Genomic DNA, 57,671 nt, shown 5'->3' on the forward strand with positions numbered 1-57,671 from the left:
CCCCATTCGGTCGTCAGGCCGGACGGATTGTCGCGCGCGGCGATCGCCCGCGTGACGTCGCGGTCGGCGGGGCCAGGCGGGGCCAGTTGCGGCGCGAATGGCACGGTGCGGCGCGGTTGGGCGGATTGCGCCACCTGCGTCGGCGCTGTGGCTGGTGCGGCACCGGGGGCGGGCGTCGGGCTCATCTGCGCCACCGCGCCGCCGCCCGCTTCCAGCCGGTCGAGCCGCGCCTTCAGCCCGGCGATCTCGGCCGCCTGCGCGCGGACCAGCGCGACCAGATCGGCATCGGCCGGCGTCGCAGCCGGTATCTGTGCCAGCGCGGGGGTGGCGGCGATCAGCGCGAGCGTGGCGCAGCCGGTACGGAAATAGGTCATCGGGTCTTGGCTCCGGTGGCGATGATCGCGGTCCAGTCGCGCAGGAAACGCTGGCGCTTGACGCGATCGAGATTGACGAGAAGTTGCGGCCCGACGCGGATCGGACGTGCCTGTGCCGCCGGCAACCGCCGCGCAGGCACGTCGGTCCGCACGGGCCACAGGCTTTGCCGCGCAAGCAGCCCCTGCCCCTGCCGCGACAGCAGGAAATCGAGGAACAGCCGGGCGGCGGCAGGATGGGCGGCGTCGCGCGCAATGAACGCGATGCGAGAGGTGACGATGGTGTAGTCCTGCGGAAACGCCACGCCGATCCGCGGGTCGGTCCGCGCCCGGGCGAGCGCGTAGGAACCGATCACATTGTACGCGATCGCCTGACGCCCCTCCGCCACGGCGCGCAGCATCGGTTCCGTCTTGGCGGACAGCACCGGCCGCGTCGCCGCGATCGCCTGCATCAGCGACCGCGTGTCGCGCGTCGCGGCCATGTCCTCGGCCAGGTAGAGATAGCCGACGTTGGACTGCAGCGGATCGAACGTCGTCACCCGCCCGACAAACGCACGCCGTTCGCGACGCAGCAGCGCGTCCAGCGCGGCATGGGTTCGCGGAACGCGGGTCTCGGGAACCAGCCGGCGGTTGTAGACGATGCCCACCGGCTCCGCGGTCACGCCGAAGCCCATATTCTTCCAGACCGCCGTGGGCGGCAAAGCGGGCTTTTCCGGGCTGGAGTAGCTTTGCGCGAACCCGTCGTTGATGAGCTTCACCTGCAGGTCCATCGCCGACGACCAGACGAGGTCTGCCGACCCGCGGCGCGCGCGCGTTTCGGTGACGAACCGGCGGTAGAGTTCGGCCGACCCCAGATCGGCATACAGCACCGCGATGCCCGGATAGCGACGGCGGAACGCGGCGACGACCGGGACCATCTCCGCGCGATCGGCATTGGCATAGATGCGCAGCTGCCGTTCAACGCCGGCGTCCGCGATCAGCCGGTCATAGGACCGCGGATAGCCCGCCGGACGTTGCGCCACCGTGGGGCAGGCGGCCGTCAGCGCGACCAGCCCGGCCGACACGATCGATATGCGCAATCTGGAAACGATCATGGCCATCGCACCTCTCCTCGCCTTCCGCCTCTGAGTTCGGATAGACAGCGATCGTGCAGTACGATCCGAACCTGTCATCAACCTTTCACGCCGCCCCGCGCGGACGATCGGCGGCGTCATGCGCATCCTGATGATCGAGGATGACGCCGCCCTGGCCCGCAGCATCGCGGCGCTGCTGCGGGCGGGCGGCAACGCGGTCGATCATGTAGCGACCGGAGCGGAGGCGCTGGCGGTCGTGGCGGGGGAACCCTACGCCCTCGTCATCCTGGACGTCGGCCTGCCCGATATCGACGGTTTCACAGTGCTGGAACGGTTGCGCCGCCGCGGCGACAAAGTGCCCGTCCTGATGCTCACCGCGCGCGACGCGCTGGACGACCGGGTCCGCGGGCTGGATCTTGGGGCCGACGACTATCTGCGCAAACCGTTCGAACCGGAGGAGCTGGAGGCACGCGTCCGGGCGCTGGGCCGGCGGCGCGGCGGCGATCCGCTCCCCACTTTGTCGGTCGGCGCGCTGACCATCAACCGGTCGAGCGGCGGGGCGGACGTCGCCGGCCGCCGGCTGGACCTGCGCCGCCGCGAACGCGCCGTCCTGGAAGCCCTGGCGACGCGCGCCGGGCGGGTCGTGCCGCGCGAACTGCTGATCGGCGAAGTGTTCGGGTTCGACGAACCGGTCGGCGACAACGCGATCGAGGTGCATGTCACGCGGCTGCGCGGCAAGCTTGCGCCGGATGGCCCGATGATCCGCACGGTCCGCGGCGTCGGATATATGCTCGATGCGGGCTGACCCGCGCGTCCCGTCGCTGCGCACGCGGTTGCTCGTGGCAATGGTCGGCCCGCTGCTGCTGGCCGCGGTCGTCATCGGCCTGGCCGGCGCGACGCTGATCGCCGACGTCGTCCGCCGGGCAAGCGACCGCGTGCTGGGCGGGGCGCTGGGCGCGATCGCCGAAACCGTCCAGGTCGAACGGGGCGAGGTAACGCTGGATCTGCCCGCCGCCGCGTTCGGGATGCTGGAAAATGGCGAGCGCGACAATGTCTACTACCGGATCGCGGTCGGCGACGCGTTGCTGACCGGCTATGCCGACCTGCCCGCCCCGAATCCCGCGGCGTTGGCAGTGGACGTGCCGCGGTACCGCTTTGCGCGCTATCGCGGGCAGGACATACGCATCGCGGAGGTCCGGCGGTCGCTGCCGCGGATTGACGCGCCGGTCGTTGTCCAGATCGCCGAGACGCTCGACAATCGCGGCGCACTCAACCGGCGGCTGATGCTGGCGCTGCTGGTCGGCGAGTGTGTTCTGGTCGGGGCTGCGGCGCTGCTGCTGCGGCCTGCGCTCGGCTGGAGCCTGCGTCCGCTCGCCCGGCTGCGCGATGCGGTGGAGACGCGCGACGAACGCGCCCGGCCGGACTTTTCCCCGCTCGATGCCGGGCCGCTGCCCGCCGAACTACGCCCGCTGGCCAGTGCGTTCGACCGGTTGCTGGCGCAGCTCGATACGATGACCGGCGGGGTCCGGCGCTTCACCGCTGATGCGTCGCACCAGATGCGCACGCCGCTGTCGGTGCTGAAGGTGCAGGTGGCGCTCGCGCGGCGCGGTTCGCACGCCGAACGCGGCGACGCACTGGCCGAGATCGCGGAGGCCGTGACCCGGCTGGAACGGCTCGTGACGCAGCTGCTGGCGCTGGCCCGGGCAGAGGAAGCGGGCATGTCCGCCCCGCTGGAGGCGGTCGACCTGCGCGAGGTCGCCGCCGCGGTCATCACCCGGCAGGTTCATCAGGCGGTCGATGCGGGGGTCGATCTCACGCTGGATTGCGATGCCGCGTCCGGCATGGTGGTCTCCGGTCACCGCACGCTGATCTTCGAAATCCTGTCCAACCTGATCGACAACGGCATCCGCTACAACCACCGCGGCGGCACGGTGGCGGTCGCGATCCGCGCCACACCGGTCGAAACGACGGTCAGCGTCGCCGACGACGGCCGCGGCATCGCGCCCGAACATCGCGAAACGGTGTTCGACCGCTTCGCCCGGCTCGACCCCGCCGCCACGCCCAACGGCAGCGGCCTGGGCCTCGCCATCGTCCGTTCCGCCGCCGCCCGCCTGAACGCGACCGTCACGTTCGGCGATAGCGCCGTCGGCACCACAATCATCCTGCGCTTTCCGCGAGCTGACGACGGCGATGTGGCGTCAGGAAATGCCTGAGCTCTTTTAGGACCCGGATGCGGACCGGGGACCGGATCCAGCCGCTGCACCCGTGCTGTCGGCATTTTTTTCTGACCCCACATCAATCCGTTTGGTTCGAGCGTGTCGAGAACTGGCGCGGTGTTCTCGACAGGCTCGAGCCAAACGGGATGGCTGGAGACGAAATCGACCAGCTTGATGATCGTCATCTCCGATCAAGTCCGGGATGACGAGGGCAGTAGTCGGATGGGCGGGTCGACCTACCCCGCGACGGGTCCTTGCCCGCCGCGGGAAACCGTATCATCCGAAGACGATGTCGCTCAGCACGATCGCGTTCTGACCGTTGAACAGGATCTGCATGTCGAACACGCCGTCGCCGCCCAGGTCGATATCCAGAGCCGTATCGAACTCGCTGTTGGTAAAGGTGAACACCGACTGCGCGTTGGCCAGTCCGGTAAGATCGACACGGTCCACACCGGACTGGAAATCCTGAATATTGTCGGTGTCGTTCGCGACCGAGTCTCCCTGCAGGACATAACGGAACGTATCCGCCCCCGCCCCGCCGAACAGAACATCCGAGTTCAGGCCGCCCTGCAGGAGGTCGTCGCCGCTGCCAGCGATGATGAAGTCCCCGTCACGACCGCCATAAAGGAAGTCGTTCCCGTCGCCGCCATCCAGCACATCCATGTCCTGGTTACCGAACAACGTATCGGAACCGGTGCCGCCCGTGAGGAAGTCTATGCCGAAGCCGCCGGTCAGGAGATCGTCGCCGTCACCGCCATCTATGCTGTTACCAACGCCGTCACCGGTCATGACGTCGCCGAACCGGCTGCCGGACAGATTCTCGATATCGAACAGCGTGTCCGTCCCCGCCCCGCCGGTCGCCTGCGCCACGCCCTGTTGCAGCAATGAGACGGTAACACCCTGTGTGGCATTGAAGTAACCGGCCGTATCGCTGTCCCCGCCGCCGCTGATGCTGTCGTCGCCCTTGCCCCCTTCAAGGTAGTCGCGGGACTCTCCGCCGATCAGCATGTCGTCGCCCTGTCCGCCGTACAATGCGTTCACGCCGCTGCCGCCTTCCAGCATGTCGTTACCCTGGTTGCCGAACAGTTCGTCATTGCCGCCGCCGCCGGCCAGCCGGTCGTTGCCGAACCCGCCGCTCAGCACGTTTTCACCCGCATCGCCGATCAGAACATCGTCGAAACCGCTACCGATCAGGTTCTCGATCGCCACCAGCGTATCGACGCCCGCGCCGGTCGTGTTCTGCGCGCTGCCGGACAGGCGAAGATCGACCGTCACTCCCGACGCGTTAGAATAAGACGCGGTGTCGATACCCTCGCCGCCATCGACTAGATCGTCGCCGCGGCCACCCTCCAGCACGTCGTCGCCTGCGTCCCCGCGCAGCTGGTCGTCGTCCTGACCGCCGTACAGCGTGTCGTTGCCCGCGCCGCCGGACAGCGCATCATTGCCCTGGTTGCCGAACAGCGTGTCGACGCCCTCGCCACCGACGAGCGTGTCGTTGCCCTCCAGCCCGGTCAGCACGTCGTTGCCGGCCAGACCGCTCAGCACGTCCGCACCGGTGGTGCCGGTCAGCACGTCGTTACCGAGCGAGCCGGGGTTGCGCGGTACGTTCAGCACGGCGACGACCTGGTCATGGTCGGTCGCGCGCCCAGCCGAGTCCGGCTGCTCCGAATTATAGTGGACGACGTCGAACGCCGCGCCGCTCGCCAGCCCGCCGCTGACCAGGATGTTGTCGAACGCCTGGACGTTGCCTTCGAACAGATAGGAGTAACGCTCCTCTTCCGGCAGCAGGTCGTACAGGTTGGTCAGCACCCCGCCGGCGGTCAGCGCGCGCTGGCCGTCCTCGTAATAATATCCGTTGAAGTCGCCCAGCACCGCGATGTTGAGTGCCGGGTCGGCCGCCAGCAGACCGTCGACATAGGCGCGCAACTGCGTGTTCTGCGCGGTGCGGGCGCCGTCGCCGGCCTGGAACGGAGGCTGCGTATCGCCGAAGAAGCCGTCCGATCCGCCGCGCGACGTGAAGTGCACGTTGATCGCCGTCACCGTCTGCCCGTTGAACGAGAAATCGGCCGCCAGGGGCGAACGCGTGCCCGCATAGGCCGAACCCGGCACCGCCACCGCACTGTCCGCGATGTAGCCGACCCGGTCGCTATTATAGAGGAAGCCGTTGCGAATGTTGCCGCCCGGTTCGCCGCCCGTCGAATTGGGCGAGGCCGGCGTGACCTCGACATAGCTGTACCGCGCGCCGCCGATCGCCACGATCGCGTCGATCAGCACCTGCGCCGTGGCCGCACCCGACAGGTCGGACCCGTTGCCGGCCCCGTCCGCATCCTGAATTTCCTGCAACCCGATAATGTCGGGCGCCTGCAGCGCGTAGAGGATCTCCTCGGCGATCAGCGTGAACTTGGCCGCGCCGTCGCCGGGATCGAGATTTTCGACGTTGAAGCTGCCAATCGAAACCTGGTCCGCGCCGCCGACGAGCTCCGTGGTCTCACGGGTCGGCAGCGGCGCGTCGGTCACGACAGACACCGCCTCGGTCACCAGCACTTCATAGGTCGAGAAGGCATAGTTCATGATGCCGGTGACGTTGCCGAGCTGGTCGCCTTGCGTGTGCCCGGGGGCGTAGCCGGCGAACAGGTCGCTGTCGGCGTCGATCTGCAGACGCTCGGGGTTGTTGTCCCCTTCGGACAGCGTGATGCCGCCGCGCGCGTTCATACCGGTCGCGCCCTCGCCGCCCGATGCCACAACGAAGGTTTCGCCGAAGCTGTTGGTCGCGGCCACGACCTGCGGCCGGTCAACCGTGACCCGCATGCCTTCCATGCTCTCGTAGAAATCCAGACCGTCGAGATCGGGATCGAACGAGGTCAGCCCGTCGTCGTCGATCACTTCGGACGGAGCCAGCCGGCCGCCGACCCCGATCATCACCGCGTCGGGCAGTGCATTGTTCTGCGACACGACCGAGATCGTCGTCGGTGCCGTGATCTGGGTCAGGCTGAGCGCACCCACCCCGCCGACGAATTCGGCGACCGTGCCGGTGACGTTCAGCCGATCGCCGATCGCGACGGTCGGCCGTGTGCCGGTGAACACAAGCACCGCGTCCGACGTTGCGGTGTTGCCGTCGCCCATGGCGGCCTGGATGTAGAAGCCGTTATTGTCGACCGCGGTCACGATGCCGCCGGTGGTGACGACCTGCCCCACATATTCCGAACGGTGCCCCGCGCCCTGGATATCGTAGATTTCCAGGCTCAGCGGATCGTCGTTCACGATCGTGCCGACCGCGATATCGTCGGCGATGCTGATGTTGCCGAGCGGGTTGGCCAGCCGGACGTTCAGCGTCTCGTTGAACTCCCCGCTGACGTCGCCCAAAATGTCAATCACGATCCGCTGCGACGACACGCCTTCGGCAAAGGTTACGGTGCCGGACAGCGCCGTGTCCGGCGCGAGATCATTGCTGTCCGCACTGCCCGTCAGGTTCAGGAAATACTCGACCGACGCCGTGCTGGCGCCGCCGCCGGCACGCGTCGCGGTGAAGACAAGCTGCGCGCTGCCTGCATTGCCCTCCACAACGCTGGCATCGCCGATCCGGACGACACCCGGTGCGTTGGCGGAGAGGAAATTCTGGCCGGTGTTCAGCTGGCCGAACGTGTTCTGCTGCGCCGCTGCCCAGGTGAAGTCGCTGTAGTTGGATCCGTCGCCGGTCAGTTGCAGCGAGAAACCGTCCGCCACGCCCTCTTCCGCAACGCCGATGTCGGTACTGGTCAGCCCCGTGGCCGCGCCGCCGGTCGCCACGACCGTGCCCTCGTAAGACAGGAACTGGACGACCTGCGCGCCCGGCGCGACCAGCGCGATCGCGTCCGGCGCGCCGTTCTGGATACCGCCGGCCGGACCCGCGAACGACAGCGTGCCGTAGCCGTCATCCTGGTTCGCGATCACGCCGCTCAGCGCCTGCGTGGCGTAAACCCCGCCGCCATTGCCGTTGTAGAACACCAGCGACCAGCCGGTCAGGTCGGTGCCGGCGATCCCGGCGACCTCGACCCCCTCGCCCGCGTCGGTGCCGGCGTCATCATAATGGATTTCGTTGATGAAGACGCCGGGCGCGTCGTCGTTGCGGATCGTGCCGACCGCCGATGCATCGCCCAGCGCCGCGCCGACCGGGGCAGACAATGTCACGCCGAACGTCTCGTCGCCCTCGAACTGCGCGTCGCCCGCGACCTGGACGATGATGGTAGCGCTCGTCGCGCCGTCCGCGAATTCGACCGTGCCGGACAGCGTCTGGGCGGCGAGATCGTCCGTCGATGCAGTGCCGTTCAGCATGACCATGTAGCTGGCCGATGCCGCACCGCTGCTGCCGCCGTCGCGCGTGACGGTGAAGGTGAGCGCGGTGATGCCCGATGCACCTTCGAAGGCCGCAGCGTCCGCCACCGACAGCGTGCCGGCCGGGCCGGGGACGTCGTCGTTCAGAATCGTGCCGACAGCGCTGCCGTCCGCAATGGTGGCCCCGGTCGCCGTCGTGGACAGCGTGATGCCGAACGTCTCGTCGCCCTCGACCAGCAGGTCGCCGTTGACCGCGATGGTAACGGTCTGGCTGGTCTGGCCGTCCTCGAACCGCACGGTGCCCGCCGCCGCGTCCAGATCTGCGGCGTCGGCGCTGCCGTCCAGCGCGATGGCGTAGGACAGGTCGACCGCGCCGGTGCTGCTGTCGGCGCGCGTCACGGTGAACGTCATCTGCGTGATGCCGGCATTGCCCTCCGCCACGCTGGCGTCCGCAATCGAGAACGTCCCGACCGGCGGCGCTGCGTCATCGTTCAGGATCGTGCCGGTCGCCTGCGCGTCCGAAATCGTGCCCATGCTGGCGTTCGACAGCGTGACCGAGAAGGTCTCGTCAGCCTCGAACGTCGTATCGCCGTTCGCTGCGATCGTGACCCGCGCCTCGGTCTGCCCGTCCGCGAAACTGACCTGACCGGTGAACGCACCGGCCAGATCGTCCTGGCCCGCCGTGCCGATAATGACGACATAGTCCAGCGTGGCCGCACCAGCGCTGCCGCCGCTGCGCTGCACGACGAATTCAATCGCCGTGGTCCCGGTATTGCCTTCCTGCACGCTGGCATCGGCGATCGCAAAGCTGCCTGCCCCGTCGCCACTGGTGACGCTGAAACCGACCGGATAGGCGATGCCAAAGGCGTCGTCCTGCGTCCAGAGCCCCGCGTTGGCGATGTTCGCCAGGATCTCCGCGCGCGTGCCGTCCAGCGGGCCGCTGTAAGCGGCGTTGTCTGCCGCAAATGCCAGCGCGGTTTCACCGAAGATGAGCCCGGTCGGGACGGCGGAGGTGTTCGCGTTGCTCGCCGTGTCGGCATAATTTGCGTTGCCGTCGGCGAAATCGATGGCGAACAGCGGGGTCGGCGTGGCTGCGTCGCCGCTATAGGCGATGATCTGGTCGCCGTTCGTCGACGGGTTGAACGCACTGGTCAGGCCGGAGATCGTCACCACGGTACCGATCGCGGTGCCGGCCGGCACGACGTAGGGCACGACACCTTCGCCGACCCGGAAACCACCGGTCGCCAGCCAGCCACTGTCGGTGAAATTGATCGTTTCGCCCGACAGGTCCGCCAGGATCACGAACGAAAAGGATTTGATCCCCGCATCCGCACCATATCCGACAATCGCGATATCACCGACTTGCGCCATGCCCAGTTTCCTCACCTGTGGGCGGGCCGCATAATACGGAACGCACGAAGGCGCATTGCCTTCGTGCGTTCCGCCCGGTCCCGCCATCATGGTAAATGTCTCTGTCAGGCCCATGCGCTATTTTTGTGACATGGCCGGGCCTGTGTCGCGGCCCGGTCATGCTTTTCCGACAAGGCAGGTGTCCGGGCGATCAGCCCCAGAAGATGTCGCTGGCCACGATCGCATCGGCCCCGGCGACCGTGATCTGCATGTCCGCGGCCCCGTCGTTGCCGAGGTCAATCGTGACGAAGCTCATCCCGCCCACATTGGCGATCGATGCCGTACCGGATGCGCCCGTACCCAGGAAGGAAAGGTCGATCCGGTCAATTCCAGACTGGAAATCCAGGATCGTGTCGGCGGCATCGGGTGCGGAGTCCGCCAGCAACGCGAAGCGGAAACTGTCCGCCCCCACACCACCGATCAGCAAGTCGGCACCGAGCCCCCCCTGCAACACGTCGTTCCCCGCGCCGCCATCGACCATGTCCTCATTCTGCCCGCCGAACAGAGTGTCGTTCCCGTCCCCGCCCCACATGGTGTCGCGTCCCATATTGCCGAACAGGGTGTCGTTGCCGTCCTGACCGAACAACGTGTCCGTCCCCTCGCCGCCATTCAGCGTATCGTCGCCCGAACCACCGAACAGGAGGTCGTTGCCGGCCTGACCGAACAACTGGTCCGCACCTGCTCCGCCGTCCAGCCTGTTGTCGCGGCCATCTCCGCTCAGGCTGTCGCCAAACGCCGAGCCGAGCAGGTTCTCGATGCCGACCAGCGTATCGAACCCGGCCCCGCCGGTATTCTGCGACTCGCCCTGCAGTTCCAGGCTGACCGTCACGCCGCTGGTGACATTGGTGGTGGAATAGCCCGCCGTATCGCCGAAACCGTCGATGATCCCCAGGACACCGCCCCCGTCGATGAAATCGTTGCCGACGCCACCTTCGATCACGTCCGATCCGGTCCCGCCGGAGATTATGTCATCGCCCTGGCCACCGTACAGAGCATCGTCGCCAAAGCTTCCGTCGAGGAAGTCATTGCCCGCATTGCCGAACAACTGGTCGTTGCCGGAACCGCCGTTCAGCGTATCGATGCCGCCATTGCCCGTCAGGATATCGTTCCCGCCGAAGCCGGAGATCAGGTCGCCATCGTTACCGCCGGTCAGGACATCGTTGCCCTCGGTGCCCAAGATGGGGAGCGTGATCAACGCCGTATCGAACAGGGATCCGTCGACATATCGGTCCGACTGCGCGCCGTTGAAGCCATACTGGGAACGGACTGCTTTCATGATCGGCTCTCCTGTCAGTTGGCACTCCGTAAGCGGAGGTGCCGGGAGAGGACAATCTGGTGCCACTAGTTTTAACATATCAACACATAACTGATAGCCAATAGAGAGATGATATTCGACATAGGTCTAGTTATACTACTTAACTAGATTTTTACTGAGATTTATGTGAGGAATTATATGGCCCCTTACAACTTTTGTATAGCTTTGATCGACGGGTCCAGCCAGTGCCGTCACGCCCTGCCCATGGGATCGTTGCGCATTTCGGCGTCCCGACGATCCGAATTTACCGTTCGGTCCATCTGGTTCGCGCCTGTCGGGAACGTCGCGCCGCAAGCGCGATGGATTCATCGCGGAATATAGGGGCGCCCTGGCGGTTAGCGGTTGTCATCGGCCGCCGGACTGGCGAAAGTCACGTCAAGCGAGGGTTAGGGAAGCGATGTCGATCAGAGCGCGCGAGGGCTGCTTTCGGACCATCGTCCTGTCGCCTGCGCCGGCACTGCTGGCGGCCGCCCCGCCCCGTGCGGACCAGCCGACTGCCCGACATGAGGAACCCGAAGCATGATTCTGTCGCGACGTACCGTCCTTGGCGGTGCAACCCTGCTGGCCGCGAAAGCCGCACCGATAGCGGCGCAGATCGCCCGGACGGACGAAGTTGTCGATCTGTGGCGCGGCCCCCCGCCCGGCAGCCGCGGCGCGGCGATCGTGCGGAAGGTGAACGAACGATCGAAGGACCCGGCCCATCCGGACCGCTGGATCACCGGCATTGCACGCCCCGTGATGATCGTGCGGCGCCCGGCGCAGCCCAACGGATCGGCGGTCCTGCTGATGCCGGGCGGCGGATACGGGTTCCTGTCCTACGACAATGAGGGGGTGGAACAGGCGGCGTGGCTGAACGCGCGCGGCGTCACCGCATTCATTCTGCTCTACCGCCTGCCGGGCGAAGGGTGGGACGGCCGCGCCGACGTACCGCTGCAGGATGCGCAGCGGGCGATACGCCTGATCCGCGCAAACGCGACCCGTTATGCCGTCCGTCCGGATCGGATCGCGATCCTCGGCTTCTCGGCCGGCGGGCATCTGGCCGGGTCGCTCGCGACGCGGCACGCCGAACCCGTCTATGCGCCGGTCGATGCCGCGGACCGGATGAGCGCGCGCCCGGACCTGGCGGGGCTGATCTACCCGGTGGTCAGCTTGGACGCCGCCTTCACGCATGGCGGGTCGCGCGACAATCTGCTCGGGCCGGATTCCGGCACGACGGATCGGCAGGCGCAATCGGTCGAGCAGCGGGTCGATGCCGCCACCCCGCCGCTGTTCCTGGCGCATGCGGCCGACGACGGATTGGTCCCACCCGCGAACAGCGTCGCCCTGTGGACCGCGATGCAGGCGGCGCGACGCCCGGTGGCGATGCACATCTTCGAGGACGGCGGCCACGGTTTCGGCACCCGCCTGCCCGCCGCGCAGTCGGCGTCGGCATGGCCGCGCCTGTTCGCGACCTTCGCGGCGCGGCAGGGCATATTTCCCGCCCCGACGGCATGAGGCGGTTGTGCCTGGCAGTCCTGCTGCTGGCGGTGCCGGCGGCTGCGGCGGCTGACGCGGACTATCGCAGTGCGCCGGCACGCCGGACCGTGGCGGAAAAGGATTGGGGACCGGTACTTGGTCCGTACCGCGCCAGTCTCGTACCCAGCCTGATGCAGGATTTCGGTGAACGCTACATCTACCAGCCGGCCAATGCACGGCTGCCCGCACCGCGGCCGGGCGAGCGCCGCGTGGTGTTCCTGGGAGATTCGATCACCGATCGCTGGAATCTCGCAACCAGCTTCCCCGGCCGGCCCTATGTCAATCGCGGAATCGGCAGCCAGGTTACCGCGCAGATGCTGCTGCGCTTCCATCAGGACGTGATCGCGCTGCGCCCCGCCGCCGTGGTGATCCTGGCGGGCGTCAACGACGTGCAGGGTTTCCTGCAACGTGAAACCCCCGAACAGATTGAGGCGAACTGGGAGGCGATGGCCGACCTCGCCGAAGCGCACGGCATCGCGGTGGTGTTCGGGTCGCTGCTGCCGGTCAACAACTATACAGATGCCGCGCGCGACGTGCCAAAGGAACGTGACCCGGCCAAGCTGCGCGCGCTGAACGCCTGGCTGCGCGCCTTCTGCGACCGGCGCGGCCATGGCTATGCCGATTATCATGCCGCGCTGGTCGACAGCGCCGGGATGCTCGGCCGGGACTATGCCACCGACGGCCTCCATCCCCTCGACAGCGGCTATGCCCGCATGGTCCCCGTCGCCGATCGCGCGATCCGCGCGGCCCTGGCACGCCCGCTCAACCGGAGACGGTAGCCCGCGCAAGGACCAAAGCTGTAAGACACATTGGCTGCTGCGCCAAACCGACCCGATCGCCAGGTAAAGGCCTGACATCTGCTATTCGACGGGGGTTGATTTGAACCAGAGTGTGTTACGCCAGATCAAGATAGAATCGGGTTCACCCGTGCCCTGAACTCCGTTTGGCGCGGATCAGCTAAGGCATGACCGTATCGACCAGGTAAGCTCCGGCCCGTTTGGTTCGAGCTTGTCGAGAACGCTGCGCAGGGTTCTCAACAGGCTCTAACCAAACGGCACTGGGACTGGGTGAACCACTTGATGCGGTCCCGTTCCAACATCGCGCGTTCTGGAACCCGTCCATCCCGAGCGAAGTCGAGGGACCGTTCGAACCTGGTTGAGAAGCCGACAGCACCTTTCGGCTGCGGTCGGCAAGGTGCCTCGATTTCGCTCGGCAGAGATGGATTTCTAGAATCGGTTCCAGCCTAGCGATACCGGCCCATCGTCACCTTCAACAGGACAGGCCGGTCCAGCAGGTTCAGTCCGTAATCGGTCTGGTCGCCGTTCCATATCCGGCTGGTCTTCCAGCGTCCGCGATCGAATGTCCCTTCCTCGACCCGGACGACCATGCCGTTTGCCGGCCCCCCTGCCCGTCCGCCGAACTGCAGGCGGACATAGTCGCCGACCAGCAGGAATTCGTTCGGCGACAGCTGCGCCACCGCGACACCGCCGACCGGCTGGTCCGCCCAGGCAGGCGTGTCGGACGTGATCGAGGTCCAGTCCTTCTGCCCGAACTGCCACTGCCGAAGCTGGCGGTGATCGTCCAGTCGCCCATCGTCGCCCTTGGCCACGCCCCATGTCGGCCGGTCGCGCGCGATCCGCGCTACGCATATCGGATCCCTTTCCAGGGCCGCTGTTGCGGTACCCTCTCCCTTGGCGGGCACAGGTCGGTCGAACATCACCCGCACCGGCGAGTACCGCTACCATAATTCAACACTGTGCCGCTCGTCAGGACGGACCGGCATGTCGGCCGTGCCGGGTATGCGCGCGGACCCGCTTATTGTTAGCGGCGCGCAATTCGGCGGTGGCGCCGCGTGCTCGCCGAACCTAATGTCCGGTACAGCGAGCCGGTCCATGGACGACCGGGCCTGACCGGGTTTCGGCGGGAAGAGGGAGCGGACATTGAGGATGATCGATCGGCGCATGGCGCTTGTGGGCGGCGCGGCGCTGGCCGCCGGCTGCACGACCAGTGGCCCGCTAGGCACGCTGCCGCGCGGCGGCACCGGCCGCGCGGCAGGGTTCGTCACGGTCGATGGGCTCGGTTTCCGCCGCAACGGTCGGCCCTATCGCTATGCCGGCGCCAACATCTGGTACGGCGCATGGCTGGGCGCGGACACGGCGTATGGCGACCGGGCCCGGCTGAGCCGCGAGCTCGATCGGTTGCAGACGCTGGGCGTCCGCAACCTGCGCATCCTCGGGTCGGCGGAGCTTTCGCCGCTGAAGAACTCGATCACCCCCGGCTTCCGCGATGCGGGGCCGACGTACAATCAGGATCTGCTCAAGGGCCTCGACTGGACGCTCGCCGAAATGGCGAAGCGCGACATGACGGCGGTCGTCTACCTTACCAATTTCTGGGAATGGTCTGGCGGCATGATGACCTACCTGTCCTGGGTCAACGGTGGCAAATTCATCAATATGAACGATCCGGCCCACCCCTGGCCGGAGTTTCCGGACTGGAACGCCGCCTTCTACGCCAGTGGCCGCGCGCAGACGCTGTACCGCGACTATATCCGCGCCATGCTGACCCGCACGAACAGCGTCACCGGTGTCGCCTATGCCGCCGATCCGACGATCATGGCGTGGCAGCTTGCCAACGAACCGCGCCCCGGCGGGTCGGACGCGGTCGCCGTGCCCAATCTGCCGAATTTCTACCGCTGGATCGACGAGACCGCGCGCTACATCAAAACGCTGGCCCCCGATCAGCTCGTCTCTACCGGGTCTGAGGGGCTTAAGGGGTCGATCGAGCGCGAGGATGTCGTGCTGGCCGCGCACCGCCCGGCGTCGATCGACTATCTCACCACGCATATCTGGCCGAACAACTGGAGCTGGATGGATGCCGGCAACCTTGCGGGCACCTATGATGCCGGGGCGGTCAAGGTCGCCGGCTATATCGATGCGCATGTTCGCATGGCGCGCACGCTGGGCAAGCCGCTGGTGATCGAGGAGTTCGGGTATCCGCGCGACGGCCAGGACGCCTATGATCCGACGATCACGACCGCGTACAAGGACCGCTTCTACCGCCAGATCTATGCCGCGATCGAAGCGGACGCGAAGGCCGGCGGGCCGCTTGCCGGATCGAATTTCTGGGCGTGGAACGGCGAGGCGCGTACCCCCCATGCCGACCACCGGTTCCAGCGCGGCGACCTGGGCTATATGGGCGATCCGCCGCACGAACCGCAGGGCTGGTACGGCGTGTTCGACAGCGACGCGACGACGCAGGCCGTGCTCCGCGGGCATGCCGCGGCAATGGCGGCGCTCTGATGGCGCTGAACCGTCGCGAAGCGCTAGGCGCCACCGCCGCGATCGGCTTGTTGCACGGCACGCCGGCGCTGGCGGCGACCGCGAACCGGACGCTGACCAACCCGAATGCCACGCCCGCAGCCCGGCGGCTCTACGCCTATCTCTGGCATCAATATGGCCGCACGACGCTGACCGGCCAGCAGGAGCAGGGATCCGCCCCGCCGAACCCGAACGGCGAACTCGACTATCTCCGCCGGGTGACGGGCAGGCAGCCCGCGCTGCTCGGGCTCGACTATATCGACCCGCGCGACAATGATGCGGTGAACGATCGTGCGACGGAATGGGCGCGATCGGGCGGCATCGTCACGCTCTGCTGGCACTGGGGCGCACCCGATATTGGCACGGGGTATGAGAATTCGAAGAAGGATTTCGACGTTGCGGCCGCGCTGAAGACCGGCACGCCGCAGAATGTCGCGATGATGCGCGACATGACGGACATCGCGCGGCTGCTGGCGGTCCTGCGCGATCGCGGCGTGCCCGTGCTGTGGCGGCCGTTCCACGAATTCAGCGGCGACTGGTTCTGGTGGGGCAAGCATGGGCCGGACGCGTTCAAGGCGCTGTGGGCGCTGATGTACGACCGGTTCATCCGCGTCCACCGGCTCGACAACCTCATCTGGGTGCTCGGCTGGGCCGGACAGAATATCGATCCGGCCTGGTATCCGGGCCGCGCGCAGGTCGATATTGCGGGGGCCGACATCTATGCGCTCGATCATGGCAATCTGGCGAAGATGTTCGCGCAGGTGAAGGCTATCGTGGGCGATACGCTGCCGATCTGCCTGCATGAAAACGGCCCGGTCCCCGACCCGTCCCTGCTCGGCCCGTCCGCCGACTGGTTGTGGTTCATGACATGGCATACGCGCTGGCTGACCGGTGCCGACCAGAACCGGCCCGATCAGTTACGCCGCGATTTCGCATCGAAACGCTACATCACGAAAGATGAACTGCCCGCATGGCTGAAGGTTACGCGCTGACGATCTCCGCGATGCTGGGTGCCGCGCTGCTCGCCACCGCGGCGGTCGCCGCGCCGATCACCGTCACGCCGGTCGCGGCCGTTGCGGGAAAACCCCTGCCCCTGCATATCGGCGGCCGCGTGGACCGCGTGGTGGACGGATTCCGCCGGCAATGGCCGGGCACCTATTTCGAGGCGGCGTTCCACGGCCGCGGCATATTGTTCACGGTCGGGCCGGGCGATGTTGTCCTGACCGTGTCGGTCGACGGCGTCACCGTGACCAGGCTCGTCAAGCCGCGGCCCGGATCCTACCGGATCGACGGCCTGACCAGCAGTCGGCACAGCATCCGCGTCGCCGTCTCTAGCGAGAGCCAGGCCGCCCCGACCGTCTTCGGCGGGTTTCGGACGCTACCGGGCACCCGCGCTCTCCCCGCGCCCGCGCGGGCCCGGCAGATCGAGTTCATCGGTGACTCGCACACCGTCGGCTACGGCAATCTCGCGACGAAGCGCGACTGTTCGGAGGAAGAGGTTTGGGCCACCACCGATACCGCACGCGGCATAGCGGCCCTCACCGCGCGACGGTACGGCGCGGACTATCAGGTCAACGCGATCTCCGGGCGGGGCATCGTCCGCAACTATGATGGCGGTGCCGGCGCGACGCTGCCGACCGCCTACCCCTTCACGTTGTTTGACCGGGCAACGCGCTATGCCGATTCAGGCTGGCATCCACGGCTGATTGCCATCGCGCTCGGCACCAACGATTTCACGACGGCGCTCCACGCCGGCGAACCCTGGGCCGACCGCGCCGCGCTGCATGCCGATTACGAGGCGTCCTATGTCGCGTTCGTCAGGCGGTTGCGCGCCCGCGATCCGGACGCCCACGTTCTACTGTGGGCGACCGACATGGCGAATGGCGAAATCGCGGCGGAAGTGGCCAAGGTCGTCGCCCGCCTGAAGGCCGCGGGGGAACGCAATGTCGGGTTCGTGGTCGTGACGGACCTCGCCTTCTCGGGGTGCCACGCCCATCCATCCACCGCGGACGACGACAGGATTGCCACCACGCTGGCAAACTATATCGACGGCCATCCGGAAATCTGGGCAGCGCGCCGGCGATAGCCAAATCATTTGCGCAAACCGGTGCCAAGCCGGTAGCAGGCACAAGGAGGCTTGGATCGTGATCGCGTACCAAGCAGGGAGAGTATGATGTCGGCAGGTTTTTCCACGGCGATGGTAGCGCTACTTCTACAGACCGCGGCGGTGACGCCCCCGGTGCCCGCGACCGCACCGACGCCGTCGGCCGTCGCCCACCCCGAACTCTGGCCGACCGCCAACGCCCGCCCGCTGCGAGATCCGAAGGTGGAGGCGCGGATCGACGCGCTGCTGAAGCGCATGTCGATCGCCGACAAGGTGGGCCAGCTGATCCAGGTCGACATCGCGAGCATCACGCCGGCCGACCTGCGCACCTACAAGCTCGGATCGATCCTGAACGGCGGCAATGCCGGCCCGGGCGGCAACGATCTCGCCCCGCCCGGCGACTGGCTGAAACTGGCCGATGCCTTTTACGATGCGTCGATGGTCCGCAGCGACGGCCGCCCCGCAATCCCGGTGATTTGGGGAACCGATGCGGTGCACGGCAACAACAATATTCCGGGCGCCACGCTGTTCCCGCACAATATCGGCCTGGGCGCCGCACATGACCGCGATCTGATGCGCGAGATCGGCCATGTCACCGCGGTCGAAACCGCTGCCGCCGGCATCGACTGGACCTTCGCCCCGACGCTGGCGGTGGTGCGGGACGATCGCTGGGGCCGCACCTATGAAAGCTATTCCGAGGAACCGGCGATTCCGGCCGACTATGCCGGCGCGGTGATCGAGGGCGTTCAGGGGCGGGTCGGTACGAAGGAATTCCTGGCCCCCGACCGCGTGATCGCCACGACCAAGCATTTCCTCGGCGACGGCGGCACCGGCGGCCGCGACCAGGGCGACGCCCTTATCCCCGAAACGGTGCTGCGCGATGTCCACCTCGGCGGCTATCCGGCCGCGATCGAGGCGGGCACGCAGTCGGTCATGGCCAGCTTCTCCAGCTGGAACGGCGTCAAGATGCACGGCAACCGGAGCCTGCTGACCGGCGTGCTGAAGGACCGGCTGCATTTCGACGGCTTCGTCGTCGGCGACTGGAACGGCCATGGCCAGGTCCCCGGGTGCAGCAACGAGAGCTGCGCCGCCGCGATCAACGCCGGCCTCGACATGTTCATGTATTCGGGCAGCGGCTGGAAGGCGCTGTACGACAACACGCTGAAGCAGGCGCAGTCGGGTGAAATTCCCGCCGCCCGTCTGGACGACGCGGTCCGCCGTATCCTGCGCGTCAAGGTCCGCGCCGGCACGTTCGACCGTGGCCGGCCCTCGTCGCGCGCGCTGGCCGGCAAGATGAACCTGATCGGGGCGGCCGACCACCGTGCCGTCGCGCGCCGTGCGGTCCGCGAATCACTTGTGCTGCTGAAGAATGAGGGCGGGCTGCTCCCGCTCCAGCCGTCCGCGAACATTCTGGTCGCCGGCGGCGGTGCGGACAATATCCCGCAGCAGGCCGGTGGCTGGTCGCTGACCTGGCAGGGCGGCGGCACGACCAACGCCGATTTCCCCAACGCCGAAACGATCTGGTCCGGCATCGCCGCCGCGGTCAAGGCAGCGGGCGGGACGGCGACGCTGTCCGCCGACGGGGCCTTCACCAAGAAACCCGACGCCGCGATCGTGGTGTTCGGCGAGCCGCCCTATGCCGAATTCAAGGGTGACCGCCCCACGCTGGAATATAGCCCCGACGACAAGGCCGACCTCGCCCTGCTTCGCAAGCTGAAGGCTGCGGGCGTGCCGGTGGTCGCGGTCTTCCTGTCCGGCCGGCCGCTCTGGGTGAATGCCGAACTCAATGCGTCCGACGCGTTCGTCGCGGCGTTCCTGCCGGGCAGCGAGGGCGGCGGCGTGGCCGACATGCTGTTCCGCACGAAGGCGGGCAAGGTGGCCAATGATTTCCGCGGCACGCTCAGCTTTTCGTGGCCGAAGCGCCCCGACCAATATGTCCTGAACCGCACCGATCCCGGCTACGACCCGCTGTTCCCGATCGGCTACGGGCTGAGCTATGCCAAGCCCGGTCGCGTGCCGACGCTGGACGCGGTACGCCCCGCCGGCCTCGCCTCGGCGTCGAACGGCACCATCTTCGGCAAGGGGCGCGTGCCGGACGGCTGGTCGCTGACCCTGCTGGAACAGGATCAGTCCAAGGTCCGCCTGCTCGGCCCGAGTGCGACGACGACGACGAAGCGGCTGACCGCGTCGGCCGTCGATCGCCGTCAGCAGGAGGATGCCCGCAGCCTCGTCTGGGCCGGCGGCGTCGCCGAAACCCGGGTCGAAGCGGATCGGCCACTGGACCTGACGCGCGAGAGTAATGGCGAACTGAGCCTGGTCGTCGATGTCCGCGTCGATCGTGCGCCCAGCACGGCGGTCCGGCTCGGCATGGTCAGCAACGACGGCAAGAGCGTGACCGTCCCGATCACGAAGATGCTGGCCGCCACGAAGCCGGGCGAATGGCAGCAGGTGATCGTTCCGCTGCAATGCTTCGCGACGCGCGGCATCGACATGGCCCACGTCACGGCTCCGTTCGTGATGGCGACCGACGGGACGCTCGCCGTATCGATCTCCGACGTGAAGATCGACAGCGCGCCCGTACCGATGACCCGTTGCGGCGACTGAGGCCGGAGGCGGGTGACGGGTCCTGTGTCGAGGCGCGGTTCGCCGCCCGCGGCACAGGTCCCCGACTACGCTGCCACCCTTATGCGGGGCACATGGTTCGGGCGCTGGGTCGGGGTCGCAAAAGGCTGACCGCCACACCCGTCATCCCGGACTTGATCCGGGATCCAGCTTCTTGAGCGCAGCGCGTATGGCCTGGATCCCGGATCAGTCCGGGGATCACAAATGGTAAGTTGATCGAACTGCCACCCCCCAAAGGCAGTCAGAACCGTTCCAGCGTCCGGGCCAGGTAAGTGCGGATCGCGGCGGTGCGTTCCGGCGACGGCGGTCCGAGTACGCCCTGCGCGGTATCGGGCAGATGCCCGCCGGCCTGCCCCGCGTCGTCGGCGAACACATATTGGTCGAACCACCCACGCACCGCCGCGCGTTCGCCCGGCGGCAGGTCGCGGATCGCGAGGATCGCGTGGATCAGCGCGGGGAATGGCGACGCGGTGCCGGCATAGCCCCACCAGTAGTTCACCAGCACGTTGAACGCGCCGAGCGCCTTCACATCGTGCCACCACATCGACGGGATGAAGATCGCATCGCCCGGCTCCAGCACCACGACCCGCATCTGCGACCGCGCCGCGGCGAAGCGCGGATGGCGGTCGAGGTCGGGGGCTTCTAGGTCGACCATGCTAACCGGCTGCCCAGCGATCGTCCGGTCGAGCGGGCCGACATACAGGTTCGGCCCCTGGTCCGGCGGGAACAGGCAGAAGCGCCGTCGACCGGCGACCACGACCGCGACATTGCTCGACACGTCGTAATGCGTCGAGACGCGGCTGGCATTGCCGATCCACACGCGGGGCACGGCGTCCGGCGTCGGCAGGGGAAGCAGGTTCGCGGCCGCCCAGCCCGGCAGATGATCCTCCGCCGCCGCCGCCCCGGCATAGATGGCCGGCGCCCCCGCCACCCCTTGCATGGCCAGCAATTGTTCGACGAGCGACCGGATCGGCGCCTTCGTCCGTTCGAAATTGAAACCGCTCAGCGCATCGTCGTAGAAGAAGCGGCCGGCGATACTGGCCGGTCCCACCATGACGTCGGTGGAACGCCCGCCATCGAAGCGCAGGATGTGGTCCGCAATCGCCCGGTCGGACGTGCGCGCCGCCCGCACCGCGGGCCAGTCCGCCGCGAGGCCGCGCATCACGACCGGCACATAGCCGGTCGCAATATCCGCCTCGAACCGCGCCGTGTCGATCAGGCCGGTCTCGACAACCGGCAGGCCTGTGATCTCGTCCATCGGGTCGCCCTAATCCCGTGGGCCCGCCGCGTCGACCACCGGATCACTGACCTCCTGTCGAAGAAGACCGGATCCGGCGGTTCAGACGATCAGAAGGTCAGTCGTGCCGACAGCGTGTAGGAGCGGTCGTTCTTGAAGAAACTCCGCTTCGCCTCGAGCCCATCGCCGTTCAGCAGGAAGTTGGTCTTGGTCGTCTCGTCGAGCAGGTTGGACGCGGTCACGCCCAGCTTGAAGTTCGAGTTGACCGTCACGAAGGCCGATGCGTCGAGCTGGCCGGTCGGCAATGCGTAGACCGGCAGGAACGGGAAGCAGCAATCCCGATTGGTCAGCAGGAACTTCGACCGCCAGCTATAGGCAACGCGGGCGTAGATCGGACCCAGATCGTAGAAGCCGGCGACGTTGACCGTATGCTTCGACAGACCCTGCAACGGCAGGTTGTCATACAGCCCGGCAACGTCCTGCGGCGGACGGCTGCCGTCTGCGGCACCGTTGGCGGGCACCGGGTTCGGGATCTTGCCCGCCTTCACGAACGTGTAGTTCGCCTGCAGGCCGAGGCCGCGCAACAGGCCCGGCAGGAAGTCGTAGGTCTGCTGATAGGCAAGCTCCACGCCCTTGATCCGCGACTTGCCGTCGACGTTGGCCGGACCGTTGATCAGCACGTCGAACGTCTGGCCGTTGTTAGTCAATGTCCGGGTATAGCCGAGATTGTCGACGATGATGTTCGACAGCGTCTTGTGGAACACCGCGGCCGTCAGCGATCCGACCTTCGAGAAATACCACTCGCTGGTCACGTCGAACTGCGTGGTTTCGACCGGGCGCAGGAACGGGTTGCGGGCCTGCGCCTCGAACCGGTAGTTCCCGGCAGAATTGCCACCCGAAGGACTCGCACCGACATAGTTGCGCAGATCGCCGAAGTTCGGACGCGAGATCGCCTTCGATCCGGCTGCCCGGAACAGCAGCGTCGGCGTTACCTGCAGCTTCACGTTGGCACTGGGCAGGAAGAAGTCGTATTTCTGCCGAGCGACATCCGCGACGGATGCGCCGGTGGTACGGTCCGCTCCGCCGGATGCGAACGCGATGATTGCCGCCTGCTGCGCCGATGTTACCGTACAGATCGCGTTGATGGTGCCGCTAGCCGGCGGACGATCCCGTTGCGACTGGCAGAAACCGTTGACGTCGCGGGAATAGGGAGTTCCGGCCGGGCTGAGCGGCAAGCTGTCCGGATTGAAGATCGAGTTGGGTGAGGGGAAAGTCAGCGCGCCGTTCGACGAATCCTTGGTATTCACATACCGCAGGCCAACATTCCCGGTCAGGCTCATGCCATTGCCAAAATCATCGACACCGAAATCGGCTCGTACATAGGCAGCCATCGTCTGCTCGCGGTTGCGATACAATTCATTGTCGCGATATGCGCCATCGACAGTTACGCCGCTGCGATCCTCTGCCGGCTGGTAGGTGCCGCCGCCCAACGCGGTGATCCGGCGCAGCAAGTCCGTGAACGCGTCATGATCGGCCAAGATGTTGTCGGGGACGAACGTCGTCGACGGCGGCGTGTTGGTCTTGCCGCGGAAGAAGTTGCCGAAGCTGTAGAGCTGGCGTTCCTCGTTGCCCAGCGCGGCATAGCTGATCGGGCCATTGGCGGACCAGGTTTCGGAGAGATAACCCCAGTTGTTATAGTCGACCGCCTTCACCAGCTGCTTGCGGTCGGCGTAGCGCGCGCCGACCCGCACGGTGCGCAGGAACGCATCGTCGCTGACGTCATACTGCGCGTCGCCGCGGAACGCCCATTCGTGGCCGTCATTATCCTGCCGGCCGTTGAAGGCGTCGCGGAAATAGAGCGAGTTCGGATTGGCGAAATAGCTGGTCGTGTCGACGCCCGGCGTGATCGACGTGATCAGCGGAATGCCGCCGCGCAGGTCGATCGACGTCTGGCTGAACGTCGCGGTATCAAGGATGTCGTCGCGAACCTTGACCTTCGACGTTACATATTGCCCGTCAAGGTTCAGATGCAGGCGTTCGATCGGCTCGAACTTGATGTTGAGCGATTGATCCTGCGAAATCGACTTCGAAAAGAAATGCCGGTTGGACTGTGTCGTGAAGATGCCGTCCGGTGCGAACTGGCCGAGAACGCCGTAGCCGTTCGGACCATTGCCCTGCACGGGACCGGTGCGCTTGCCCAGCGTACCGCTGGTGAAGATGCCATCGTCGTCATAGGTGAAGTCGGTGCCGCCGACCGGGAACACGGTGTTCACGTCGCCATAATAGACGTTGGGTTCGACGGTATGCTCCAGCCAGTCCTCGCGCGATTCGGCGCGAACGAACTGCGCGGTGACCAGCAGCGTGCGGTCCGCATTCTCATACTGCGCAGCGCCGGAGAAGCCGATGCGCTGACGCTTGAAATCCTGCGACCGCGAGCCCGCGCCGAGCGGCGCATAGACCACGTTGCGGCCGGCGGGCAGCGGGAAGGTGTCGAACAGCGTGGACTCAAACGGGGTGCCACGGTTCAGCACACGGCCCTCGCCGGGATCCTGCACCCCGTTGCCGTTGCGGTCGTCGTTATAGCGCGGCAGCATCGACGAGACGAACACCGAGTCCGAACGGCTGTAAAGCTTCTGATAGGTGCCGCTGGCCAGAACGCCGAACCGGCCGCCATTGCCCAGATCGAACTGCTTGGACACCAGGCCGACCAGCTGCGGCGCGCCGCGCCGCGCCAGGTCGCCGATGTTCATGCCGCCCGACAGGAACAGCAGGTCCTTCGTGGAATCGAACGGCTTGCGGGTGTTGATGTTGACCGTACCGGCGATCCCGCCTTCGATCAGATCGGCGGTCAGGTTCTTGAACACCTCGACCGAACCGACGATTTCCGACGGGATGTCGTTGAAACCGATCTCGCGACCGCCACCGGCGGCGAACGCGTCGCGGCCGTTGATTTCGCCGCGGACATAGCCGAGCCCGCGGATGACGACGCCAGAACCCTGTGCGGAATAATGCTGCGAATCGTTCGGCGCGGCGAACCGGCTGATCGAAACGCCGGGCACGCGCTGCAACGCTTCGTTGACCGAACGATCGGGCAATGCGCCGATGTCTTCAGCGGTGATCGCGTCGACGACGGTGTCGGAATTGCGCTTGATGTTCTGCGCATTGGCCAGGCTCTGGCGGATGCCGGTAACGACGATCTCCTCGCGCTCCGCATCCGGGGTCGGGTTGCCCGCGTCCGGCGATGCGCCCGACGTGCCGGTCGTGGTGCTGGCCGAACCCGGGGCGGTGCCTGCGGTGGCGGCATCGACGCTGGTCGCGCCCGACGTTGTGCTGGCGGCACCCGGACCGGCCGGCGCAGGAACGCCCTGCGGATCGGCCGGGGCCGGCGCGACCTGGGCGAAGGCCGGCGTGGTGACGAAGGCGATGGCCAGCGCAGACACGCTCGCGCCGAACAGACGAGACGCAATACCGATCGTCCGCGACGACGACGCAACAACTGCCATGATAGACCCCTTCAACATCCTGCAGCACGCCGCCGTCGCTTGTTCAGCAGACGTTCCGAACGTGCCTCCCTATCGATACGAACGGTGACCGTTCCTATGTCCGATCTGGTAGGCGGCTATTTTTTCGGCCACAAGCTGAATAAGGCAAATTGATAGACAGATATGTCGGACGGCGCCGTATTGTTGCTAAAGTGTAACAGGCGGGCAACGGACCGTCCGGGTGAGAGGGGATGATGACGGGCATCGATCGCACGCGCGTGGTGGTTTTGGGTGGCGGGACTGCCGGCTGGATGACGGCGGCGGCGCTCGTTCGGCTACTGCCCACCGCCTGCACCGTCGACCTGGTCGAGTCGGCCGAAATCGGCATCGTGGGCGTGGGCGAGGCGACGCTGCCGCATATCCGCGCCTTCGTGCAGCGGCTGGGACTGGACGAGGCCGATTTCATGCGCGCCACGCACGCCACGTTCAAGCTGGGCATCGATTTTCGCGATTTCGGCGCTATCGGCGACAGCTATATCCACCCGTTCGGCACGTTCGGCCGGCCGCTCGCCGATGTCGGCTTCCACCATTACTGGCTCCGGCTGGCAAAGGAGGGCCGGGCCGGGCCGATCGGCGACTATTCGGTCGCGGTGGCCGCCGCGAAGGGCCACCGATTTGCCATCCCGGACGGACCGGCCGACGATCTGGCGGCCAGCTTCGGCTATGCCTATCAGTTCGACGCGAACCTGTTCGGCCCCTATCTCCGCCGCTTTGCCGAGGAGCACGGGGCCCGCCGGACCGAAGGCCGGGTACAGTCGATCGATCGCCATCCCGAAACCGGCGACGTTCGCGCGGTGCGGCTGAACACTGGCATGACAATCGAAGGCGACCTGTTCGTCGACTGTTCCGGCTTCCGCAGCCTGTTGCTGGGCGATGCGATGGCCGAACCCTGGGAGGACTGGTCGCGCTGGCTGCCGTGCGACCGCGCCGTCGCGATGCCCTGCGCCTCCCCCGCCGGGCCGATCGAACCCTATACCCGCGCCACGGCGAAGAGCGCAGGCTGGCAGTGGCGCATTCCGCTGCAGCACCGCGTCGGCAACGGCTATGTCTATTCCAGCGCGCATCTCGACGATCAGGCGGCGGCCGACGCGCTGGTCCGTTCGGTCGAGGGTGCGCCGCTTGCCGATCCGCGCTTCCTGAAATTCCGGGCCGGCCGCCGGCGCAACAGCTGGGTCGGCAACGTCGTCGGCGTGGGGCTCGCTTCCGGCTTCCTCGAACCGCTCGAATCGACCAGCATCTACCTGGCGCAGATGGCGATCACGCAGCTGATCGAACTGTTCCCGCAGCGGGCGGGCACGGACGGCATCGCCGCCGGCGACCGCGCCGAATATAACCGCATGGTCGACATGGAATATGACCGGATCCGGGACTTCCTGATCCTGCATTATCACGCCACCCGCCGCGACGATTCAGATTTCTGGAACCATGTCCGGACGATGGACATCCCCGATACGCTGGCGGAAAAGATGGACCTGTTCCGCCGCGCCGGTCGGGTCGCGCATTATAGCCAGGGCCTGTTCCTCGAACCCAGCTGGATCGCGGTCTATCTTGGCCAGGGCATCGTCCCGCAGGCGTGGGACCAGCGCGCCGACGGCCCGGCGCTCGATACGCTGGAACGCGCGGTGGGCAAGCTGCGCACGCAGGTGGCCGACACCGCCGCCGCGATGCCCGATCATGCCGCATTCCTTGCGCATCGCAATGCGACGATCGCCGCATGACGGGACGGCCGCCCGTCGCCAGCATCGCGGTCCTCGGCGCGGGCATCGTCGGGCTTTCGGCCGCCATCGCCTTTGCGCGCGCCCTGCCGGGCCTGTCCGTGACGGTGATCGAGACGCCGCCCGACCCGGCCGCGCTGGCGGACCGGATGCCCGGTACGCTGCCGTCGATCGCGACCTTCCACGACCGGATCGGCCTTGGCGAGGCCGACCTGATCGCCGCCGGCGCGACGCACCGCATCGGGACCCGGCTGTCAGACTGGCGCCACGATGGCGCGCCGCTGGTGCTGGCGCATGGTGATCGCGGTGCGGCGGTCGCGCCCGGCGCGTTCCACCAGCATTGGCTGAACGCGCGCCGCGCCGGCAGGGTCGCTGCGTTCGATGCCTTCTCCTCCGCCGCGGTGCTGGCCGCCGCGGACCGGTTCGTGCATCCGTCCGACGACCCTGCGTCGCCCCTGTCGAAGTTCGGCTATGCGCTCCGGCTCGATCCGCCGCGCTACCGCGACCTGCTGCGCGCGCTCGCCCGTCATCTTCGCATCGTCCCGACCATCGGCGACCTTGCCGGTGTCGAGCGGCACCCGGACGGCGGGGTGGCGGCGCTGCTGCTGACCGACGGCCGGCGGATCGCGGCCGACCTGTATCTCGACTGTTCCGGCCCCGCTGCCCGGCTGCGCATGAGCGTTGGCACGGGGCGCGCGGACTGGGGCGCGTTCCTGCCGGTGGATCGGCTGCTGATCGGCACCGCGCCGCCACAGCCGCCCACCCCGACCGACGACCTCGTGGCGCTGCCTACCGGGTGGCGCTTCGCCAGGCCGCTGCGTGACCGGACGCTGGTCGGTCTGGCCTATGTCGCCGGCCAGACACCGGACTCCAGCGCGCGCCGCATCCTGCCCGCAGGGGACGAGACGGTCGTCGTCGCGCCCGGTGCGCTGGCCGATCCCTGGGCGCATAATGTGCTCGCGCTGGGTGATGCGGCGGTGGCGCTCGATCCGCTGGGCGACGCCAACCTGCACCTGGCGCATGCCGCGATCCTGCGCGCGATCGACCTGCTGCCCGGCCGCGATTTCGGCGCGACCGAACTGGCGGAATATAACCGTCGTTCCCACCGGCAGGCCATCCGCGTCCGCGCGTTCCAGGCCGCCCATTACCACCCCACCGGCCGCACGCGAGGTCCGTTCTGGAAGGGCCTGCACCGCCTGCCCCGCCCGGACGACCTTGCCCATACGCTCGATCAGTTCGCGCATCGCGGACGCCTGCCCTTCTACGAGGATGAGAGTTTCGATCCGGACGACTGGCACGGCCTGCTGCTGGGCCTGGGCATCATGCCGAATGTGCCGGACCCGATCGCGTCGGCCACCGCGCCGGCAACACTGCTTCCCGCGCTGGACCGGCTGGTGGACGGCATCGCGGCATTGCCGGCGCGCCTGCCGCCCTACCCCGCCTATCTCGCGCAACTGGAACGCCGCCGATGACGACCGCCTGCTCCCCCGCCCGCTCCCCCATCCGCAAGGTCGTGATCGTCGGCGGCGGCACCGCCGGCTGGATGGCGGCCGCGGCGGCCGCGCGGTTCCTGAACGACGGCACGCGGGAGATCGTGCTGATCGAATCCGATGCGATCGGCACGGTGGGCGTCGGCGAGGCGACCATTCCGCCCATCCTCGGCTTCAACCAGCTGATCGGCGTCGACGAACGCGATTTCATGGCCGCCACCGGCGCCACCTTCAAACTCGGCATCGAATTCGTCGGCTGGGACACGGGGCAGGATCGCTACATGCATGCCTTCGGGGGGCATGGCCGCGATATCCAGGGGCTGGCCTTCCACCAGCTCTGGCTAAAACTGCGCGACCGGGCCGGTGTCGGCGGGCTGGACGGCTATTCCCCCTCCGCGGTCGCCGCCTATCTTGGCCGCTTCGCCCATCCCGACCCGGCCCGCCCCGCCCCGCCCCTGGCCTACGCCTATCATTTCGACGCGGGGCTCTATGCCGCGTTCCTGCGCCGTCTGGCCGAAGCGGGCGGTGTCGTGCGGATCGAGGGGCAGATCACCGGCACGGACCGCGACGGCGAAACCGGTCATGTCGGCGCCGTCCGGCTGGACGACGGCACGACCGTGGCCGGCGACCTGTTCATCGACTGCTCCGGCTTCCGCAGCCTGCTGCTGGGCGAGGCGCTGGGCGTGCCGTTCGAGGACTGGTCCCACTGGCTGCCGTGCGACCGGGCGGTCGCGGTCCCGACCGAACCGAGCACGCCGATCCTGCCCTACACCCGCGCCACCGCGCGGCCCGCAGGCTGGCAATGGCGCATCCCGCTCCAGCACCGCACCGGCAACGGCCATGTCTATGCCAGCGCGCATATGTCGGACGACGAGGCGGCCGCCCTGCTGCTCGCCAATCTCGACGCGAAGCCGACCGCCGATCCACGCCATATCCGGTTCAAGGCCGGCCGCCGCGCGCGGATGTGGGAGGGCAACGTCGTGGCGCTGGGTCTTGCGGGCGGCTTCCTCGAACCGCTCGAATCGACCAGCATCCACCTGATCCAGACCGGCATATCGAAACTGTTCGCGCTGTTCCCCGACAGCGGGTTCGGCGCGGTGGAACGCGACGAATATAACCGGCTGATGGGCGACGCCTACACGTCGGTCCGCGACTTCATCATCCTGCACTATCACGCCACCCGGCGCGATGATTCCGCCTTCTGGCGCCACGTCCGTACCATGCCCGTACCCGACGGCCTGACCCGCAAGCTGTCGTTGTTCCGTGAGAAGGGCCGGATCTTCCGGTATGACGACGAACTGTTCGGCATCCCCAGCTGGGTGCAGGTCCTGCTCGGCCAGAACGTCGTGCCGGTCGGTTACGACCCGATCGTCGATGCGCTGGATGCCGACCGGGTCGCCGACGCGCTGCGCCAGATGCGGGCCACCACGCTGCGGTCCGCGCAGGCATTGCCGACGCATGCCGACTTCATCGCCCGGCACGCACCAAGCGGAGCGGCGCGGCAATTTGCCAAATGATTTGGCTTTTTCGTCCGACCATGCTCTTGTCGGGATGATCGCGCAGCCCGGCCAGAGAACCGGCTGCCCGCACAGGGGATGACTGCATGACCGACCGTCCGTTCCTTCTTGGCGCCTCCGCGCTCGCGCTGCTGCTCGCGTCGACCGCGATCGCGCAGCCCGCGCGGCTTCCGTCGGGCTACGCCACCATCGATCCGGTGCAGTCCGAATGGCCGGTCCAGGTGCGTCAGATGCCGGGCCAGATCACGCCGCAGGATGCCGCGACGCTGCCGCGCAGCCGCGCCCCGCTGTCCAAACCCGTTGCCAAGCCCGAACCGCGCGGCCCCGCGCTCGACCAGCGGGCACCCGGCCTCTGGACCGTCGCCGGCTGGCGCCTGGCGGAGGCACCCAAGGTGCGTGCGGACGGTGCCACGCTGTCGCGGGCCGGTTACGATGCGCGCAGCTGGTATGCCGCCACCGTACCCGGCACGGTGCTGACCACGCTGATCGACCGCGGCGTCTATCCCGATCCCGCCTTCGGCCTGAACAACATGGCCATTCCCGAACGGCTCGCGCGGCAGGATTACTGGTATCGCACTGAAATCACGGTCCCGGCCGAAACCGCCGGCCGGCATCTCGAACTGAATTTCAAGGGCGTGAACTATGCCGCCGAAATCTGGCTGAACGGGCGGTCGCTGGGCACGATGAAGGGCGCCTTCATCCGCGGCCGGTTCGATGTCACGGGCAAGTTGTTGCTCGGTCGCAACGCCATCGCGGTCCGCGTGTCGCCCCCGCCGCATCCCGGCATCGCGCACGAGGAATCGATGACCGCCGGCGTCGGCGAAAATGGCGGCATGCAGATGCTCGACGGCCCGACCTTCGTCGCGACCGAGGGCTGGGACTGGATCCCCACGATCCGCGACCGCAACACCGGCCTGTGGCAGGGCGTCGACCTGATCGCCACCGGCCCCGCCGCGATCGGCGATGCGCAGGTCGTGACGACGCTGCCGAAGCCCGACAACAGCGTGGCGAACGTCGAAATCACCGTGCCGGTCCGCAACCAGACCGACCGCGCGACCACCGCGACCGTCACCGCGCGGTTCGACGATGTGACCGTGACAAAGTCGGTTGCGCTCGCCCCCGGTGCCACCGCCGACGTGACGATGGCCCCCGCCGAATTTCCCGCGCTGGCCGTCCGCAATCCCAGGCTCTGGTGGCCGAATGGCTACGGCATGCCGGCGCTGCATGACCTGACACTCACCACGACGGTGGCCGGCGCGGTCTCCGACACCAGGTCGCTGCGCTTCGGCATGCGGCAGGTGACGTACGAGATATCGCTGATGGACAGGAACGACCGGCTCCGCCGCGTCGGGCTGGACCTGTCGAAGGCGCGGACGCTGGGGCAGCAGGTCGTCGACGGCACGCATCAGGGCATTCGCAAAACGCCGAACGGCTGGGCCGCCTCGCTCGTCCCCGGCGCGGAACGCTCGCCCGCGGTCACGCCGATCGCCGGCGATGCGGCGCTTGCCCCCTATCTGCTGATCCGCGTCAACGGCGTCAGGATCGCGGCGCGCGGCGGCAATATCGGCATGGACGATTTCATGAAGCGGACGGAACGGTCGCGGCTGCTGCCGTTCTTCCGGCTGCATCAGGATGCGAACCTCAACATCATCCGCAACTGGGTCGGCCAGAATACAGAAGAGACCTTCTTCGACCTTGCCGACGAACATGGCCTGATGATTCTCAACGACTTCTGGGAATCGACGCAGGACTATAATATCGAGGCGCAGGACATCCCGCTGTTCACCCGCAATGCGGAGGACGTCGTCCGGCGGTTCCGCAACCACCCGTCGATCGTCGTCTGGTTCGGCCGCAACGAAGGCGTGCCGCAACCGATCCTGAACGAGGCGCTGCAGACGATCGTCAACCGCAACGACGGCACACGGCTCTACATGGGGTCGTCCAACCGCGTGAACCTGCAGAACAGCGGGCCGTACAACTGGCGTCCCGAATCCACCTACTTCACCGAACATGCCAAGGGCTTCTCGGTCGAACTCGGCACGCCCAGCTTTCCGACGATTGAGGCGTGGACCCGCGCCATGCCCAAGGCGGATCTCTGGCCGATCGGCGACACCTGGGCCTATCACGACTGGCACCAGACCGGGAACGGCGCGGTCAAGAGCTTCATGGACGTGCTGGCGGTCCGTTACGGCGCGGGCACCAGCCTGCCCGACTTCGAACGCAAGGCGCAGATGATGGAGTATGACTCCTACCGCGCGATCTTCGAAGGGTTCAACGCAGGTCTCTGGACCACGAACACCGCGCGGATGCTGTGGATGACGCAGCCGGCCTGGCCGTCGTCTGCGTGGCAGATCTTCTCGTCCGACTATGACACGCACGGTGCCTTCTACGGCACGAAGAAGGCGTCGGAACCGGTCCATGTTCAGCTGAACCTGCCCGACCACAAGGTCGTGCTCGTCAACAACGGCCCCGCACTGTCCGGCGCGGTGGTCCATGCCAAGGTCACGTCGCTCGACAACCGCGTGCTGGCCGAACGCCGCGCCAAGGTCGGGGCCGGCGCGGGGCTGGTGGCGGACGCCTTCACGCTCGATCTGAAGCCGCTGACCGCGCAGGGCATGGTGCTGGTGGCGCTCGACGTCACCGATGCGGCCGGCAAGGTCCTGTCGCAGAACCTGTATTGGCAGGGGGCGAACGACGCGGCCTATCGCGGAATGACCCAAATGGCCCCCGCCCGCCTGACCGCCACCGCGTCCAGCCGCCGCGATGGGGAAGAGGTCGCGACGACGCTCGACCTGGCGAACGGCGGCCCGGTTGCTGCGCTCGCCACCAAGCTAACCGTCATGAACGCGGACGGCACGCAAGTCTTGCCGGCCTATTTCACCGACAATTATGTCTCGCTGCTGCCGGGCGAACGGCGGCGGATCGAGATCCGCTATCCCGCGACGGCCGCGAAGGGGACCACGACCGTCGCGCTGCGCGGCTGGAACGTGACCCCCGCCGCCGTGCCGGTCCGCTGATCCGATGCGGATCGCCCACAAGACGCTGATCGCCGCCGCCCTGATCGCCGGCACGACGGCGGTGTCCGCGCAGGACCGCCATCTCCTGTCCCCCGACGGCTCGGTCGATATCGCCATCGGCACGGACCCGACAACGAAAGGACCGACCTACGCCGTCGCCTTCCACGGCCGGCCGGTCATCGGCACGTCGCCGCTCGGCCTCGCGTTCGAGGGGTATAAGAAGCTCGGCCCCGATACCGCGGTCACGGGCGCGACGCGGGCCGGCGCGGACACGCGCTACCGCCTGATCGCCGGCAAGACATCGACAGCGCGCGATCACTATAATGAACTCACGCTCTCCCTGACCGAGACTACGGGTGCCCGCCGCCGGCTCGACATCCTGTTCCGCGCCTATGACGACGGCGTCGCGTTTCGTTACCGCCTGCCGGTCCAGCCCGGCTTCACCGACCTGCGGCTGGCCGGCGAGCTGACCGAATATGCCTTTCCGCGCGATTATCGCTGCTGGGGCCTCAACCTCGGACGCTTCGATACCAGTCATGAGGGCGAATATGATCCGATCGCCGCGTCGCAGGTCCGCCCGCATAATCTGTTCGAGACGCCCGTCACCTGCCGTACCGGTGACGGCAACACCAGCTTCGCGCTGACCGAGGCGGACCTGCGCGACTATTCCGGCGCCTACCTCACCGGGCGCGAAACCGGCGCGCTCGGTTTCGCCACGCGGCTCACCCCGCGGCTGGACGATCCGGCGATCGCCGTGAAGGCGGACGTTCGCACCACCGGGCTCACCACGCCGTGGCGTGTCGTGATGCTGGGTGACACGCCCGGCCGGCTGATCGAATCGACGCTGCTGACCAGCCTCAATCCTGCTCCAACCGGCGACTTCAGCTGGGTCAAACCCGGCAAGACCGCGTGGGACTGGTGGAACGGCCCCACTCTGAAGGCGCTGCCCGGCGGCGCGAAGATGAACGACGCGACGATCCGCGCCTATATCGATTTCGCCGCCGCCAACGGCCTGCCCTACATGCTGATCGACGAAGGCTGGTACGCCAACAGCGGCGGCGGCCCGCTCGTCTATCCGGGGGCGGACATCCTGTCCGTCGTCCCCGCGATCGACCTGCCCGGCCTTGTCCGCTACGCCGCCGATCGGAAGGTCGGGCTATGGCTCTGGGCCAACTGGCGCGTGCTGGATGCCAAGATGGACGCCGCCTTCGCGCGCTACGCCGCGATGGGGATCAAGGGGTTCAAGGTCGATTTCATGGACCGTACGGACCAGCAGATCGTCGAATTCTACCAGCGCATCTTCCGCGCCAGCGCCGACCACCGGCTGATGCTCGACCTGCACGGCGCCTATCACCCGACCGGCGCAACGCGCACCTGGCCGCAATTCCTGACGCAGGAAGGCGTGTTGGGCGCGGAATATAACAAATGGACGCGTCGCATCACCGCGCGCCACAATGTCACGCTGCCGTTCACGCGCGGGCTGGCCGGCCCCTACGACTATACCCCCGGCGGCTTCCGCAACGCGACGCCCGCAACGTTCCGGATCGAACCGGCCACGCCGATGGTCCAGACGACGCGCGGGCAGGCGCTGGCGATGTACGTCGTGTTTGACAGCCCGTTCATGGGCATCGCCGACAGCCCGGACAATTATGCGGGCGCGGCCGGCATGGATTTTTTGCGCGCCGTTCCCGCCAGTTGGGACGAGACGCGCGTCCTGTCCGGCGCGATTGGCGAACGGATCGTGATGGCCCGTCGTTCAGGCAGGGACTGGTATGTCGGCGCGATGACGGACGAAAACCCCCGCACGCTTGACGTGCCGCTCGCCTTCCTGGGGCGCGGGCGGTTCACGGCGACCGTTTGGCAGGACGGCGCAGCGCCCACCGATGTCGCCACTACCACCCGCACCGTCACCGCGCGCGACACGCTCCGCGTGGTGCTGGCGGGCAGCGGCGGTGCGGCCGTCCGCCTCGTGCCTGCACGATGACCCGCTCAAGCCATGGACCCGTCATGACCCGCAACGCCCGCCTCCTCCTCGCTATGCTCGCCATGTCGGTGGCGCTTCCCGCCACCGCCGCGGAACCCACCGCCGAACAGAAGGCGATCTGGGCGAAGGAGGGTGAGGAACGGCTGCACACCGACTGGGCGTATCTCGGGCGCTACCGCGCCGCCAACGCCGCCCTTCCCGCGCCTGTGGCGGGCCAGCCGCGGATCGTGCTGATCGGCGATTCGATCACGCAAGGCTGGTACGATCAGGTGCCGGCCTTCTTCACGCCCGGCCGCATCGGTCGCGGGATCGGCGGCCAGACCACGCCGCAGATGCTCGTCCGCTTCCCCGCCGACGTGATCGCGCTCAAACCCGCGGTGGTGCAGATCATGGCCGGCACCAACGACATCGCATTCAACACCGGGCCGATGACGCCGGAGGAGAGCAAGGCCAATATCCGCGCGATGACCGAACTGGCGCAAGCCAACGGCATCCGCGTCATCCTCGCCTCCATTCCCCCGGCCGATCGCTATCCATGGCGCCCGGGCCTCGATACCGGCAGCAAGATCGTGGCGATGAACAGCTGGCTCAAATCCTACGCCGCCGCGACCGGATCGACCTACGCCGATTACTGGACCGCGCTGGCGGCCCCGGGCACCATGGGCATGCGCGCCGGCCTGTCGTCCGACCATGTCCATCCTACCCCCGCCGGCTATGCGGTGATGGCCCCCGTCGCCGAACGCGCGTTCAAGGCGGCGCTCGCCCGACCCGCCCCTACATGCGCGGTCATCGCCCGGTGATGCTCTTCGCCGCCCTCGCGCTTGCCACCAGCGTCGTTCCGACGGCGCAGGGCGCGGTGCGCGGCGAGTTGACGGCGGACGGCCGCCACCTGTTCCGCGGCATACCCTACGCCGCCCCGCCGGTCGGCCCGCTTCGCTGGACGCCACCGCAGCCGGTGCGCGGCTGGAAGTCCGTGCGCGACGCCACCCGCTCCGCGCCGTCATGCCCGCAGGTCGATCGCGGCTGGAATGCGGCGGCCGCGCGCTTCGCCAGCGAGGACTGCCTGTATCTGGAGGTCGGCACACCCGGTCCGAAACCGGCGAAACCGATGCCGGTCATGGTCTGGATCCACGGGGGTTCCAACTATGCCGGCGGCGGTGCGGGCACGATCCAGTCGGGCATCGTCCGCAAGGGCGTCGTGCTGGTCAGCCTGCAATATCGGCTCGGCGCGCTCGGTTTCCTATCGCACCCCGCGCTTTCCCGCGAAGCCGGCGGCGCGTCGGGCAATTACGGGCTGATGGACCAGCAGGCGGCGCTGCGCTGGGTCCGCGCGAACATTGCCGCATTCGGGGGCGACCCCGCCAACGTCACACTGTTCGGGGAAAGTGCGGGCGGCATGGACGTCGGCCTGCACTTGCTCAGCCCCGGTTCGCGCGGGCTGTTCGCCAGGGCGATCGAACAGAGCGGCACGCCGGGTTTCGGTACGCCGCCGCGCAGCCTTGCCGACAACGAACGGTTGGGGGTGATGATTGCGGCACAGGCCGGCAGTGCCCAGACCGCCACCGCGCTCCGCGTGCTGCCCGTTGCCGGACTCATCGCGGCGACCGAGGCCGTCGACGTGCCCGGCCTGGTCGACAAGAGCTTCATCTGGCTCCAGGCGATCGTCGACGGGCGCGTCCTGCCCGATACGCCGGCGGCGATACTGGCCAAGGGCGGCAATCCCGCGCCGCTGATCGTCGGCAGCAATGCGCGCGAACTGACTCTGCATGGCGGCGTCGCGCGCGCCGGCACCGCGATCGCGGACGCATTCGGCCACAATGCCGACGCCGCCCGCCACGCCTATGGGCTAGACCGAATACCGGTCGCCGATCCGCGGATGGGCGACCTGGACCTGATCCTGTCGAACGACATCAATTTCCGTTGCCCCACGACGGTGGTCGCCACCGCCCGCACGCGAACCGGCCAGCCGGTCTGGCACTATCAGTTCGACTACTCCGCGCCGGACGGCAGGCCCGTGACGCACGGCAGCGACATTCGCTACGTCATGGCCGGAACCGACGAACTGGAACCGGGCGCGCCGCCGATGCAGGCCTATTGGCTCGCCTTCGCGCGTACCGGCAATCCGAACGCCGCGGGACTGCCCGCCTGGCCGCGCTACGATCTGCGCACCAGAAGCTATCTGGCGTTCGTCAATGGTGGACCGCAGCCCGGAAACGACCTGCGCGGGCCGGTCTGCGGTCTCCGGGCCGCGCCTTAGCGGCGGTCTCGATCGAATGTGACGACCACCATCCTCGTCGTCCCGGATACGGTCCCAGATACGGGGTTTGAAGCACCGCGTGCGCGGCCCTGGACTCCGGATAGGGTCCGGAATGACGACTCATTAGCGCGCATTGATTTCGACACCGGTATGAAGGAGCCGGATCGGCTGGTAATCAGGCCGGCCACAATCGTGCCGCGCCGCGCACGCCGCTGCTGTCGCCCCACATCGCCTGTACGATTTGCGCGTCCCACCCGTCCGAAAAAGTGTGTCGCCGGATCACGTCGGGCAGCCGATCATAGAGTTCGGTCACGTTCGACATGCCGCCGCCCAGCACGAAACAATCCGGGTCGACCAGATTGGCGATCAGCGCGAGCGCCCGCCCCAGCCGGTCGACATAGCGATCGAGCGTCGCCACTGCCGCGGCGTTGCCGTCGCGCGCCGCCTGGACGATCGCCGCACCTTCCAGCATCGCGCCGGTCGCGCTCGCGTGGTCGCGGCGGAACCCGGTGCCCGATACCCAGCTTTCCAGGCAACCATGCTGGCCGCACCAGCAATCCGGCCCGGGATATTCCGATGCATTGGGCCAGGGCAGCGGCACATGGCCCCATTCGCCTGCAATCCCGTTCGCCCCCTCGACGATACGCCCGTCGATCACCAGCCCGCCGCCACATCCCGTGCCGACGATGACCGCGAAAGCCGATCCTGCGCCCGCCGCGGCCCCGTCCACCGCCTCCGACAGCGCCAGGCAGTTGGCGTCGTTCGCCATCCGCACCGGCCGGCCGAGCGCGGTCTCCAGATCCTCGCGGAACCGGCGGCCGTTCAGATAGACCGAGTTGGCGTTGCGCATCAGCCCCGTCCGCGGCGAAATCGACCCCGGTGTCCCGATCCCGATCGTGCCCGTCGCGCCGGTCTCGGCCTCGACCGCGGCGATCAGGTCGCGCACCGCGCGGACGGCGCGATCATAATCGCCCGGATTGGGCACGCGCAGCCGGCTCAGAAACTGTCCATCCCGGGCCAGCGTCGCCGCCTCGATCTTCGTGCCGCCGAAATCGATACCAATCTGGACCATCGCCCGCTCCTTCCGTCCGCCGTCGTGCAAGGCCTTGGGCCGGGGGAAGCGTGCGTGCCACGCGCGGTTTGCCGCGATACGGTTCACACCGCGCGACGTCTTCTCCCACCGGCCGTCGATCGCGGCAGAATGTTGGGGAACAGCCGTAGCGAGCACGGTGAAGATTAAAAAGGCAAATTGCGTTCAGAAAGACCGCCGGTCCGCCCGGCTTGCATCAGAATCGCGTCGGACGGTAGGATATGATCCAGAAACGGCAGGATCGCCGCGCCGACGGCCGGCGCATCGTGCGACATCGCTGCACGCCGGACGCGTGCGTCCGATGGCAGTCCGGCATCGGCCAACATTACGTTCAACCGATCGACCAGCGCATCGACCAGTGCGGCGGGTAACCGCCCGCCGATCAGGATCGCGGCAGGGTCCACCAGGCAACTGACCGCGATCAGCGGTTCGATCAGCGATTGGGCGGCATCTTCGGTCCAGCTGCGGATAACCGCCGCCACCACCGGATCGCCGCCCGTCAGGGCATCGACCCCGGTTACCGCACAGCCGCGCTTCTCCAGTCGGGCGTACAGCGCGGACAGCGACACGGTTTCCTGCACGGTTCGGCCGGCGGCGCGGCGGGTCATGTCGGGCATGAAGCCGATTTCACCGCTGCGCCTGCCCGCACCCCGGAAATAACTGCCGTCGATCACCAGCCCGCCGCCCAGACCTGCGCTCACCAGCACGTAGAAGAAGCTGGGCAGGACCATGCCGGACCCGAACTGCGCCTCGCCGATCGCGGCGGCGGCGGCATCATTGTCGACATGCACCGGCCACGGCACCATCGTACCGACGAGGGCGGCCACATCGACGTCGTTCCAGATCTCGTACCCGGCCGGCCGGTGCGGCAGCGTTACCCGCCCCAGATCGTCGGGCAACGCGACCCCCACGCCCAGCATCCGGCGTTCGTCGATCAGATCGGACGCGCGGATCGCGGTGATCTCACCCCCGAGCCAGGCGGCGACGTCGTCCGGCATCGGAAACGCCACTTCACGCGTCGCGCGGGTCAGGACCGTGCCGGCAAGGTCCAGCGACACGATCGTGATATGATCGCGGTCGATATTGACGCCAATCGAGAAGCCGCCCCCGGGATTGATGACCAGCTGCGCCGCCGGTTGTCCCCGCGCGCCCTGTCGCCGTCCGGCCTCGGCGATCAGCCCGGCGTCCAGCAGGCGGCGCGTGATGTTCGCGATGGTCGGCGCGGTCAGCCCGGTGATCGCCGCCAGGTCGGTCCGGCTCGCTTCCCCGCTGACCCGGATCGCCTGCAGCACGGTACGCTGGTTGTAGTCGCCCGCCCGTTCCAGATTGGTCCCGGACAGGCTGACGCCCAGCCGCGCACCGTGATCGACGGCACCCGGCCGCCCGGTCGGTGTCGCGCCGGACGGACTGTTCGTCTTCACCCGGTCACCATGGCATGCTCGTTCCCCGCCGCCGCGACGAACCACCGTCACCCCCCCCTTCTAGGGAGCGGGAACCGTCTCATGCAATGAAACTCTGCCCGGACGTGTCGGTCGGGGGCATCGCCGCCGGCGACCCCCCACCCGCCTGGCCCGGCCTCAGCCGAAGATGACGTCGGTCGTCACATCGATCGCGGCGTTGTTCGTAAATGTCACGATCTCGTCGGCGAAGCTCGAGTCGATCAGCCACTGGTTCGTGTCGCCAATCTGGGCGAAGGTCGCGTCCGGGCCATAGCCTTCGAACCGCAGGACATCGCCGCTCGCGAAGTCTACGACCGTATCGCCTCCAGCCTCGCCCTGCGCGAACAGGAAGGTATCCGCACCGAGATTGCCATGCAGCAGATCGGCACCCGCGCCGCCGACGATCCGGTCGTCGCCCTGCCCGCCGAAGATCACGTCGCTGCCCGCGCCGCCGGAAATCATGTCGTTCCCGCCATTGCCGAAGATCGTGTCGTTACCGAGGTTGCCGAACAGCATGTCCGCCGCATCGCCCGGATCACCCACGCCGACGCCGCCATAGATCACGTCGTCGTCGGCACCGCCATAGACGGTGTCCATGCCGCCGCCGCCGAAGATCTGGTCGGCGCCGGCATTGCCGAAGATCGTGTCGTCGCCCAGATTGCCGAACAGGAAATCGCCGATGTCGGCCGTGTCGGCGGCACCGGTGCCGCCATAGATGACGTCGTTGCCCTGCCCGCCGTACGCCGCGTCGCTGCCGGCGCCGCCGAAGATCTGGTCGTCACCCATGTTCCCGAAGATCTCGTCGTTGCCGCCGCCGGACTGCAGATTGTCCGCGCCCGCGCCGCCGGACAGATAGTCGATGCCGTCGCCGATGATGACGGCGTCATTGCCGCTGCCGGTCGTGATCCGGAAATTTTCCGTGCCGACGAAATCGGCATTCGCGCCGGACAGGTCGGCGATCGTCCCAACATAGCCGCCGGCCAGGTCGCCGCTGACCACCCCGCCGGTCACCGCCGTGACAGCCGCCGAATAATCGACGACCAGCGTATCGTTGCCCGCGCCGGCATCGACGGTGTCGGCCCCGCCCGCAATGGTGATCAGGTCGGCCCCGGCGCCGGAGGTGATGGAGTCCGCGCCGTTGCCCGTCCCGATCACGTCCGCGCCGCCGCCCGTGGTAATCGTGTTCGCGCCGGCGCCCGCCTCGACCCGGTTGCCGCCGTCACCCGCCACGATGGTGTCCGCATCGATGCCGCCGACGATCAGGTTTCGTCCCTGGCCCGCGGTCACCGTGTTGGCACCGTCGCCCACCCGGATCTCGTTCTCGCCGGACCCGACGGTGATCGTGTCCGCACCGCTTCCGGTCAGGATCGTGAAATCCTCGAAACCGCCATTTACCGTGACGAGCCGACCGCCGCTGCCGGCCTCGGCGAAGTTCGACGTCGCGTCCCCGGTCACGGCGCCGGTCGCGAGGCTGTAGTCGACGATCAGCCGGTCGCGCCCCATGCCGCCGCTGACCGAATCCGCGCCGCCCGACACCTGGACGACATTGTCGCCGTCATTGCCGACGATCATGTTGCCGTCGCTCGCGTCCAGCACGTTCATGGGTGCGGTGCCGCCCAGCGTGACGCTGGTGACGCCGGGTGCCAGCGTCAGCACGATGCCGAGCGACGTCGCGTCGCCGGTGATGGTCATGCCGGTATGGATCACGGTAGCGGATTCACCGGAATATCCCGCCTCGAGCAGGATCAGGTCGCCTGCCCCGCCGGCGGCCATAGCATCGGCAATGGAGCGGAACGTCGAATTCGGACCGACTGTCAGTGTCGCCATGATGATGTCCTTCCGCGGGCAACGGGAGCTGCATGCATCCCATCGCGCTCGTGTCAAAATTCGCGGAAGCGCCGCGCCGACGTTGCAGAATACCGCCCCAAGGCGATACCGGTAGCTGGTCCATATAGATTAAAGTCTAAGTAGCGGCCGGTCGTGAACGGCGCGTATCGAAGACTGGTTAACCGCCGGGACACCAGCGGACGCGGTTCTCCGATCATGATCCCACGCCTCCATGAAACCGCTTCGCGCAGCTGAAATATGGCTGACTCGACTTCTTTCCGGGTCGATCCGCAGGGTATGCAGGCCCCGACATCACGGTCGCGACGCCACCTCGATCGGTGACCCGCGACGAGACAGCGCGGGTCGATATCCGGATGGATTACCTGCCCGCCCCCCACCCGAACGCGCCCATCATGATCCCGAACAGCCTGGTATTGGGCATGAATCCATGGACCTGTTCGGCCCCGGGGCCGGATGCCGCGACGATGACTTCCTCGCCGGTATGGCCGTCCTCGACGCTGATGACGGCGTTGCTGGCGTTCGTCGCGCCGGGCTTTGCCGCTTCCGCCGCATATTGCGCAGCTAGCGGCGTACCACGCCGACCACCCCCCATCCGCAGTCCGAAACTATGGTCGGCGGTGAACAGGATCAGCGTGTCCTTTCCCGCAACCGTGCTGACGCGGCGGATCATGTCGTCCATTTCGATCACGTGCCGCAGCCCCGCCTGTGGGTCGTCGGTGTGCATGTCCCATTCGACCATCAGGAAATAGCCCTTGGGATTGCGCGCCAGCTGTCCGATCGTCGCCTCCACCGCGGGCAGCGGCGCAAAGTCCGCATCGCGCAGGACCGCCACGCGCCCACCCTGGCCGACGATCGCCGGATCGTCCCCATAACGGTAGCCCGCGGTGCGGAACGCCCGTTCGGCGGTCGTCCCGCGCGCGGCGAAGGATGCAGTCGCGTCCGCCTGCCCCTTGCCGATCAGCACGTCCACGCCGTCGCCGAACCGCGGGGCCAGCATCTGGCGGAAGATCTCGTCCTTGCTCTTGCGCGCGGCGACATGTGCGAAACAGGCAGCCGGCGTCGCGTCCCAGATCTTCATGTTCGTGACGATGCCGGTCGACAGGCCATGTTCCTCGGCATGTTCGAGCAACGTCTTCAGCGGCGCCACGCCGTCCCCGACCCCGCTCGGCACCGCCGAAACCATCGCATTGTCGGTCTTGCGACCCGTCATGATCGCGGTCATTCCCGCCCCGGAATCGGTGACCCAGCGATCGAGCGAGGACGTGTCGGACAGCGCGACATGCGGCATCGACTGGATGAACAGCGACTGCGGCCGGTCATGCGCCAGGATCCCGGCCGCATTGATGGTCGAAATGCCACCCGCGTCGCCCAGGAACAGGATGACGTTGCGCGCCCGGGTCGCCGTCGCCGGTGCGGCCGCCGCCACGCCATCTACGCCGCCGGCTGGCAGCAGCGTCGCGGCCAGCGCCAGAGCGGTCCGCACGATCGTGCGCGCCGTCCTGGGATGCGGCTGTTCCATAGGGTCGTTCGGCATCGGTGTTCCTTGCTCGCCTCGTCAGGCATCGCCGCCGCTGTTCCACCGAAGTGCGTAACGCAAAAGTCACGATCGACTTTATCCGGGCGAGGTGATCGCCCGCCGTCACGATGGGATTGCGCACCCCGCCCGATCGGGCATGATCGCGCGACGCGTCATTCAAGGAAGCTCATTTGCGTCTGTCCCTTGCCGTCCTGCTGCTCGCCGCCGCCATAACCCCCTCCGCCGCAGTCATCGCGCAGCAGCCGCCCGGCGCCGCGCCCGCCACCGGTCCGACGCGCGCCTTTACCGGATCGGACCTGTTCGGTCTTTCGATCGCCGCCGATCCGCAGATCAGCCCGGACGGCCGGACTATCGCCTATGTCCGCCGCACCGCCGACGTGATGACGGACCGGATGCAGTCGTCGTTGTGGCTGATCGACGTCGCGTCGGGACGCCAGTCGCCGCTGGCCGCGCAAGGGTCGAACCCGCGCTGGTCGCCCGACGGGACGCGCATCGCCTACTCCGCCGGCGACGGGGACAGTTCGCAACTGTTCGTCCGCTGGCTGGCAACCGGAGCCAGCGCCCGGATCACCAGTTTCCCCGGCGATCCGCAGGCGCTCGCCTGGTCGCCGGACGGCACGCGCCTGGCCTATGTCGCGAACGCGGCGGGCGAAGCGACGACGCTGGGCAAGGCGCCGCCGAAGCCGGCGGGGGCCAAATGGGCCGAGCCGCTGGTGGTGATCGACCGGGTCAACTACCGCAACGACGGCCCCGGCTACGCCAAGCCCGGCCACGACCATCTGTTCGTGATCGCGGCGGACGGCGGCGCGGCCCGCCAGCTGACGTTCGGCGCGTTCGACGATGGCGGCCCGCTGTCCTGGACACCGGACGGGCGCGAGATCGTGTTCGCCGCGATCCGCGGCCCGGATGCCGAACGGCAGGTCATGAACTCGGACGTGATCGCGGTCGACGTGGCGAGCGGTACGCTGCGCACGCTGACGACGCGCAACGGCCCGGATGGCCAGCCGCTCGTCTCGCCCGATGGTGCCCGCATCGCCTGGCTCGGTTTCGACGACAAGAGGCGCAGCTATGAGAATACGCAGCTTTACGTCGGGGACCGGAACGCCGGCGGGCCGCGCTCGCTTACGGCACCGCTGGACCGCGCCATCGACGATGCGGTGTGGGACGCGGACGGGCGCAGCCTCTACGCCAGTTACGACGACCGCGGCCGGCGGCGGATCGCACGCATCGCGCTCGACGGCCGGACGACGCCGCTGATCGATAACGCTGCGGGCGGCATGCTCGACCGGCCCTATACCGGCGGCGAATTCTCGGTCTCGCGCGGTGGGACGATCGCCTATACCGGCGGCGATGCGACCGCACCCGCCGACATCTGGATCTGGAGCGGCGGCAGATCCCGCCGGCTGACTGATCTCAATGCCGTGATGACGGGCGCGAAGGCCCTCGCGCCCGTTCGCCGGATTGCGGTCACCGCGCCGGACGGTCGCGCGATCGATGCCTGGATCGCGACGCCGCCGGGCCGTGTCGCGGGGCAGCGTGCTCCGCTGATCCTGGAAATCCACGGCGGCCCGAACAGCGCCTACGGTCCCAGCTTCGCGACGGACGTGCAGCTTTACGCCGCCGCCGGCTATGCGGTGCTGTGGACCAATCCGCGCGGATCGACCTCCTACGGCGCGGAATTCGCGAACCTGATCGACAAGAATTACCCGTCCGCCGACTATGACGACCTGATCGCCGCGGTCGATGCGGCGATCGCGGACGGCACGGCCGATCCCGCCAACCTGTTCGTCACCGGTGGGTCGGGCGGCGGCGTGCTGACCGCGTGGATCGTCGGCAAGACCGACCGGTTCCGCGCGGCCGCAACGCAGAAGCCGGTCATCAACTGGGTCAGCGAGGCGCTGACGATGGACAATACGCTGTTCACCTCGCGCTACTGGTTCAGCAAGCTGCCGTGGGAAGATCCCATGAGCTACTGGAACCGATCGCCGCTCAGCCTGGTCGGCAACGTCAAGACGCCGACGCTGGTGGTGGTCGGCAGCGACGATTACCGCACGCCCGTTTCGGAATCCGAACAATATTATGCCGCGCTTCAGATCCGCGGGGTGCCGACCGCGCTCGTCAAGGTGCCGGGCGCCAGCCATGGCGGCTTCACGGCCCGCCCGTCGCAATCCGCGGCGAAGGCCGCAGCGATCATCGCCTGGTTCGACCGCTATCGCTTGTCGGCGGCACCCGTCCGCGCGCAATAATCAGTCTGAAGACGAAGCCCGACCGGACAAGGCCGGGCGCACAGGGGGACGAACCGATGATGAAGGCACTTCTGGTCGCACTGGCGGCCACCGTCGCGGCACCCGCGCTGGCGCAGGACGCACGCCCGGCCATTACCTATATCCACGCCGGCACGCTGCTCGACCGGCCCGGCCAGCCGCCGCGTGGCAACAGCACGCTGATCGTGCGCGACGGCAAGGTGGCGGACGTGCGCCCCGGCTTCGTCGCGCCCGAACAGGGCGCGACGCTGATCGACCTGCGCAACGCCTTCGTCCTGCCGGGTCTTGTCGACATGCACGTCCATCTCTGGGGGATCGGCGGGAATCCGATGCGCGCGCGGCTGGGGGCGATGACCCGCGACCGGTTCGACGACGAGATGACCGCGGTCGCCAACGCGCGGACGACGCTGGCCGCCGGCTTCACGTCGGTCCGCGATCTGGGCGGCGACCCGCGCGGCATCCGCGCGCTGCGCGACGCGATCGACGCGGGCGAGGTGGAGGGGCCGACCATCACCAATGCGGGCGAGATGATCTCCGTGACCGGGGGGCACGGCGACGGCGGAAACGGACTGGCGGAGGCATTTGCCGACATGGTCCACAAGACGGAGGTCAATCTGTGCGACGGCCCGGACGGGTGCCGCCGCGCGGTGCGGGCGCAGGTCGCGCTGGGCGCCCGCGTCATCAAGTTCGCGGCGACGGGCGGCGTCCTGTCGAACGTCAGCGGTGGGCTTGGCCGCGCGATGACACCGGAGGAGATGCGCGCGATCATCGACACTGCCCATATGCTCGGCCGCAAGGTCGCCGCGCACAGCCACGCGGCGGAGGGGACGAAGGCGGCGCTGGAGGCGGGCGTCGATTCGATCGAACATGGCACGTTCCTGGACGACGAGACGATCCGGCTGTTCAAGGCAAAGAGCGCCTGGCTGGTGCCGACCGAGATCGCGCCCGTGGCCGCGCTGGCGCAGGCGCGCGGCGGCGCCCTGCCCCCAGCCACCATCGTAAAGGCGGAGGAAGCCGCCGCCGCGATGGCCGCGAACCACCGGCGTGCCTATGCCGCCGGCGTGAAGGTCGCGTTCGGCACCGACACCGGCGTGTCGAAACATGGCGACAACGCGACCGAATTCGCGCTGCTGGTGCGGAACGGCCTGACCCCGGCGCAGGCGATCGCAGCGGCGACGGTCGGCGCGGCGGACCTGCTGGGCCGCACCGACATCGGCACGCTGGCACCCGGCAAGACCGCCGACATCATCGCGGTCACCGGTTCCCCGCTGCAGGACGTCACCCGGCTCGAACATGTCGATTTCGTCATGCACCGCGGCCTAGTCGCCAAAGCGGTGGCGACCGCCCGCTGACCCGCCGGACCTGCGGTAGGTTGGGTAAATTTTCGTGGTGACGGGCGGATCGCTTCGTTAGACGCGGTCCACCAAACGAAGGACTGCGACGCGGAATGCTGAGGTTTATGGCCGGCGAAGGCGAGCTGGCGGGACGGATCCGGGCATATGACTGGTTCGATACCGACCTGGGCAATCCCGCCGAGTGGCCGGAGGCGCTGACGACGCTGGTCAGCGTCATCCTGGGCGCGAACCAGCCGATGTTCGTCGTGTGGGGCCCCGGCCAGCGGCTGATCTATAACGATCACTATGCCGCGATCCTGCAAGGCCACCATCCCGCCGCGCTCGGCCGGCCGTTTCTGGAGGTCTGGAGCGAGATCGCCGACGATCTGCGGCCGCTGGTGGCGGACGCCTATGCCGGCATCCCGACGCACACCGACGACATCATGTTGATGATGGAACGCAACGGATATCCCGAAGAGACGCATTTCGCCTATTCCTACACGCCGGTCCGGCTGCACGGGGGGCAGGTCGCGGGCTTCTTCTGCGCGTGCAACGAAACGACCAGTTCGGTCATGGCGGACCGCGCGATGCGCGACAGCGAGGCGCGCAACCGCCAGATACTGGACAGCGCCATCGACTATGCGATCCTGGCGACGGACCGCGAAGGCCGGGTGACCCGCTGGAACGCCGGCGCGGAGCGTATCCTAGGCTGGACCGAGGCGGAGATGCGCGGGCAGCCGATAGATTGCTTCTTCACGCCGGAAGACCGCACGGCTGACCGGCCCCGGACCGAAATGCGGCTGGCCCTGGAAACCGGCGTCGGCAACGACGAGCGCTGGCACCAGCGCAAGTCGGGCGAACGGTTCTGGGCCAATGGCGAGCTGACCCCGCTGCTCAACGACGACGGTTCGGTCGTCGGTTTCGTGAAGGTCCTGCGCGACCGGACCGACCAGCGCCTGGCGGACGAGGCGCTGCGCCAGAGCCAGGCCGAACTGGCGGCCGCAAACGCGCTGCTCGAACGGAACTTCGCGATCACCTCTGCGGAACGCGACCGGCTGTGGGAAACGTCGCCCGACCTGTTGCTCGTGCTCGATTTCGACGGCATCGTCCAACGCGTCAATCCGGCGTGGACCGATCTGCTGGGCCATGTTCCAGACGAACTGGTCGGCCGTTTCATCGCTGATCTGGTCATCCCGGATGATACAGAACGGACGGTCGAGGCGCTGGATCAGGCGCGTTCCGACGCTCTTGAAACGCTCGAAAACCGCTACCGCCACAAGAATGGCACAACGCGCTGGTTCTCCTGGGTGGCGCGCCCTTCGGAACGGGATATCTACGCGATCGGCCGCGACATCACCGATGCCAAGCTGGCCACCGAAACGCTGCGCCGGACCGAGGACCAGCTTCGCCAGTCACAGAAGGTCGAGGCGATCGGTCAGCTGACCGGTGGCGTCGCGCATGATTTCAACAATCTGCTGACCGTCATCCGCGGCTCGATCGATCTGCTGCGCCGCCCGAACGTGACTGACGAACGCCGCCGGCGCTATATAGACGCGATTGCCAGCACGGCGGACCGCGCCACCAAACTGACCGGCCAGCTGCTCGCCTTCGCCCGCCGCCAGTCACTGAAACCCGAGATATTCGACACCGGCGAGAGCGTGCGCGCGGTCAGCGACATGATCCGCACGCTCACCGGGTCGCGTATCACGGTCGCGGTGCGGCTGGCGCCCGAACCCTGCTACATCGATGCCGATCGCAGCCAGTTCGACACGGCCGTCGTGAACATGGCGGTGAATGCGCGCGACGCGATGGACGGCGAAGGCGCGTTGACGATCACGGTCGGTACGACGTCGCGCATGCCCGCCATCCGCACGCATCCGTCCATCACCGGCCGGTTCGTCACCATCGCGCTGACCGATACGGGCTCCGGCATCCCGGCGGACCGGATCGACCAGATCTTCGAACCGTTCTTCACCACCAAGGGCATCGGCGAAGGGACCGGCCTTGGCCTGTCGCAGGTGTTCGGGTTCGCCAAGCAGTCCGGCGGCGACATCTTCGTCGAAAGCCGCGAAGGCCACGGCGCGACCTTCACGCTGTATCTGCCGCAGGTCACGCCCGACGACCGGACCCTGTCGAACATGGCAGGCGACGACGCGCCCTCGATCGGCGAGGATGCCTGCGTGCTGGTGGTCGAGGACAATCCGGACGTCGGCATGTTCGCGACGCAGGCCCTGCTGGAACTCGGCTACCAGACCGTGCTGGCCATGGACGGACAGAAGGCGCTTGCCGAACTTGCCGCCTCCGCCGAACGGTTCGACGTCGTGTTTTCGGACGTGATGATGCCCGGCATGTCCGGGATCGAGCTGGGGCAGGAGATTGCGCGGCTCTATCCCACGATCCCCGTCATCCTTACCAGCGGCTACAGCGAGGTGCTCGCCCAGACCGGCACGCACGGCTTCGAACTGGTCCGCAAACCCTATTCGATCGACGAACTCTCCCGCGCGCTCCGCAAGCTCGTCCGCCGGCGGTAGGGCGCGATCGCATCGAATGCGATACCCGCTCTGCCCGTTCGGGTCGAGCCTGCCGAAAACCCGGCGCAATGATCCCGACAGGCTCGAGCCGAACGGGACGCTAGAGTCGGACTGTTCGATACAGTCACGGGCCGATAGCCAGTCAGGCAATCCGGCGGTGATTAGTGTCGATCAAGGCGCGACGCGCAAATCTTCGCTACATCGCAGCGATAACTGAGCCGACCTGCTGGAGACGCCCCCCATGCCGACGCCCTGCCGCATGCCGTATGATATCCGACGCGCCGGGGTGGCCTGATGGTCGCGACTGAGCCCACGAGCGGAGACGTGCGGCGGTCCATGCCCGGCGGACGGTCGGCGCGGATCTTCGCGGCGCTGGTCGGCGGCGTCCTGCTCGGGGCCGTGCTGGCCGACCGGCAACCCGCGTTGCTGGCACACGCGCTGGCGGTGGCGACGCCGGTCGGCCGGTTGTGGCTGAACGGGCTGACGATGACCGTCGTGCCGCTGGTCTTCGGGCTGCTCGTAACGGGTATCGCGAGCGCAGCCGAAAGCGCGTCGGCCGGCGGGATCGCGCGGCGGGCGCTGCTGTGGTTCGCCATATTGCTGGTCGCGGCCTGCGTGGTCAGCGCGCTGTTGTCGTCGGGCCTGCTCGCCGTATGGCCGCCGGCCGCGTCGGCGGGATTGCTCGGCGGCGCTGCCGCCGCCTCGCCGCCTGCTCCGACGGCGGGTGCGTCCGACTGGGTCGCCGGCCTCATTCCCACGAACCCGATCAAGGCGGCCGCCGACACCGCGATGGTGCCGCTCGTCGTTTTCGCCCTGCTGTTCGGTTTCGCGGTGGCGCGCATCGCCGCACCGCTCCGCATCGCGCTGCTGACCGCGTTCCGCGGTATCGTCGAAACCATGCTGGTGATCGTGGAATGGGTGTTGTGGCTGGCCCCGCTCGGCGTCTTCGCGCTGGGGATCGCGGTCGGGGCGCAGCTCGGGCTGGGGGCGGCCGGGACGCTGCTCCATTATGTGCTGATCGTCGCGGTCGCCTGTCTGTCCGCAGCGCTGCTCGCGGTCGTCGCGGCGATCGTGGCGGGACGGATTTCACCGCTTGCCTTCCTGCGCGCCGCCCTGCCGGCACAAGTCGTCGCCGTCAGCACCCAATCCTCGCTCGCGTCGCTGCCGGCGATGATCGATGCCGCCCCCGCGCTGCAGGTCGATCGCGATGCCGCCGGCGTCATCTTCCCGCTCGCCGTGTCCATCTTCCGCGCGGCCAGCGCGGCGGCGAACATGGCGGTCGCGGTCTATCTGGCGCATCTGCACGGCGTGCCGCTGACGGCCGCGACGCTGGCGGTCGGTGCGGTCACCGCCGCGGCCGTCAGCCTGGCGGCGGTCGGGTTGCCGGCGCAGGTTTCGTTCTTCGCCACGATCGCGCCGGTCTGCGTCGCGATGGGCGTGCCGATCACCCTCCTGCCCGTGCTGCTCGCGGTCGAATCGCTGCCCGACATCTTCCGCACGTTCGGCAACGTCACCGCCGACCTCGCGGTGGTGCGACTGGCGGGCCGTTCAGTCGCGCGTGAAGATGGCTGACACCAGCGCGATGCGTTCGACCGCCGCATATTGCGGCCGGTCCAGTTCCTCGCCGAAAATGTCGGGATCGATCTCGCGGTAGCGTAGCGCGCAGCCATGGTCGGCGGCCGCCTGCACCAGCCGGACCTTCAACGGATCCTGACCGTCCAGTATCGCGCTGCCGGTATACAGGATTAGCCGGCCCTGCGCCGCCAGCTTGCCGAGCGCCGCGACGGTCAGGTCGAACGGCAGCTGCGCGCCGTGCATCCCGCCACCATCGCGATAGGCGCGGCTGTCGTCATCCATCAGATAGGGCGGGTTGAGCAGGACAAGGTCGAACGGGCCGGCAACATCGTCCAGGCCGCTGGTTTCGACGGTATCGATCCGGAAACCCGCCGCCGCGGCATTCACGCGGGCCAGCCGCAACGCCTGCGCGTTGATGTCGGTCGCCATAACCGTCGCCACGGGACATAGCGTCGCGGCCGTGACCGCGCCGACCCCTGCGCCCACGCCGATATCGACGATCCGTGCAGCACCGGACAATGGCCGCGCCGCCAGTTCGTCCGCGATCAGGTTGGCGAACCGGTAACTGTCCGGCCCCAGGAACACGGCGTCGGTGCCGGCCGTGGGAAAGGCGGAATGCCAGAAGGCGACGTCCCGGACGGTCGACAGTCGCAGGGCGCTACGCAACGTTCCGTCCGTCTCGTCCAGCATCCCGGCATCGCGCAACGCGTCCCGGATATCGGCGGAGATCGTGGCGTCGTCGAACGGCAGGCTCCAGCCGAAAATGTCCGTCAGCGACCGGGCGGTGCGCCCCGGCGTCCGGGCCAGCACGCGGCGATGCGTGTCTGGTGTCGGCGTGACATGGTGATAGCCCTGCGCGACCAGTTTCCCGGAAAGCGCGAGCAGGGTATCGTCGGATTTTGAAAGGCTCATCCGATCCACATACGGTCATCGTCGCCGGGCGCAACCGGCCGTCGACGCCGATGGTAAACCGTTCACCAACCATATGGCCCGGAACGGCGCTTCGCGTGTTCAGCGACGGATATCTCCGAAGGAACGCCGACGCCATGACGCCCGCAAAGCCGAACGACCGACAGGACGGGACGCCGCCTTGATCCCGACGGCCCCGCGGCGGGCAGGCCACCGGCCCACCGCGCTTCCCTGGCTGCGCGTCCAGCTGACCTATCTCTACAGCCACGGCCGCCCCGCCCGGATTGCGGAACCGCGGCTGTTCACCGAATATGTGCAGCACCGCAAGCTGCACGATCATGATCCGCGCTATCCCGGCCTGGCCGACAAGGTGACGGCGAAGGAGCATGTCGCGACAATCCTGGGCGACGACTGGATCATCCCGACGCTGTGGCACGGCACGGCTCTGCCCGACCGGCCCGACTTCCCACGTCCGTTCGTCGTGAAGAGCCGGCACGGGTGCAATCAGCGCGCGTTCGTCCGCTCTCCGGACGTCGACTGGCAAGCCCTGCGCCGCCGCGCCGACCGCTGGGTTTCGCGTCGCTATGGCTATTGGCTGGACGAGTGGCTGTATGCCCATATCCCGCCCGGCGTGCTGATCGAACCGTTCATCGGCCCTGACGGCGCGCTGCCGATCGACTATAAGCTGTTCGTCTTCGGCGGGCGTGTGGCCTTCGTCCAGGTCCATCTGGCGCGCGAGACCGCGCACCGCTGGATCGTCGTCGATCGAGACTGGCGTGCGGCCGGGGGCAATGGGAGCCGCAGCGGCACGGTTCCCGGCCGACCGGTCTCGCTACCGGCCATGATCGATGCGGCGGAGACGCTGGCGAAGGACTTCGACTTCGTCCGGGTCGATTTCTACGAGGTCGCCGGGCAGCCCAAATTCAGCGAGATGACCTTCTATCCGGGCTCCGGCCTGTACCGGCTCGACCCGATCGCGCTCGACCGTGAAATGGGCCTGTTGTGGGCGTCCGCTCGGGACAGCGGTAGCCGATAGAATAGACTTTTCACCGCTGGTCTGACCTCGGGACGCTCGATGACGTCCGGCCGGTCGTCCCGCTCGCGGTGCTGGCGATGTCCTGCGCCTGCTCCGTGTTCGGCATCGCCTCGGCGATCGATTTGCGACGTGCCGATCACCTCGGTCGGACCGACCGTGGGCAGGGTCGACATGCGTTCATATTGCGAATTGCCGCCCCGCCAGCCGTGTTCGATCCGGCGAGGTCCTGCCACTCGATCACGTACGGCGGTGCGATCACGCAAGATGGTTCAAAGCCCGTATTGAGGAAGATGGTCGCCGATGCGACGGGCATCGCGTGGAAGCCAGCCGAGCCGGCGGGGTCCTTCCATTTGAGGCATCCGGGACTGTCCGTTCCGCCCTGAACCCTGCCGAAATCGAGGAACAGACATGACCGATACGACACATGACATCGTCGATACTGCCGTCGCCGCGGGATCCTTCACCACGCTGGTCGCTGCCGTCACCGCAGCCGGCCTCGGCGATACGCTGAAGGGCGACGGACCGTTCACCGTCTTTGCGCCGTCGGACGATGCGTTCGCGGCGTTGGCCGCAGGCACGGTAGATGAGCTGGTGAAGCCCGAGAACAAGGACAAGCTGACCGCGATCCTGCTGCTGCACGTCCTGCCGGGCAAGGTCATGGCCGCCGATGTCGTGGGCCAGATGCTCGACCCGACTACGGCCAGCGGCTCGACCGTCCATGTCGACGGTACCGATGGCGTCACCGTGGATGGCGCGCGGGTCGTGACCGCCGACATAGCATGCACGAACGGCGTGATCCACGTCATCGATACCGTCCTGCTGCCCAAGGGCTGAACCCCCGACGCCGGCGACCGGTGGCAGCGATGCCCCCGGTCGCCGGTGCAATCCCGATCGTACCTGATACCGGGTGGGCGGCGTACGTGCACTGCCATCGTCGCGCCCCGCCTAGCCAGCGAGACGCTGCGACCACTCATACCTATCGACCACGGCCTGCGCCAAGTCCGCGCCGGGGCCAAGCATCGCGGGTCGCAACGAGATTACCCAACGAAACTCGGATCAGAGCGGTCGGCGACTGGCTGCTCGCATCAAGGACCGAGAGCGCCAGCTGTCCGCCCGACGCTAGGCAGGCATTCCCGCGACGACCTTCGGGTCGACCGCATAATCTCGCGCTATTTCCCGGGCGGTCATCTTGGCGGACATCATCACCGACGGAGTTCCCCCGCCCGGTTGGGTGCCCTGCCCGACCAGATACAGGTTGGCCACGTCCTCGCTGCGGTTGTGCGGGCGGAAGAATGCGGTCTGGGTCAGCCGTGGCTCCACCCCGAACCCGTTGCCCGCATAGGCCCCGAGCACCTGTTCGAAATAATCGGGCGTGACAAAGCTGCGATAGACCAGTCGTTCGCGCAAACCCGGAATATAGCCGCGGTCGTCCAGGAAATTCAGCACCTTATCCGCAAACCCCTCGCCCACCGCATCCCAGTCTATATCGCCCAGCGTGTTGGGCACCGGGATCAGCGTATAGGCGGCATGATGTCCCGGTGGCGCCAGGCTTGGATCGGTAAGCGTCGGAATATGGAGATATTGCGAGAAATCGTCGGCAAGGATCTTGCGTTCGAAGATATCGGTCAGCAATTCCTCGTACCGCGGGCCGAGAATGATGTTGTGGTGCCGCACATCGGGATCGCCGTCGCGCTTCTCGTAGCCGAAATAGATGACCATCAGCGACATGCTCTGCTTGCGAAACTTGACCACGGCATCGCGATTGATCCGGCGGTGCGCCTTGTCGATCAGCTTCAGATAGGTGGTGGCGTAATCTCCGTTGGAAACGACCAGGTCGGCCGCCAGGGTTTCGCCCGTCGTGAGCGTCACGCCGGTCGCGACACGCTTGCCACCGCGCTTCTCGACATCGATCCGCGCGACCTCGGCACGTAGCTGCACCGATCCGCCCAGTTCCTCGAACTTGACGATCAGGGCGCGAACCAGCGCGCCGGTGCCGCCCATCGCATAATGGACCCCCCAGGTTTTCTCGACGAAATGGATCATCGCGTAGATGGCGGGCACCTTCAGCGGGTTTCCGCCAATCAGCAAAGGTTCGAAGCTGAACACCTGCCGCATCTTGTCGCTCTTGAAATATTTGCTGATCAGCGAGAACAGCGGCTGCACGGCACCCAGCCGGAGCAGATCCGGCACGACCGCGAGCATCGACCCGAGGCTGCCGAAATAGGTGTAGCCGAGTTCGAGAAATCCACGCTGGAAGATCGCGCGCGCCGCCTCGTGGAAACGGTCATAGCCGTCGAGGTCCTCGGGCGCGAGCCGTTCGATCTGCGCGCGGACATTGACCGGGTCGGCGTCGTAATCGAAGAAGGTGCCGTCGTCGAAATAGATGCGGTAAAAGGGCAGAACCGGGACGATGTCGAGATAGCGGCTGGTGTTGGACCCGCCGCTTATGCCGGAACGGACGCGCTGGCCGTCCGCAAAGACGCCGGCCGGGAAGTCGGGCGCGGTCAGCATCGCCACGTCGCGTTCCAGCGAGAACAGCTCCTCGATGAAATGCGGCACGGTCAGCACGGTCGGCCCCATGTCGAACGTGAAACCCTGCGCGCGCCGGACGTAGGCGCGGCCACCGACGTCGTCCAGTTGTTCGACGATCCTGGTGTCGAACCCCAGGCTCTGCAGGCGGATCGCGCAGGCTATGCCGCCAATGCCGGAACCGATGACGATCGCTGTACGACGGGGTACGGAGTTCATGTCTTGCCTTCGGAAAAAGGGGCGGCGATCAGCCGGCGTTCGAGCCAGCGCGACAGCAGCAGATGTGGGACCGCTACCGACGCAAGCAACTGGAATGCCTGTGCAACGACTGACGGATCAAAACGTGACGGCGCTATTATCCGCATACCCCACCAGCCGAGGATGACCAATCCGGACAGCAGCGCGCCGGTGCCGATCCAGCGCACGAGCGTCATGTCCCGCAACAGCGCGCGCGTCTGTGCAAGATGCCGCGGCGAATGCAGGAAAACGAAAAACAGCGCGAAACCGGCGACCGGCGGCAAGGCCACCAGCAGGACGAAACACAGGGCCATCGCGGCGGCCCAATCACGGCTTCCCTCCCGCCAGGCAAGGACTATGCCGACCATGGTGACCAGCAACGTGACCGGGGCCGCCGCGGTGACGATCTGAGCGATGACCGCAGCGCGCGGATCGCTCATCGCGACGAACAGTGCCGACACGTCTTCGCGGTGACCGATCGTGGCCGCCGCGATGACCGCCGCGCCCGCCGCGACCCGCAACAGCGGCTCCTCGAGCATGGGCCAGTCCTCGCCGAAATGCACCGAGGCAACCGCCAGGAACAGTACCAGCGCCACCAGTGGCACGGTCATCCAGAGCAGCACCATCACCATCGCGACCGCGACGTAGCCGCCGACGGCGCGCCACAGCGCGGACCGGTTCAACGCAACCGACCGCCGCAAGAGCGCGATGTCATACGCCCCGTGCGGGAGCCCGCCACCGATGAACACGAGAGTGGCGCCGGCCACTGCCGCCGGTTGGTTCAGCGGCAGGCCGAGCAGAGCGGCGACGATCAACGCCGCCGCCGCGATCCAATAGATCGGATAAACGACGTCGCCGCGCCCCGGGAGGGCACGGCGATGCGATGACGGAGGTAGGTAGGCCGACGTCACCATGAGATCAGGCGGCGTATCCCTTGTGCCCGTCGGCCTCGGCCTCCGACTTGCGGACCGCGATGAGGAAGATCAAGATTCCGAGGCCGACCTTGGCGACGATGTCCGCGATCGTGTACCCGATCTGGATCGCCGTGGTCACGGAACCGCCGGTCAGCCCGGCATAGGGGGCCATGTAAACGATGGGATAAAAGCCCCACGATGCAAAGGTCAGCAGGCGGGCCGCCCGGACCAGGCCCTGCGCGGAGGCCGGCTGCTGGGCGATCGACTTGCCGAGACCGCTGAACAGCTCCCACACGATGTAGACGAACGGGATCGACGACAGGGTGCCCCACAGGACGCGGGTCGGAATATCGCCCGAGATCTCGCCCGGATAGCCGAGTATGATCATCAGCGCGGCGGCGGAGCCGAGCCGGATCGACTTCGACATGGTTTCCTCGCGCGACAGCCGCATGACCAGCACAAGCTCGATCAGCAGCAGCGGGACGGTCAGCAGCCAGTCGACGTAGCGATACGCATCGTTGAACGCGAAGGGGGTGGCGGTGACGACGCCGTTACCGAAGGTGTAGGCGGCGATCCAGCTCTCGAAGATACGGTAGTAATGATAGGCCGCGATCCCGGTGACGAGGCCCGAAATGGTCAACGCGGTCCGATAGGCGGGTGCAACCTGCGACCGACTGAGCCAGAGAAACGCCGTTGCCGCACCCATGGCCGCAAAGGTGAAGGAGAAGGCATTGTAGATGAGAGAATATTGAAAGGGTGTCACGATATCCATCGAAGTCTCCGTCGCAGTGATTCCCAGCGCAGCGGCGCTGGACAGGAATTTTTGCGGGAGGTCGCTGGATCGTCAGACGCCGATCGTTGATCCCCCAGACGTCGTCACTGCGGCAACCGATGCGCGACAGAAACGTCGCACATCACACTGAAGTGCGGAGTATGCACCCGTACCGCCGTACCGCCGTGCGACCCGGCAGGGATACGCCGACCTCAGCATGTCGGCGATACGGACCTTGTACGGTATCCCACGAGCACGGGCGCTAGAAACCGGCCTCGACGGCAAGGCGGATCAGGTCGGCCGTCGTATGCAGGCCGAGGCGGTTCATCAGGATGGCGCGGTGCATCTTGACGGTCTTTTCGGCCAGACCGAGTTCGGTCGCGATCTGCTTGTTCAGCAGCCCGTTTGCGACGAGCTTCAGGATCTGACCCTGCCGGCGCGACAGCGCCTTCACCATTTCTGCGGCACGGATGCGCCGCATGCTCGACGGCGACGACGCACCGGCGTGGATTTCGATCTGCGATCCCAGAAAGTACAACAGAGCATCCTGCTCGTCGTAGATCGGTGCGACCAGGACGGCATTGCGGAAGGGCTGACCACTGCGCTTGTAGTTCAGGATCTCCACCAGCACCGGACGATGCTC

37 protein-coding genes (2 of these 37 only partly in view) are annotated in these 57,671 nt (G+C 67.4%); 21 read left to right on the forward strand and 16 right to left on the reverse strand.

The genetic code is table 11. The features are described 5' to 3' along the window. Together BKY59_RS06055 and BKY59_RS06060 are read right to left on the reverse strand one after the other, a co-directional pair. Positions 1-374: the start of an OprO/OprP family phosphate-selective porin gene (locus tag BKY59_RS06055; protein WP_076069488.1), read on the reverse strand. It extends 1,132 nt beyond the left edge of the window; the window shows 374 of its 1,506 coding nt (coding positions 1-374); the start codon lies at positions 372-374; the stop codon falls past the left edge of the window. Continuing rightward, the gene (locus tag BKY59_RS06060) at positions 371-1,471 is read right to left on the reverse strand and encodes an ABC transporter substrate-binding protein (RefSeq protein WP_240499977.1); all 1,101 of its coding nucleotides are present in this window, start codon (positions 1,469-1,471) and stop codon (positions 371-373) included. Before BKY59_RS06060 ends, BKY59_RS06055 begins: the two co-directional genes overlap by 4 nt. Positions 1,472-1,583: 112 nt before the next feature. On the opposite strand from BKY59_RS06060, the gene BKY59_RS06065 reads away from it, so the two are divergent. Both BKY59_RS06065 and BKY59_RS06070 read left to right on the forward strand, forming a co-directional pair. Further along, the gene (locus BKY59_RS06065) at positions 1,584-2,249 is read left to right on the forward strand and encodes a response regulator (RefSeq protein WP_206362023.1); all 666 of its coding nucleotides are present in this window, start codon (positions 1,584-1,586) and stop codon (positions 2,247-2,249) included. After that, positions 2,239-3,657, forward strand: a complete 1,419-nt coding sequence (locus BKY59_RS06070) for a sensor histidine kinase (protein WP_076069491.1) — start codon at positions 2,239-2,241, stop codon at positions 3,655-3,657. The genes BKY59_RS06065 and BKY59_RS06070 overlap by 11 nt, the downstream gene beginning before the upstream one ends. Positions 3,658-3,936: 279 nt before the next feature. Here the strand turns inward: BKY59_RS06070 and BKY59_RS18205 are convergent, their stop codons facing one another. After that, on the reverse strand, positions 3,937-9,342 hold the full coding sequence (locus BKY59_RS18205) for a Calx-beta domain-containing protein (RefSeq protein ID WP_076069495.1): 5,406 nt from the start codon (positions 9,340-9,342) through the stop codon (positions 3,937-3,939). A gap of 190 nt (positions 9,343-9,532) precedes the next feature. Then, a complete protein-coding gene (locus BKY59_RS06080; protein ID WP_076069499.1) occupies positions 9,533-10,657 on the reverse strand; it encodes a calcium-binding protein in 1,125 nt (374 codons plus the stop codon). A gap of 558 nt (positions 10,658-11,215) precedes the next feature. On the opposite strand from BKY59_RS06080, the gene BKY59_RS06085 reads away from it, so the two are divergent. Continuing rightward, complete coding sequence (locus BKY59_RS06085) at positions 11,216-12,190, forward strand: alpha/beta hydrolase (RefSeq protein WP_076069502.1); 975 nt, start codon at positions 11,216-11,218, stop codon at positions 12,188-12,190. Then, positions 12,187-12,990, forward strand: a complete 804-nt coding sequence (locus BKY59_RS06090; RefSeq protein ID WP_076069504.1) for a GDSL-type esterase/lipase family protein — start codon at positions 12,187-12,189, stop codon at positions 12,988-12,990. The genes BKY59_RS06085 and BKY59_RS06090 overlap by 4 nt, the downstream gene beginning before the upstream one ends. Positions 12,991-13,454: 464 nt before the next feature. Here BKY59_RS06090 and BKY59_RS06095 read toward each other — a convergent pair whose 3' ends face one another. After that, the gene (locus BKY59_RS06095) at positions 13,455-13,928 is read right to left on the reverse strand and encodes a DUF5597 domain-containing protein (protein ID WP_129586217.1); all 474 of its coding nucleotides are present in this window, start codon (positions 13,926-13,928) and stop codon (positions 13,455-13,457) included. 229 nt (positions 13,929-14,157) lie between these two features. On the opposite strand from BKY59_RS06095, the gene BKY59_RS06100 reads away from it, so the two are divergent. From BKY59_RS06100 to BKY59_RS06115, 4 genes are all read left to right on the forward strand, one after another. Next, a complete protein-coding gene (locus tag BKY59_RS06100) occupies positions 14,158-15,510 on the forward strand; it encodes a glycoside hydrolase 5 family protein (protein WP_076069509.1) in 1,353 nt (450 codons plus the stop codon). Then, a complete protein-coding gene (locus BKY59_RS06105; protein ID WP_206362024.1) occupies positions 15,510-16,520 on the forward strand; it encodes a glycosyl hydrolase in 1,011 nt (336 codons plus the stop codon). The genes BKY59_RS06100 and BKY59_RS06105 overlap by 1 nt, the downstream gene beginning before the upstream one ends. Then, positions 16,499-17,614, forward strand: a complete 1,116-nt coding sequence (locus BKY59_RS06110; RefSeq protein WP_076069797.1) for an SGNH/GDSL hydrolase family protein — start codon at positions 16,499-16,501, stop codon at positions 17,612-17,614. The genes BKY59_RS06105 and BKY59_RS06110 overlap by 22 nt, the downstream gene beginning before the upstream one ends. A gap of 87 nt (positions 17,615-17,701) precedes the next feature. Further along, entirely contained in the window at positions 17,702-20,236 is a 2,535-nt protein-coding gene (locus tag BKY59_RS06115; RefSeq protein ID WP_076069815.1) for a glycoside hydrolase family 3 protein, read from the forward strand. A gap of 259 nt (positions 20,237-20,495) precedes the next feature. Here BKY59_RS06115 and BKY59_RS06120 read toward each other — a convergent pair whose 3' ends face one another. Continuing rightward, entirely contained in the window at positions 20,496-21,512 is a 1,017-nt protein-coding gene (locus BKY59_RS06120) for a cupin-like domain-containing protein (protein WP_076069512.1), read from the reverse strand. A gap of 89 nt (positions 21,513-21,601) precedes the next feature. After that, the gene (locus BKY59_RS06125; protein WP_076069516.1) at positions 21,602-24,994 is read right to left on the reverse strand and encodes a TonB-dependent receptor; all 3,393 of its coding nucleotides are present in this window, start codon (positions 24,992-24,994) and stop codon (positions 21,602-21,604) included. A 233-nt stretch (positions 24,995-25,227) separates the two neighbouring features. Between BKY59_RS06125 and BKY59_RS06130 the strand changes: the two genes are divergently transcribed. The 7 genes from BKY59_RS06130 to BKY59_RS06160 all read left to right on the forward strand — a co-directional run bounded on the left by BKY59_RS06130 (position 25,228) and on the right by BKY59_RS06160 (position 37,013). After that, positions 25,228-26,751, forward strand: a complete 1,524-nt coding sequence (locus BKY59_RS06130; RefSeq protein ID WP_076069820.1) for a tryptophan halogenase family protein — start codon at positions 25,228-25,230, stop codon at positions 26,749-26,751. Continuing rightward, on the forward strand, positions 26,748-28,220 hold the full coding sequence (locus tag BKY59_RS06135) for a tryptophan 7-halogenase (protein WP_076069519.1): 1,473 nt from the start codon (positions 26,748-26,750) through the stop codon (positions 28,218-28,220). The genes BKY59_RS06130 and BKY59_RS06135 overlap by 4 nt, the downstream gene beginning before the upstream one ends. Further along, on the forward strand, positions 28,217-29,755 hold the full coding sequence (locus BKY59_RS06140; protein ID WP_076069523.1) for a tryptophan halogenase family protein: 1,539 nt from the start codon (positions 28,217-28,219) through the stop codon (positions 29,753-29,755). Before BKY59_RS06135 ends, BKY59_RS06140 begins: the two co-directional genes overlap by 4 nt. An 86-nt stretch (positions 29,756-29,841) precedes the next feature. Beyond that, a complete protein-coding gene (locus BKY59_RS06145) occupies positions 29,842-32,772 on the forward strand; it encodes a glycoside hydrolase family 2 protein (RefSeq protein WP_083671909.1) in 2,931 nt (976 codons plus the stop codon). Positions 32,773-32,776: 4 nt separating this feature from the next. After that, positions 32,777-34,756, forward strand: coding sequence for a glycoside hydrolase family 97 protein (locus BKY59_RS06150; RefSeq protein WP_076069526.1), 1,980 nt, complete (start codon positions 32,777-32,779; stop codon positions 34,754-34,756). A 23-nt stretch (positions 34,757-34,779) separates the two neighbouring features. Continuing rightward, entirely contained in the window at positions 34,780-35,556 is a 777-nt protein-coding gene (locus BKY59_RS06155) for a GDSL-type esterase/lipase family protein (protein WP_076069529.1), read from the forward strand. Further along, positions 35,535-37,013, forward strand: coding sequence for a carboxylesterase/lipase family protein (locus BKY59_RS06160; protein WP_076069533.1), 1,479 nt, complete (start codon positions 35,535-35,537; stop codon positions 37,011-37,013). Before BKY59_RS06155 ends, BKY59_RS06160 begins: the two co-directional genes overlap by 22 nt. A gap of 175 nt (positions 37,014-37,188) precedes the next feature. On the opposite strand, the gene BKY59_RS06165 is transcribed toward BKY59_RS06160, so the two are convergent. From BKY59_RS06165 to BKY59_RS06180, 4 genes are all read right to left on the reverse strand, one after another. Continuing rightward, positions 37,189-38,085 carry an ROK family protein gene (locus tag BKY59_RS06165; protein ID WP_076069827.1) on the reverse strand — a complete coding sequence of 299 codons (897 nt, stop codon included), beginning with the start codon at positions 38,083-38,085 and terminating at the stop codon, positions 37,189-37,191. A gap of 164 nt (positions 38,086-38,249) precedes the next feature. Further along, positions 38,250-39,524: an ROK family transcriptional regulator gene (locus tag BKY59_RS06170; RefSeq protein WP_076069536.1), complete on the reverse strand. Its 1,275-nt coding sequence runs from the start codon at positions 39,522-39,524 to the stop codon at positions 38,250-38,252. A 156-nt stretch (positions 39,525-39,680) separates the two neighbouring features. After that, complete coding sequence (locus tag BKY59_RS06175; RefSeq protein WP_076069539.1) at positions 39,681-41,369, reverse strand: calcium-binding protein; 1,689 nt, start codon at positions 41,367-41,369, stop codon at positions 39,681-39,683. 379 nt (positions 41,370-41,748) lie between these two features. Further along, on the reverse strand, positions 41,749-42,924 hold the full coding sequence (locus BKY59_RS06180) for an alkaline phosphatase (RefSeq protein ID WP_240499979.1): 1,176 nt from the start codon (positions 42,922-42,924) through the stop codon (positions 41,749-41,751). A 173-nt stretch (positions 42,925-43,097) separates the two neighbouring features. On the opposite strand from BKY59_RS06180, the gene BKY59_RS06185 reads away from it, so the two are divergent. From BKY59_RS06185 to BKY59_RS06200, 4 genes are all read left to right on the forward strand, one after another. Further along, positions 43,098-45,173 carry an alpha/beta hydrolase family protein gene (locus tag BKY59_RS06185; RefSeq protein ID WP_076069541.1) on the forward strand — a complete coding sequence of 692 codons (2,076 nt, stop codon included), beginning with the start codon at positions 43,098-43,100 and terminating at the stop codon, positions 45,171-45,173. Between the two features lie 56 nt (positions 45,174-45,229). Beyond that, the gene (locus BKY59_RS06190; RefSeq protein ID WP_076069544.1) at positions 45,230-46,543 is read left to right on the forward strand and encodes a metal-dependent hydrolase family protein; all 1,314 of its coding nucleotides are present in this window, start codon (positions 45,230-45,232) and stop codon (positions 46,541-46,543) included. A 95-nt stretch (positions 46,544-46,638) separates the two neighbouring features. After that, entirely contained in the window at positions 46,639-49,056 is a 2,418-nt protein-coding gene (locus BKY59_RS06195) for a PAS domain S-box protein (protein ID WP_129586218.1), read from the forward strand. A gap of 324 nt (positions 49,057-49,380) precedes the next feature. Further along, entirely contained in the window at positions 49,381-50,628 is a 1,248-nt protein-coding gene (locus tag BKY59_RS06200) for a dicarboxylate/amino acid:cation symporter (protein WP_240499980.1), read from the forward strand. On the opposite strand, the gene BKY59_RS06205 is transcribed toward BKY59_RS06200, so the two are convergent. Then, a complete protein-coding gene (locus BKY59_RS06205) occupies positions 50,605-51,543 on the reverse strand; it encodes a methyltransferase (RefSeq protein ID WP_076069549.1) in 939 nt (312 codons plus the stop codon). The genes BKY59_RS06200 and BKY59_RS06205 overlap by 24 nt on opposite strands. Before the next feature lie 178 nt (positions 51,544-51,721). Between BKY59_RS06205 and BKY59_RS06210 the strand changes: the two genes are divergently transcribed. Both BKY59_RS06210 and BKY59_RS06215 read left to right on the forward strand, forming a co-directional pair. Continuing rightward, positions 51,722-52,576 carry an ATP-grasp fold amidoligase family protein gene (locus BKY59_RS06210; protein WP_240499981.1) on the forward strand — a complete coding sequence of 285 codons (855 nt, stop codon included), beginning with the start codon at positions 51,722-51,724 and terminating at the stop codon, positions 52,574-52,576. Positions 52,577-52,984: 408 nt separating this feature from the next. Continuing rightward, positions 52,985-53,410 (forward strand): fasciclin domain-containing protein, encoded by a 426-nt coding sequence (locus BKY59_RS06215; protein ID WP_076069552.1) that lies wholly within the window; start codon positions 52,985-52,987, stop codon positions 53,408-53,410. A gap of 285 nt (positions 53,411-53,695) precedes the next feature. Here BKY59_RS06215 and crtI read toward each other — a convergent pair whose 3' ends face one another. The 4 genes from crtI to BKY59_RS06235 form a co-directional block, all read right to left on the reverse strand. Next, positions 53,696-55,324, reverse strand: coding sequence for a phytoene desaturase family protein (gene crtI, locus BKY59_RS06220; protein ID WP_076069555.1), 1,629 nt, complete (start codon positions 55,322-55,324; stop codon positions 53,696-53,698). Then, positions 55,321-56,256: a Brp/Blh family beta-carotene 15,15'-dioxygenase gene (locus tag BKY59_RS06225; RefSeq protein WP_076069559.1), complete on the reverse strand. Its 936-nt coding sequence runs from the start codon at positions 56,254-56,256 to the stop codon at positions 55,321-55,323. The genes crtI and BKY59_RS06225 overlap by 4 nt, the downstream gene beginning before the upstream one ends. A 4-nt stretch (positions 56,257-56,260) precedes the next feature. Next, a complete protein-coding gene (locus BKY59_RS06230; protein ID WP_076069562.1) occupies positions 56,261-57,028 on the reverse strand; it encodes a bacteriorhodopsin-like in 768 nt (255 codons plus the stop codon). A 262-nt stretch (positions 57,029-57,290) separates the two neighbouring features. Continuing rightward, on the reverse strand, positions 57,291-57,671 hold the 3' portion of the coding sequence (locus BKY59_RS06235) for a LuxR C-terminal-related transcriptional regulator (protein ID WP_076069564.1). Its footprint extends 243 nt past the window's final position; 381 of the gene's 624 nt are visible here — the last part of the coding sequence; the start codon falls outside the window, past its right edge — the gene reads right to left on this strand; its stop codon occupies positions 57,291-57,293.

This window comes from Sphingomonas montana, assembly GCF_001956315.1.
In the GTDB taxonomy this organism is placed as follows: domain Bacteria; phylum Pseudomonadota; class Alphaproteobacteria; order Sphingomonadales; family Sphingomonadaceae; genus Sphingomonas_R; species Sphingomonas_R montana.

Coding starts and splice junctions, on each gene's coding strand:
- BKY59_RS06060 (WP_240499977.1), bottom strand. CDS start 1,471: ATGGCCATGATCGTTTCCAGATTGCGCATATCGATCGTGTCGGCCGGG.
- BKY59_RS06065 (WP_206362023.1), top strand. CDS start 1,584: ATGCGCATCCTGATGATCGAGGATGACGCCGCCCTGGCCCGCAGCATC.
- BKY59_RS06070 (WP_076069491.1), top strand. CDS start 2,239: ATGCGGGCTGACCCGCGCGTCCCGTCGCTGCGCACGCGGTTGCTCGTG.
- BKY59_RS18205 (WP_076069495.1), bottom strand. CDS start 9,342: ATGGCGCAAGTCGGTGATATCGCGATTGTCGGATATGGTGCGGATGCG.
- BKY59_RS06080 (WP_076069499.1), bottom strand. CDS start 10,657: ATGAAAGCAGTCCGTTCCCAGTATGGCTTCAACGGCGCGCAGTCGGAC.
- BKY59_RS06085 (WP_076069502.1), top strand. CDS start 11,216: ATGATTCTGTCGCGACGTACCGTCCTTGGCGGTGCAACCCTGCTGGCC.
- BKY59_RS06090 (WP_076069504.1), top strand. CDS start 12,187: ATGAGGCGGTTGTGCCTGGCAGTCCTGCTGCTGGCGGTGCCGGCGGCT.
- BKY59_RS06095 (WP_129586217.1), bottom strand. CDS start 13,928: ATGTTCGACCGACCTGTGCCCGCCAAGGGAGAGGGTACCGCAACAGCG.
- BKY59_RS06100 (WP_076069509.1), top strand. CDS start 14,158: ATGATCGATCGGCGCATGGCGCTTGTGGGCGGCGCGGCGCTGGCCGCC.
- BKY59_RS06105 (WP_206362024.1), top strand. CDS start 15,510: ATGGCGCTGAACCGTCGCGAAGCGCTAGGCGCCACCGCCGCGATCGGC.
- BKY59_RS06110 (WP_076069797.1), top strand. CDS start 16,499: ATGGCTGAAGGTTACGCGCTGACGATCTCCGCGATGCTGGGTGCCGCG.
- BKY59_RS06115 (WP_076069815.1), top strand. CDS start 17,702: ATGTCGGCAGGTTTTTCCACGGCGATGGTAGCGCTACTTCTACAGACC.
- BKY59_RS06120 (WP_076069512.1), bottom strand. CDS start 21,512: ATGGACGAGATCACAGGCCTGCCGGTTGTCGAGACCGGCCTGATCGAC.
- BKY59_RS06125 (WP_076069516.1), bottom strand. CDS start 24,994: ATGGCAGTTGTTGCGTCGTCGTCGCGGACGATCGGTATTGCGTCTCGT.
- BKY59_RS06130 (WP_076069820.1), top strand. CDS start 25,228: ATGACGGGCATCGATCGCACGCGCGTGGTGGTTTTGGGTGGCGGGACT.
- BKY59_RS06135 (WP_076069519.1), top strand. CDS start 26,748: ATGACGGGACGGCCGCCCGTCGCCAGCATCGCGGTCCTCGGCGCGGGC.
- BKY59_RS06140 (WP_076069523.1), top strand. CDS start 28,217: ATGACGACCGCCTGCTCCCCCGCCCGCTCCCCCATCCGCAAGGTCGTG.
- BKY59_RS06145 (WP_083671909.1), top strand. CDS start 29,842: ATGACCGACCGTCCGTTCCTTCTTGGCGCCTCCGCGCTCGCGCTGCTG.
- BKY59_RS06150 (WP_076069526.1), top strand. CDS start 32,777: ATGCGGATCGCCCACAAGACGCTGATCGCCGCCGCCCTGATCGCCGGC.
- BKY59_RS06155 (WP_076069529.1), top strand. CDS start 34,780: ATGACCCGCAACGCCCGCCTCCTCCTCGCTATGCTCGCCATGTCGGTG.
- BKY59_RS06160 (WP_076069533.1), top strand. CDS start 35,535: ATGCGCGGTCATCGCCCGGTGATGCTCTTCGCCGCCCTCGCGCTTGCC.
- BKY59_RS06165 (WP_076069827.1), bottom strand. CDS start 38,085: ATGGTCCAGATTGGTATCGATTTCGGCGGCACGAAGATCGAGGCGGCG.
- BKY59_RS06175 (WP_076069539.1), bottom strand. CDS start 41,369: ATGGCGACACTGACAGTCGGTCCGAATTCGACGTTCCGCTCCATTGCC.
- BKY59_RS06180 (WP_240499979.1), bottom strand. CDS start 42,924: ATGCCGAACGACCCTATGGAACAGCCGCATCCCAGGACGGCGCGCACG.
- BKY59_RS06190 (WP_076069544.1), top strand. CDS start 45,230: ATGATGAAGGCACTTCTGGTCGCACTGGCGGCCACCGTCGCGGCACCC.
- BKY59_RS06195 (WP_129586218.1), top strand. CDS start 46,639: ATGCTGAGGTTTATGGCCGGCGAAGGCGAGCTGGCGGGACGGATCCGG.
- BKY59_RS06205 (WP_076069549.1), bottom strand. CDS start 51,543: ATGAGCCTTTCAAAATCCGACGATACCCTGCTCGCGCTTTCCGGGAAA.
- BKY59_RS06215 (WP_076069552.1), top strand. CDS start 52,985: ATGACCGATACGACACATGACATCGTCGATACTGCCGTCGCCGCGGGA.
- crtI (WP_076069555.1), bottom strand. CDS start 55,324: ATGAACTCCGTACCCCGTCGTACAGCGATCGTCATCGGTTCCGGCATT.
- BKY59_RS06225 (WP_076069559.1), bottom strand. CDS start 56,256: ATGGTGACGTCGGCCTACCTACCTCCGTCATCGCATCGCCGTGCCCTC.
- BKY59_RS06230 (WP_076069562.1), bottom strand. CDS start 57,028: ATGGATATCGTGACACCCTTTCAATATTCTCTCATCTACAATGCCTTC.